General features: G+C 67.1%; 50 protein-coding genes, 1 tRNA gene and 1 other RNA gene (1 of these 52 running past the window's edge). 27 read left to right on the top strand and 25 right to left on the bottom strand.

Annotated elements, in window-relative coordinates:
* The 6 genes from K0H49_RS28175 to dnaX all read right to left on the bottom strand — a co-directional run.
* Positions 1–798: the 5' portion of an ABC transporter ATP-binding protein gene (locus K0H49_RS28175; RefSeq protein WP_219219861.1), read on the bottom strand. 27 nt of this gene lie to the left of the window's left edge; only the first 798 of its 825 coding nucleotides appear in the window; it begins with the start codon at positions 796–798; the stop codon falls past the left edge of the window.
* A 77-nt stretch (positions 799–875) separates the two neighbouring features.
* Positions 876–1910 (bottom strand): ABC transporter substrate-binding protein, encoded by a 1035-nt coding sequence (locus K0H49_RS28170; protein ID WP_219219860.1) that lies wholly within the window; start codon positions 1908–1910, stop codon positions 876–878.
* Positions 1911–2050: 140 nt separating this feature from the next.
* Complete coding sequence (locus K0H49_RS28165) at positions 2051–2443, bottom strand: MAPEG family protein (RefSeq protein ID WP_219219859.1); 393 nt, start codon at positions 2441–2443, stop codon at positions 2051–2053.
* 26 nt (positions 2444–2469) lie between these two features.
* On the bottom strand, positions 2470–3060 hold the full coding sequence (gene recR / locus K0H49_RS28160) for a recombination mediator RecR (RefSeq protein ID WP_219219858.1): 591 nt from the start codon (positions 3058–3060) through the stop codon (positions 2470–2472).
* 89 nt (positions 3061–3149) lie between these two features.
* The gene (locus K0H49_RS28155) at positions 3150–3482 is read right to left on the bottom strand and encodes a YbaB/EbfC family nucleoid-associated protein (RefSeq protein WP_183023719.1); all 333 of its coding nucleotides are present in this window, start codon (positions 3480–3482) and stop codon (positions 3150–3152) included.
* 38 nt (positions 3483–3520) lie between these two features.
* On the bottom strand, positions 3521–5428 hold the full coding sequence (gene dnaX, locus K0H49_RS28150; RefSeq protein WP_219219857.1) for a DNA polymerase III subunit gamma/tau: 1908 nt from the start codon (positions 5426–5428) through the stop codon (positions 3521–3523).
* A 148-nt stretch (positions 5429–5576) separates the two neighbouring features.
* On the opposite strand from dnaX, the gene ffs reads away from it, so the two are divergent.
* An RNA gene (ffs, locus tag K0H49_RS28145) (signal recognition particle sRNA small type) lies at positions 5577–5673 on the top strand.
* A 466-nt stretch (positions 5674–6139) separates the two neighbouring features.
* Here the strand turns inward: ffs and K0H49_RS28140 are convergent.
* The gene (locus K0H49_RS28140) at positions 6140–6451 is read right to left on the bottom strand and encodes a hypothetical protein (protein WP_219219855.1); all 312 of its coding nucleotides are present in this window, start codon (positions 6449–6451) and stop codon (positions 6140–6142) included.
* Positions 6452–6520: 69 nt separating this feature from the next.
* On the bottom strand, positions 6521–7777 hold the full coding sequence (locus K0H49_RS28135; RefSeq protein ID WP_219219854.1) for a TIGR03862 family flavoprotein: 1257 nt from the start codon (positions 7775–7777) through the stop codon (positions 6521–6523).
* A 142-nt stretch (positions 7778–7919) separates the two neighbouring features.
* On the opposite strand from K0H49_RS28135, the gene trxA reads away from it, so the two are divergent.
* A complete protein-coding gene (gene trxA / locus K0H49_RS28130; RefSeq protein WP_183023723.1) occupies positions 7920–8252 on the top strand; it encodes a thioredoxin TrxA in 333 nt (110 codons plus the stop codon).
* 177 nt (positions 8253–8429) lie between these two features.
* Positions 8430–9695, top strand: coding sequence for a transcription termination factor Rho (gene rho, locus K0H49_RS28125; protein ID WP_219219852.1), 1266 nt, complete (start codon positions 8430–8432; stop codon positions 9693–9695).
* 129 nt (positions 9696–9824) lie between these two features.
* Here the strand turns inward: rho and K0H49_RS28120 are convergent, their stop codons facing one another.
* A complete protein-coding gene (locus K0H49_RS28120) occupies positions 9825–10883 on the bottom strand; it encodes an oxidoreductase (RefSeq protein ID WP_219219850.1) in 1059 nt (352 codons plus the stop codon).
* A gap of 164 nt (positions 10884–11047) precedes the next feature.
* Between K0H49_RS28120 and K0H49_RS28115 the strand changes: the two genes are divergently transcribed.
* The 3 genes from K0H49_RS28115 (at position 11048) to K0H49_RS28105 (ending at position 14503) form a co-directional block, all read left to right on the top strand.
* Positions 11048–11317, top strand: coding sequence for a type B 50S ribosomal protein L31 (locus K0H49_RS28115; protein ID WP_183023726.1), 270 nt, complete (start codon positions 11048–11050; stop codon positions 11315–11317).
* Positions 11318–11399: 82 nt separating this feature from the next.
* Positions 11400–13136 carry a hypothetical protein gene (locus K0H49_RS28110; protein ID WP_219219848.1) on the top strand — a complete coding sequence of 579 codons (1737 nt, stop codon included), beginning with the start codon at positions 11400–11402 and terminating at the stop codon, positions 13134–13136.
* Positions 13133–14503 (top strand): MATE family efflux transporter, encoded by a 1371-nt coding sequence (locus K0H49_RS28105; RefSeq protein WP_374122438.1) that lies wholly within the window; start codon positions 13133–13135, stop codon positions 14501–14503. The genes K0H49_RS28110 and K0H49_RS28105 overlap by 4 nt, the downstream gene beginning before the upstream one ends.
* On the opposite strand, the gene phoR is transcribed toward K0H49_RS28105, so the two are convergent.
* Genes phoR through pstS form a run of 7 tightly spaced genes read right to left on the bottom strand, consistent with a single transcriptional unit; the run spans position 14457 to position 21072 of the window.
* Complete coding sequence (phoR, locus tag K0H49_RS28100; protein WP_219219844.1) at positions 14457–15800, bottom strand: phosphate regulon sensor histidine kinase PhoR; 1344 nt, start codon at positions 15798–15800, stop codon at positions 14457–14459. The two genes, K0H49_RS28105 and phoR, sit on opposite strands and share 47 nt — an antisense overlap.
* A 41-nt stretch (positions 15801–15841) precedes the next feature.
* Positions 15842–16534: a phosphate regulon transcriptional regulator PhoB gene (gene phoB / locus K0H49_RS28095; protein ID WP_219219842.1), complete on the bottom strand. Its 693-nt coding sequence runs from the start codon at positions 16532–16534 to the stop codon at positions 15842–15844.
* A 12-nt stretch (positions 16535–16546) separates the two neighbouring features.
* Complete coding sequence (phoU, locus tag K0H49_RS28090) at positions 16547–17248, bottom strand: phosphate signaling complex protein PhoU (protein WP_183023731.1); 702 nt, start codon at positions 17246–17248, stop codon at positions 16547–16549.
* Positions 17249–17258: 10 nt separating this feature from the next.
* Positions 17259–18038 carry a phosphate ABC transporter ATP-binding protein PstB gene (gene pstB / locus K0H49_RS28085; RefSeq protein ID WP_219219839.1) on the bottom strand — a complete coding sequence of 260 codons (780 nt, stop codon included), beginning with the start codon at positions 18036–18038 and terminating at the stop codon, positions 17259–17261.
* 8 nt (positions 18039–18046) lie between these two features.
* Positions 18047–18931: a phosphate ABC transporter permease PstA gene (pstA, locus tag K0H49_RS28080; RefSeq protein ID WP_219219838.1), complete on the bottom strand. Its 885-nt coding sequence runs from the start codon at positions 18929–18931 to the stop codon at positions 18047–18049.
* Positions 18928–20010 carry a phosphate ABC transporter permease PstC gene (pstC, locus tag K0H49_RS28075; RefSeq protein WP_219219836.1) on the bottom strand — a complete coding sequence of 361 codons (1083 nt, stop codon included), beginning with the start codon at positions 20008–20010 and terminating at the stop codon, positions 18928–18930. The genes pstA and pstC overlap by 4 nt, the downstream gene beginning before the upstream one ends.
* 18 nt (positions 20011–20028) lie before the next feature.
* On the bottom strand, positions 20029–21072 hold the full coding sequence (pstS, locus tag K0H49_RS28070; protein ID WP_219219834.1) for a phosphate ABC transporter substrate-binding protein PstS: 1044 nt from the start codon (positions 21070–21072) through the stop codon (positions 20029–20031).
* A gap of 218 nt (positions 21073–21290) precedes the next feature.
* Between pstS and K0H49_RS28065 the strand changes: the two genes are divergently transcribed.
* Positions 21291–22802: a Ppx/GppA phosphatase family protein gene (locus tag K0H49_RS28065; RefSeq protein WP_219219832.1), complete on the top strand. Its 1512-nt coding sequence runs from the start codon at positions 21291–21293 to the stop codon at positions 22800–22802.
* 21 nt (positions 22803–22823) lie between these two features.
* On the opposite strand, the gene K0H49_RS28060 is transcribed toward K0H49_RS28065, so the two are convergent.
* The 3 genes from K0H49_RS28060 to K0H49_RS28050 are packed head-to-tail and all read right to left on the bottom strand — an operon-like array spanning position 22824 to position 26453.
* Positions 22824–23285 carry a SixA phosphatase family protein gene (locus K0H49_RS28060; protein ID WP_219219830.1) on the bottom strand — a complete coding sequence of 154 codons (462 nt, stop codon included), beginning with the start codon at positions 23283–23285 and terminating at the stop codon, positions 22824–22826.
* Between the two features lie 15 nt (positions 23286–23300).
* A complete protein-coding gene (gene ppk1, locus K0H49_RS28055) occupies positions 23301–25538 on the bottom strand; it encodes a polyphosphate kinase 1 (protein WP_219219828.1) in 2238 nt (745 codons plus the stop codon).
* 42 nt (positions 25539–25580) lie between these two features.
* A complete protein-coding gene (locus K0H49_RS28050) occupies positions 25581–26453 on the bottom strand; it encodes a GNAT family N-acetyltransferase (RefSeq protein ID WP_219219826.1) in 873 nt (290 codons plus the stop codon).
* 139 nt (positions 26454–26592) lie between these two features.
* Here K0H49_RS28050 and K0H49_RS28045 point away from each other — a divergent pair, with 139 nt between their 5' ends.
* From K0H49_RS28045 to K0H49_RS27955, 19 genes are all read left to right on the top strand, one after another.
* On the top strand, positions 26593–28275 hold the full coding sequence (locus K0H49_RS28045; protein ID WP_219219824.1) for an FAD-dependent oxidoreductase: 1683 nt from the start codon (positions 26593–26595) through the stop codon (positions 28273–28275).
* Between the two features lie 75 nt (positions 28276–28350).
* Positions 28351–29055: a glutathione binding-like protein gene (locus K0H49_RS28040; protein WP_219219822.1), complete on the top strand. Its 705-nt coding sequence runs from the start codon at positions 28351–28353 to the stop codon at positions 29053–29055.
* Between the two features lie 66 nt (positions 29056–29121).
* Positions 29122–29198 (top strand) — tRNA-Pro (locus K0H49_RS28035).
* Positions 29199–29346: 148 nt separating this feature from the next.
* The gene (locus K0H49_RS28030) at positions 29347–30513 is read left to right on the top strand and encodes a YybH family protein (protein ID WP_219219821.1); all 1167 of its coding nucleotides are present in this window, start codon (positions 29347–29349) and stop codon (positions 30511–30513) included.
* Positions 30514–30554: 41 nt separating this feature from the next.
* Entirely contained in the window at positions 30555–31937 is a 1383-nt protein-coding gene (locus K0H49_RS28025) for a L,D-transpeptidase family protein (protein ID WP_257625260.1), read from the top strand.
* Between the two features lie 395 nt (positions 31938–32332).
* Complete coding sequence (locus K0H49_RS28020; protein WP_219219818.1) at positions 32333–32542, top strand: Flp family type IVb pilin; 210 nt, start codon at positions 32333–32335, stop codon at positions 32540–32542.
* Complete coding sequence (locus K0H49_RS28015; RefSeq protein ID WP_219219816.1) at positions 32539–33042, top strand: A24 family peptidase; 504 nt, start codon at positions 32539–32541, stop codon at positions 33040–33042. The genes K0H49_RS28020 and K0H49_RS28015 overlap by 4 nt, the downstream gene beginning before the upstream one ends.
* Positions 33043–33103: 61 nt before the next feature.
* On the top strand, positions 33104–34105 hold the full coding sequence (cpaB, locus tag K0H49_RS28010; RefSeq protein WP_219219814.1) for a Flp pilus assembly protein CpaB: 1002 nt from the start codon (positions 33104–33106) through the stop codon (positions 34103–34105).
* A 122-nt stretch (positions 34106–34227) separates the two neighbouring features.
* Complete coding sequence (locus tag K0H49_RS28005; RefSeq protein ID WP_445206040.1) at positions 34228–35445, top strand: type II and III secretion system protein family protein; 1218 nt, start codon at positions 34228–34230, stop codon at positions 35443–35445.
* A gap of 30 nt (positions 35446–35475) precedes the next feature.
* Positions 35476–36768 (top strand): AAA family ATPase, encoded by a 1293-nt coding sequence (locus K0H49_RS28000; protein WP_219219812.1) that lies wholly within the window; start codon positions 35476–35478, stop codon positions 36766–36768.
* 2 nt (positions 36769–36770) lie between these two features.
* On the top strand, positions 36771–38081 hold the full coding sequence (locus tag K0H49_RS27995; RefSeq protein ID WP_219219810.1) for a CpaF family protein: 1311 nt from the start codon (positions 36771–36773) through the stop codon (positions 38079–38081).
* Positions 38068–39051 carry a type II secretion system F family protein gene (locus tag K0H49_RS27990; RefSeq protein ID WP_219219809.1) on the top strand — a complete coding sequence of 328 codons (984 nt, stop codon included), beginning with the start codon at positions 38068–38070 and terminating at the stop codon, positions 39049–39051. The genes K0H49_RS27995 and K0H49_RS27990 overlap by 14 nt, the downstream gene beginning before the upstream one ends.
* Positions 39048–40013: a type II secretion system F family protein gene (locus K0H49_RS27985; protein WP_219219806.1), complete on the top strand. Its 966-nt coding sequence runs from the start codon at positions 39048–39050 to the stop codon at positions 40011–40013. The genes K0H49_RS27990 and K0H49_RS27985 overlap by 4 nt, the downstream gene beginning before the upstream one ends.
* Positions 40010–40975 carry a hypothetical protein gene (locus K0H49_RS27980; RefSeq protein ID WP_219219804.1) on the top strand — a complete coding sequence of 322 codons (966 nt, stop codon included), beginning with the start codon at positions 40010–40012 and terminating at the stop codon, positions 40973–40975. Before K0H49_RS27985 ends, K0H49_RS27980 begins: the two co-directional genes overlap by 4 nt.
* The gene (locus K0H49_RS27975) at positions 40972–41322 is read left to right on the top strand and encodes a DUF3613 domain-containing protein (protein WP_219219801.1); all 351 of its coding nucleotides are present in this window, start codon (positions 40972–40974) and stop codon (positions 41320–41322) included. The genes K0H49_RS27980 and K0H49_RS27975 overlap by 4 nt, the downstream gene beginning before the upstream one ends.
* A 32-nt stretch (positions 41323–41354) precedes the next feature.
* A complete protein-coding gene (locus tag K0H49_RS27970; RefSeq protein WP_219219799.1) occupies positions 41355–41843 on the top strand; it encodes a TadE/TadG family type IV pilus assembly protein in 489 nt (162 codons plus the stop codon).
* The gene (locus tag K0H49_RS27965) at positions 41843–42349 is read left to right on the top strand and encodes a TadE family protein (RefSeq protein WP_257625258.1); all 507 of its coding nucleotides are present in this window, start codon (positions 41843–41845) and stop codon (positions 42347–42349) included. The genes K0H49_RS27970 and K0H49_RS27965 overlap by 1 nt, the downstream gene beginning before the upstream one ends.
* Before the next feature lie 19 nt (positions 42350–42368).
* Positions 42369–44486, top strand: a complete 2118-nt coding sequence (locus tag K0H49_RS27960; RefSeq protein ID WP_307886096.1) for a TadG family pilus assembly protein — start codon at positions 42369–42371, stop codon at positions 44484–44486.
* 42 nt (positions 44487–44528) lie between these two features.
* Positions 44529–45911, top strand: coding sequence for a sigma 54-interacting transcriptional regulator (locus K0H49_RS27955; protein WP_219219794.1), 1383 nt, complete (start codon positions 44529–44531; stop codon positions 45909–45911).
* Between the two features lie 39 nt (positions 45912–45950).
* Here the strand turns inward: K0H49_RS27955 and K0H49_RS27950 are convergent, their stop codons facing one another.
* The 6 genes from K0H49_RS27950 to K0H49_RS27925 all read right to left on the bottom strand — a co-directional run bounded on the left by K0H49_RS27950 (position 45951) and on the right by K0H49_RS27925 (position 56506).
* The gene (locus K0H49_RS27950; RefSeq protein ID WP_257625257.1) at positions 45951–47477 is read right to left on the bottom strand and encodes a TolC family protein; all 1527 of its coding nucleotides are present in this window, start codon (positions 47475–47477) and stop codon (positions 45951–45953) included.
* An 8-nt stretch (positions 47478–47485) separates the two neighbouring features.
* Positions 47486–48820 carry an HlyD family type I secretion periplasmic adaptor subunit gene (locus K0H49_RS27945; protein ID WP_219219790.1) on the bottom strand — a complete coding sequence of 445 codons (1335 nt, stop codon included), beginning with the start codon at positions 48818–48820 and terminating at the stop codon, positions 47486–47488.
* Entirely contained in the window at positions 48817–50700 is a 1884-nt protein-coding gene (locus tag K0H49_RS27940) for a peptidase domain-containing ABC transporter (RefSeq protein ID WP_219219788.1), read from the bottom strand. The genes K0H49_RS27945 and K0H49_RS27940 overlap by 4 nt, the downstream gene beginning before the upstream one ends.
* 44 nt (positions 50701–50744) lie before the next feature.
* Positions 50745–52463 carry a Mur ligase gene (locus K0H49_RS27935; RefSeq protein WP_219219786.1) on the bottom strand — a complete coding sequence of 573 codons (1719 nt, stop codon included), beginning with the start codon at positions 52461–52463 and terminating at the stop codon, positions 50745–50747.
* Positions 52464–52494: 31 nt separating this feature from the next.
* The gene (locus K0H49_RS27930; protein ID WP_219219785.1) at positions 52495–53001 is read right to left on the bottom strand and encodes an OmpA family protein; all 507 of its coding nucleotides are present in this window, start codon (positions 52999–53001) and stop codon (positions 52495–52497) included.
* Between the two features lie 73 nt (positions 53002–53074).
* Positions 53075–56506 (bottom strand): hypothetical protein, encoded by a 3432-nt coding sequence (locus tag K0H49_RS27925; protein WP_219219783.1) that lies wholly within the window; start codon positions 56504–56506, stop codon positions 53075–53077.
* 9 nt (positions 56507–56515) lie between these two features.
* On the opposite strand from K0H49_RS27925, the gene K0H49_RS27920 reads away from it, so the two are divergent.
* Complete coding sequence (locus K0H49_RS27920) at positions 56516–56767, top strand: hypothetical protein (RefSeq protein WP_219219781.1); 252 nt, start codon at positions 56516–56518, stop codon at positions 56765–56767.
* The last annotated feature ends 151 nt before the right edge of the window (positions 56768–56918 follow it).

The following is a 56918-nucleotide window of genomic DNA, read 5'->3' as shown; positions in this document are numbered from 1 at the left end:
GTAGCCCTTGAGCACCTCGTCGCGCAGCACGTTCCAGATCTGCGTGTGCAGCTCGACGAAGCGCGGATGCGTGCGCACCTCGGCCACGTCGCGCGGCCGCGCGAGGTCGATGGCGAATTCGCCGATCGGGTGCGTGGCGGGCCCGGCCGACAGCACCACCACCCGGTCGCTCATCGCGATGGCTTCGTCGAGATCGTGCGTGATGAAGAGCACGGCCTTCTTCTTGCGGCTCCAGAGTTCGAGCACCTCGTTCTCCATCAATTGCCGCGTCTGCACGTCGAGCGCGCTGAAGGGCTCGTCCATCAGGATGATGTCGGGGTCGAGCACCAGCGTCTGCGCGAGCGCCGCGCGCTTGCGCATGCCGCCCGAGAGCTGGTGCGGATAGCGGTCGCCGAAGCCCGACAACCCCACGCGGGCGAGCCATTCCTCGGCCTGCGCGGCGGCATCGGCATCGGACACGCCGCGGTACTGCAACCCGACCATCACGTTGTCGCGCGCGCTGCGCCAGGGCATCAGCGCCTCGGTCTGGAACATGTAGCCGGCGCGCGTGTTGATGCCGTCGAGCGGCTGGCCGAACACCTTCACCGTGCCCGACGAAGGCTGCAGCAGCCCGGCGCCCACATTGAGCAGCGTCGACTTGCCACAGCCCGTGGGCCCGACGACGGAGACGAACTCGCCCTCGCGGATGCGCAGCGTGGTGTCGGCCACTGCGGTGTAGCGCTGGCTCGCATCGTCCTTCGCGCGGAAGGTGCACTGGATGTCGATCAGTTCGAGGGCGTAGGTGGGATCGGCGGACATGGTGCGATGGGAGAAGGCCGGCAAGCGGTGCTGGCCCAGAAAAAAACCCGGCCTGGGCCGGGTCGACGAAGGCGGCCTCAGGCCTTGAAGCGCTCCTTCGCGCGCCGCGCGAAATCGTTGGTGTAGGTCTTGCTCAGGTCGATCTTGTCGGCCTTCACGCTGGGGTCGAAGCTGGCGATGGCGGTCAGCGCGGTCTTGGGCCCCTCGGCCGGCACCAGGCCGTCGATGGCGATCGATTCGCGGACCTTGTCGAAGGAAGCCAGGTACAGCGCACGGTCGCCCAGCAGGTAGGTCTCGGGCACGGTCTTGATGATGTCGCTGGGGCCTGCGGTCTGCAGCCACTTGAGGCCATGCACGATCGCATTGGCCAGCGCCTGGCAGGTGCCCGGATTCTTCTGGATGAAGTCGGAGGAGGCATAGAGGCAGGCCGCGGGCATCAGCCCACCGAACACGTCCTGCGTGCCCTTGAGCGTGCGCGTGTCGCTGATGATCTGCACGTCGCCCTTCTGCTCGAGCATGGTCATCACCGGGTCGGTGTTGCTGATCGCATCGATCTGGCCCGAACGCAGCGCGGTGAGGGCCCCTGCGGCCACGCCCACGCCGATGAAGCTCACGTCGCTGGCCTTGAGCCCGCCGCGCGACAGCACCAGGTTGGCCACCATGTTGGTCGACGATCCCGGCGCCGACACGCCGATCTTCCTGCCCTTGAGCTCGGCGATGCCCTTGTAGCCCGCCATGTTCTTGGTCGAGACGCCGACCGCGATCTGCGGCGCCCGCCCCTGCAGCACGAAGGCCTGGAACATCTGGTTCTTGGCCTGCAGGTTGATGGTGTGCTCGTAGGCGCCCGAGCAGACATCGGCCGAGCCTCCCACCACCGCCTGCAGCGCGCGCGCGCCACCGGCGAAGTCGGAGATCTCAACGTCCAGCCCCTCGGCCTTGAAATAACCCAATTGCTCCGTGATGGTCAGTGGCAGGTAGTAGAAGGCCGCCTTGCCGCCCACGGCGATGGAAACCCGGGTCTTCTCGAGCTTGGCCTGTGCCACCACGCGGGGCACGGCGATCGATGCGGCGCCCAGCGCGGCGGCGGAGGTGAAGGTGCGGCGATTGAGCATGGCGCTTGGGTCCCTGGTTTGTCGTTCGGCTTGAAGACCGAATCGAGCTTAGGCGCGCGCATGCACCCCCTGCATCGGGAACATCCCGTGGGGGTTTCCACGTAAGCAAAAAGGAGGGGCATGGCCCTCCCGACGGAGGGTCAGCGACCCGCGAAAACGATCGCGATATTGACCAGCACACCCAGCGCCCAGACCGCGCTGCGCGCCGTGCCCACACCGCGCACATAGAGCGCGATATAGATCACCCGCAGCACGATATAGGCCACGGCCAGCGCGTCGATGCGCGCCTGCGACGCGTCGAGCTGGTGCGCGATGAGCACCGCGCCGATGAAGAAAGGCAGGCCTTCGAAGCTGTTGGCCTGCGCTGCGTTGGCACGGGCGCGCCAACCACTCTGCCTGGAAGCCCAGTCGCGCGGCGACACGTTGTCGCGCGGACCGAAGCTGCCGGCCTTGGCAATCCAGGTGCACACGTAGGGCAGCAAGGCGGCGACCAGCACGCACCAGTAGGCCAGGGGCAGGAAAGGCAGGTTCATGCGATGTCTCCGGTGGGAAGCACGTCCTATCGGCGGTCGACCAGTGCGTGCGCGATGGTGCCGAGGTCGACGTACTCGAGCTCGCTGCCGGCCGGCACGCCGCGCGCGAGCCGCGTGACCGTGAGGCCGCGCTGGCGCAGCGTCTCGCCGATCACATGCGCCGTGGCTTCGCCTTCGGCGGTGAAGTTGGTCGCCAGGATCACCTCGACCACGCTGCCGTCGAGCGCACGGTCGAAGAGCTTCTGCAGGCCGATGTCATGCGGCCCGATGCCGTCGAGCGGGCTCAGGCGGCCCATCAGCACGAAGTAGTAGCCATGGAAGGCACCGGTGCGCTCCAGCGCGGCTTGGTCGGCCGGCGTCTCGACCACGCAGAGCTTGCTGCCGTCGCGCCGCGGGTCGCTGCAGACCTGGCAGATCGGCGCCTCGGTGAAGGTGTTGCAGCGGTCGCAATGCCGCACCTCGGCAGCCGCCTCCTGCAGTGCACGCGCCAGCATCTGGGCGGCCGGGCGATCGTGCTGCAGCAGGTGGAAGGCCATGCGCGAAGCCGACTTGATGCCCACGCCCGGCAGGCGCCGCAGCGCTTCGATCAGCATGTCGAGGGAACTGGAATCAGCCAACAGTCACCTCACGGAGAACACAAAAAAGAAGGCCCCGACAGGCGGGGCGGCGAAGCGGCACGCCCTGCGCGCAGCTTCGAGCCAAGTCATCAGAAGGGCAGCTTCATGCCGGCCGGCATGCCGGGCATGCCCGCGGTGAGCTTGCCCATCTTCTGTTCGCTGGTTTCCTCGGCCTTGCGCACTGCGGCGTTGAAGGCGGCGGCGACCAGGTCTTCCAGCATGTCCTTGTCATCGGCCAGCAGGCTGGGGTCGATGGTGATGCGCTTGACGTCGTGCTTGCAGGTCATGACGACCTTCACCAGGCCGGCGCCCGACTCGCCTTCGACCTCGATGTGCGCTAGTTCTTCCTGGGCCTTCTTGAGGTTGTCCTGCATTGCCTGCGCCTGCTTCATGAGGCCGGCCAGTTGTCCTTTGTTGAACATCGTTGGTCCTGATAGTTGGGTGGGTAAAAAAAATGGATTCAGACGGGCCGCAGCGTACCGGGCACGACCTTCGCGTCCCAGTCGCGCATCAGCTGCTGCACTTCGGGGTCGCCGTGGATCGCCTCCTCCGCCGCACGCTGACGCGCATCGGCCGCCTGCTTGTTGCGGCGCGCCGGGCTGTCGCTCACGCCGCCAATCTCGATGGTGATTCTCACCCCATGGCCGAGCGCGGCAAGCGCAACCTGCAATTTCTCGCGGCTCGCGGGCTGATTGAGCGTCTCGCGCTCGACGCGCAGCAGCCATTGATCGACGTCGCGCGCGACCAACTGGGATTGCAGCGCCAACTCGCGCGCCAACGCCGTGATGGCCTCCGCGACCACCATTTGCGTCACCGTGGCGTGCCAGAAGTCGCCGTCCTCGCTGGGAGGAATCGGCGCGGCCACCGCCACCTCGCTGCCGCGCGGCTGCTCGCGCGCATCCGAGGCCGGCTGCACACGCACAGGCATGGCGAGCACGCGCGCGGGCGGCTCTTCCATCGGGATGTCGTCGAAGTACGCGGGTGGCCCGTCGGACGAGGGTGGTGATTCGCGCACCGGCAGGCGGTGGCCCGGCGGTGTAGACGAGGCCGGCCGGACGGGCGCCGCGACGACGGCCGCAGGCGGCATCACAGGCGCAGGAACGGCCTTGGGTGCAGGCGCCTGCTCGCTCATCTGCCGCACGGCCAAAGGCCGGGCCGGGGCCGGCGGTGGCGCCGAAACGGGTGGCGGCAGGGCCGCCGGCCCTTCATTCAGAGTTTTTTTTTCCGGGGAGGCCGAAGCCACGGCAGCCAATGCGTTCGCGGGCTTGAAGGCCAGCAGCCGCAGCAGCACCATGGTCAGCGCCGCGTACTCGTCGGGCGCCAGGCCCAGTTCGGCACGGCCATGCAGGCACAGGCTGTAGAGCAGTTGGGTCTCGTCGGCCGGCATCGCGGCGGCCAGGCGCGCGGTCTCGGCGGCATCGGGATCGGTGTCGCCGGTGGCGGCGGCCGCGCGCGAGGGCACGGCCTGCAGCACGGCCATGCCCTGCAGCACGGTGGTCATCTCCTCGAGCGTGGACGCGGCGGACAGCCCGTCGCGACGCAGCACCTCGGAGGTCTCGACCACGGTCTTGCCGTCGCCCTGCGCCAGCGCATCGATGAGCCGGAACACATGGCCGCGGTCGACGCTGCCCAGCATCTGGCGCACGCTGGCCTCCTGCAGCTGGCCGTTGCCGAAGGCGATGGCCTGGTCGGTCAGCGACAGCGCATCGCGCATCGAACCGCGCGCAGCACGTGCCAGCAGGCGCAGCGCCTGGGGCTCGGCATCGACCGACTCGGCCTTCAACACTTGGGTGAGGTGGTCCAGCACCGTCTCGGGCGCCATGGGCCGCAGGTTGAACTGCAGGCAGCGCGACAGCACCGTGACCGGCACCTTCTGCGGGTCGGTGGTGGCCAGCACGAACTTGAGGTACTCGGGCGGCTCTTCCAGCGTCTTGAGCATCGCGTTGAACGCGGTGTTGGTGAGCATGTGCACTTCGTCGATCATGAAGACCTTGAAGCGCCCCTGGACCGGCTTGTAGACCGCCTGCTCGAGCAGCGACTGCACCTCGTCGACGCCGCGGTTGGAGGCCGCATCGAGTTCGGTGTAGTCGACGAAACGGCCCGCATCGATGTCGCGGCAAGCCTGGCAGACGCCACAGGGCGTGGCGGTGATGCCGCCCTGCCCGTCCGGGCCCTGGCAGTTGAGCGACTTGGCCAGCACGCGCGAGACCGTGGTCTTGCCGACACCCCGGGTGCCGGTGAACAGGTAGGCGTGGTGCAGCCGCTGGGTGGTCAGCGCGTTCGACAGGGCCTGGACCACATGCTCCTGGCCGACCATTTCTTCGAAATTACGGGGCCGGTATTTGCGGGCGAGCACGAGATAGGACATTGCAGGCATTCTAAAAGGCGCAGCGACTCCTTCCTGCCGAATGCCGTGGAATGCTGCGAACCGACCGCTCCGGCCGAAGGGCATGTCCCCGCAGGGACAAGGCGATGCGACGCGGAGCGCTCCCTCCGGGGACGCTACAATGGACGCTGACGGGCCTCCCCGCATGGTGAAGCGGCCAACCGGGTCAGATGGGGAACCAAGCAGCCCTAACTGCGTAGTCAGTGCCGGGGGTAAGGCTCGTCAACCTCACATCCAGAAGCCTCCAGTCTTCCACGACTCGAGCGCCATCCAGGGCCCAGCGCCCACCCGCCATGAAAGCAGCACCTCTACGGTTTCGCTGCAGGACCTGGCAAAGCCCACCCGGCCTCACCTCCCCAGGCAGCACAGTCGCGCCTTGGCAACTCCCTCACCTGTCGTCCATGAGAACGACCGCGCCTGGCTCACAGCCGAGCGTGTCGATCCGGCCCTCGCACTTCTCTCATTCCAACGCGGCCGTCAACCCCAAAGTTGTTCTCTTCTTCTGTGGATAAAGCTGTGGGTTCTGGCGGGGCAAGAGGGGCCAAAGCGAGCATCCATGAGGCCTGCCGCCACATTGCCCAAAGAAAGGGCACCGACCGGATGAGGAGTGTGGAACGGCAAAAATCATTGCGTTCTGCCGGGCCCGGGACACGGCAACCCGCACCTCGCACGCCTGCTCGCCGCCCAGGCTGCTCAGGCGGACAGCGATGCGCCGGTATGGAAGCCTGCGCCCACCTCACGGGCCCGCAGCTTCGCCGCCAGCGTCTCCGCCAGGGCCAGCGTCTCGTGTTCCATGGCGGCAATGCGGTAGGCGCCGAGACGGCGTCCTTCGTAGCTCAGGACGGCCACTGAAAAATGATGGCTCAGGGCTGTGGCTGCGTCGTGCAGGCACTCGGCAATGGACCAGAGTCCCTCGCGCAGATGGCGATCGTCGGCCGAGCCGATGCTGACGCCGTAGTTGAAATACCTGTCGCGGATTTTGCGAATGTCGACTTGCGGTTGCATGCTTTGGAAACTTTTTGTGACCATAGATTTTCGAGAGTCACCGCGCCGAAGCATGTAATCCGGAAGTATTCAGGTCTTGTAGGACGATTCCTGCATGCATCGCAACACGCCGCGTGCTGCGGCCGCGCCGCTGGCCATTGACGCCGTGAGCAGGTAGCCGCCGGTCGGCGCCTCCCAATCCAGCATCTCGCCGGCACAGAACACGTTCGGCAGCGAGCGCGCCATCAGGTGTTCGTCCAGCGCATCGAAGCGCACGCCGCCGGCGCTGCTGATGGCCTCGGCCACGGGTCGGGCCGCGGTCAGCCGGATCGGAAGCGACTTGATCGCGCGCGACAAGGCCTCGCCGGCCTGCACGCCTTCGCGGCCCAGCACCTCGTACAGCATGCCGGCCTTGACACCGTCGAGGCCGAGGCGGCTCTTGAGGTGGCTGCTGAGCGAACGCGAGCCGCGCGGATGCATCACGGCCGCATGCACCTGCTCGGCGCTGCGGTCGGGCAGCAGGTCCAGCAGCAAGGTGGCGCTGCCGTGCGCCGCAATCTCGTCGCGCAGCAGGCCGGAGGCCGCATAGACCAGGCTGCCCTCGATGCCGGTCGCGGTGGCCACGAACTCGCCCTTGCGCGCGAAGTGCCGGCCCTGGCCATCGGTGAATGCAATGGCCACCGACTTGAAGGGCTGGCCTGCGAAGCGCGTGCTGAAGTGCTCGCTCCAGCCGGCGTCGAAGCCGCAGTTGGCCGGCTGCAACGCATCGACGGCCACACCATGCGCCTGCAGCCATGGCACCCAGGCGCCATCGGAACCCAGGCGGGGCCAGCTGGCGCCGCCCAGGGCCAGCACGACCGCGGCGGCTTCGGCATGCACCTCGCCCGCCGGCGTCGCGAAACGCAGCGCGGCCGGCGACACGGCCTCTTCGGTGCCGCCGAGCCAGCGATGCCGCATATGGAACTGCACGCCTGCCGCGCGCAGCCGGTGCAGCCAGGCGCGCAACAGCGGCGCGGCCTTCATGTCGGCAGGGAACACGCGGCCCGAGGTGCCCACGAAGGTCTCGATGCCCAGGCCCTGGGCCCAGGCGCGCAGGGCGTCGGGCCCGAACGCGCGCAGCAGCGGTTCGATCTGGGCACGGCGTTCGCCGAAGCGGGTCACGAAGGTCTCGAGGTCTTCGGAATGCGTGAGGTTCAGGCCCCCGCGGCCCGCCAGCAGGAACTTGCGTCCTACCGAGGGCATGGCGTCATAGAGATGGACCTGCCGTCCGGCCGCGCTCAGGACTTCGGCGGCCATCAGGCCTGCGGGGCCGCCGCCGATCACGGCGACGGTGTTTTCAATGCTCATTCAGGGTTCCAAGTTCAGAGGAAAAAAGGGCTTTGGCTATCGAGCCCATAGCGGGTGCGCACACCACGCCGACACTTGGTTTCTGCCACAATGACCCGCACTTTAGCCGCACCGAAACCACTCGCGTCACAAGGAAAAAATCATGGCAAGCGATCTCATCAAACACATCTCCGACTCTTCCTTCGAAGCCGACGTGCTCAAGTCCGGCAAGCCCGTGCTGGTGGACTACTGGGCCGAATGGTGCGGCCCCTGCAAGATGATTGCGCCGATTCTCGACGAAGTCTCCAGCACCTATGAAGGCAAGCTGCAGATCGCCAAGATGAACGTCGACGAGAACCGCGACATCCCCGCCAAGTTCGGCATCCGCGGCATCCCCACGCTGATGCTGTTCAAGGACGGCCAGCTGGCCGCCACCAAGGTCGGCGCCATGAGCAAGGCACAGCTGACCGCCTTCATCGATCAGCAGCTCGCCTGAGCCGCTTCGAATCGGCGGCCGTCGCGCAATGCGGCGGCCGTCTTGTTTTTCCTGTCATAATCTCCTGCAGATCACCGGCCCGCCCGGTTTGAGTTCCCCGGTTCGTGAGGCAGTTCTCGCCTCTCCTGAAACCTCCCCCCGTTTTCCGTTCGATACCGCCCCGCAAGGGGTCGCTCCATGCACTTAAACGAACTCAAGGCACTCCACGTGTCTGAAGTCCTCAAGCAGGCCGAAGCCCTTGAGATCGAAAACGTCGGCCGCATGCGCAAGCAGGAGCTGATGTTCGCGATCATCAAGAAGCGCGCAAAGGCCGGCGAACAGGTCTTCGCCGATGGCGTTCTCGAAATCCTGCCCGACGGCTTCGGTTTCCTGCGCAGCCCCGACACCAGCTTCACCGCCAGCACCGACGACATCTACATCTCGCCGAGCCAGGTCCGACGCTTCAACCTGCACACCGGCGACATGGTCGAAGGCGAAGTGCGCACGCCCAAGGATGGCGAGCGCTACTTCGCGCTGACCAAGCTGGACAAGGTCAACGACGGCCCGCCCGAGCAGAACAAGCACAAGGTGATGTTCGAGAACTTGACGCCCCTGTTCCCCAAGGAACAGATGAAGCTCGAGCGCGACGGCATCAAGAGCGACGAGAACATCACGGGCCGCGTGATCGACATCATCGCCCCCATCGGCAAGGGCCAGCGCGCCCTGCTGGTGGCACCGCCCAAGAGCGGCAAGACGGTGATGATGCAGCACATCGCGCATGCGATCAGCGCCAACTACCCCGACGTCCACATGATGGTGCTGCTCGTCGACGAGCGCCCTGAAGAAGTGACCGAAATGCAGCGCACCGTGAAGGGCGAAGTGATTGCTTCGACCTTCGACGAGCCCGCCGCGCGCCACGTGCACGTCGCCGAAATGGTGATCGAGCGCGCCAAGCGCCTGGTCGAACTCAAGAAGGACGTGGTGATCCTGCTGGACTCGATCACCCGCCTGGCCCGTGCCTACAACAACGTCGTGCCCTCCTCGGGCAAGGTGCTGACCGGTGGCGTCGACTCCAACGCCCTGCAGCGCCCTAAGCGCTTCCTGGGCGCTGCGCGCAACGTGGAAGAAGGCGGCTCGCTGACCATCATCGGCACCGCGCTGATCGACACCGGCAGCCGCATGGACGAAGTGATCTTCGAAGAGTTCAAGGGCACCGGCAACTCCGAAATCCACCTCGACCGCCGCCTCTACGAGAAGCGCGTGTTCCCGTCGATCCAGCTCAACCGCAGCGGCACGCGCCGCGAAGAGCTGCTGCTCGCACCGGAAATCCTGCAGAAGACCCGCATCCTGCGCCAGTTGATGTACAACATGGACGAGATCGAGTCGATGGAGCTGATGCTCAAGAACATGAAGGCGACGAAGACCAATGTCGAGTTCTTCGACATGATGCGTCGCGGCGGGTGATTGAGACCGTCCCCGAGCTGGCTCACTTCGTGTAGCCAGCTCCCCCTCCAGGGGGCAACACCAGCGGCCCGGCAAAGCCGGTTCCGCGGTGTTCCACCCACAAAAGCCCGTCGCTTCGACGGGCTTTTTTCATGGCGAGAGTGCTCGGCCTTCGCGGGCGCTGCGAGTGCCCAGGTCGAGCAGCGCCATCAGGGCCACGGCCTCTTCCGGCGGCACGGGGTTGGGGCCGTGGCCGAGGATCGCGTCGCGCACCGCGGCGTAGTAGTCGACGTAGCTGCCGCGGCGGTTGGGCACGCTGCTGTCGCGCACCCAGTTCTCCACGGCCACTACCTTCAGATCGCCCGGCAGCGGGTCGACGCCCCAGTCGTCACCGCCCGGCCGTGCGCCCGCGCGCAGCGCATCCTCCTGCGGATCGACGCCGTGCTTCACATAGCTGCCGCGTGTGCCGTGCACCAGGTATCGCGGCGCCGCATGGGCGGCCAGCGTCGTGGCATGCAGCACCACGCGCAGCGGGGCGTGCGATCCGGTCTCGTAGCGCAGCACGGCGTGGAAATAGTCCTCGACCTGGGCGCCGTCGCGCAGCGCCGCGGTGTCGAGCTGCAGCGTGTCGGGGCGCCCGAACAGTTGCACCGCCTGGTCGAGCAGATGCGCGCCCAGGTCGACCCACAGCCCGGCACCCGGCACCGCCTGCTCGCGCCAGCGCTCGCGCACCTGCGGCCGGAAGCGGTCGAAGTGCGATTCGAGGTACACCGGCCGGCCGAGCTGGCCGCTCGCCAGCAGTTCGCACAGCGTCAGGTAATCGGCATCGAAGCGGCGGTTCTGGTAGACCGACAGCAGGCGCCCCTGCTGCGTGGCCAGCGCCGCCAGATCACGCGCCTGGGCCGCGTCGAGGGTGAAGGGCTTGTCGACCACCACGTGCCGGCCGGCTTCCAGCGCCGCCCTGGCCAGCGGATGGTGCTGCGCATTGGGCGCGGCGATCACCACCAGGTCGATGTCGGCGCGCGCCAGCAGGGCCGCGCTGTCCGGCTCGACCGCCACGCCGGGCCAGTCGGCGCGCACCTTGTCGGGCTGCGAACTGGCCACGGCCGCCAGTTCGAGTCCGGGCACGGCCGACAGCACCGGCGCATGGAAGGTCTGGCCGGCAAAACCGTAGCCGACGAGGCCGACGCGCAAGGGGGAAGAAGACATGGCAAAGGTTCTGGAGCTCGGAGTGGGCCAGTATGCGATAATCACGGGCTTCGCGAAAAGTGCAGCCGGGCGCAGGGCCCGGAACCGACGCCCCGCCGACCTTCTTTCACAGGTGGCGGATCCAGGCGGCTTGTGGCTCTCGCATCGACCCCAAAGGAAACACCATGGCAAAAGAAGGCATTCACCCGAACTACCGCGAAGTCCTGTTCCAGGACATGTCCAACGGCTTCAAGTTCGTGACCCGTTCGTGCGCGAACACCAAGGAAATGGGCAAGACCGACGACGGCCGTGAGCTGCCCCTGTTCAAGCTCGACACCACCAGCGAATCGCACCCCTTCTACACCGGCACCCAAAAGTCGGTGGACAACATGGGCGGCCGCGTGGAGAAGTTCCGCAACCGTTTCGGCAAGACCACCGGCACCGCTTCCAAGTAAGCTCGCCGCATCCAGGTCGAGGGCAGCCCGGTTTACCGCGCTGCCCTTTTTCTTTACAACAACACCGCCACCGCCGCTTCCGTTGAGCCAACCCACGCCCGCCATCGTTGCCCAGAGCGCCGTGCGCCGTCTGCCGCGCATGGCTCTGCTGCTGCTGTGCGCCGCCTACCTGCTGCCCGGCCTGATCGGCCGAGGCCCCTGGAAGAGCGCCGACGTGACCGCCTACGGCTACATGGCCGAACTGGCCCAGAGCACCGAAGGCTGGATGCGCTGGCTCGACCCGCTGCTGCTGGGCCTGCGGCCGGAAACACCGGCACTGATTCCCTACTGGCTGGGCGCACTGGCGATCAAGATCGCGCCGGCCTGGATCCACCCCGATCTGGCCGTGCGCATCGTCTTCGCGGCGCTGCTGTGGTGCACCTTCTCGGCCACCTGGTACGCGGCCTACTACCTGGCACGCACGCCCAATGCCCAACCGGTGGCCTTTGCCTTCGGCGGCGAGGCCCACCCCACCGACTACGCCCGCGCCATCGCCGACGGCGCCCTGCTGGCGCTGATCGCCTGCCTGGGCCTGGCCCAGCTCGGCCACGAGACCACGCCGGCGCTGGCGCAACTCTTCTTTGTCGCGAACCTCTTCTACGGCGTGGCCGCCATGCCCTACCACCGCACCGGCGCGACCGTCGCGCTGGTCATCGGCGCGCTCGGGCTGGCACTGAGCGGTGCCCCGACGGTCGGCCTGGCGCTGGGCATCGGCGCCGCGGCGCTGGTGCTGATCGACCGGCGTCGCCACGCCCGCGTGGAGACTGACGACGCGCCCGCCTACGCACCCACCGCGGCGCTCACGATCGCGGCTGTGGCGCTGCTCGCCGCCGGCCTGGTCATTGCGCTGGGCCTGTGGCACTGGCAGATCGTGCTGCCGGGCCAGCACGCGGGCAAGACGCTGATCGCCGACCTGCGCAGCCAGGCCAAGCTGCTGCTGTGGTTCACCTGGCCGGCCTGGCCGCTGGCGCTCTGGACCCTCTGGCGCTGGCGCCGGCAACTGACGGAGCGCCACGTCGCACTGCCCTTCTGGTTCGCGCTGGTTCCCCTGGCCGCCACCTGGAGCACCGACTTTTCCGAGCGCTCGCTGCTGCTGGCCCTGCCCGCGCTGGCCACGCTGGCGGCCTTCGCGCTGCCCACCTTCCGCCGCAGCGCCGCGGCGTTGATCGACTGGTTCACCCTGCTGTTCTTCAGCGGCGTGGCCTTCATCATCTGGGCCTACTGGATCGCCATGCTGACCGGCACGCCGCCCAAGATGGCGGCCAGCATCGCGCGGCAGATTCCGGGCTTCGTGCCGCAGTTTTCCTGGATCACGCTGCTGTTCGCGCTGGCGGCCACAGCCGCCTGGTGCTGGCTCGTGCGCTGGCGCACCGGACGCCATCAGGCGGCCCTCTGGAAGACGCTGGTGCTGCCGGGCGGCGGCGCGGCCCTGTGCTGGCTGCTGGGCACCACGCTGTGGCTGCCGGCGCTCGACCATGCCTGGAGCTACGCGCCCCAGGTGCGCGCGATCAGCGAACGCGTCGGCTCGGCGCCCTGTGTCGCCACGCTCTCGCTGAGCCGACCGCACATCGCGGCCCTGCGCTACCACGGCCATTTCGACCTGCGTCCGCTGGACACCGCAGGTCATGGAACCGACGCCTGCCCCTGGCTGCTGGTGAGCCCGGATGCGATCAGCCGCGGCAACGCCGTCGACTTCAAGCAATGGCGCCTGTCCGGCACCGTGCGGCGTCCCACCAGCGCCAACGACGACATCCTGCTGTTCCAGCGCATCACCCCGTGAAGAGCGAGCGGCAACGCATCGCACGGCTGGCCGGCACCGTGCTGGCAGGGCAATTTGCGGCCATGGCCTTCGGCGTCACCGACACCATCGTGGCCGGCCGCTTCGCCCAGGACGCGCTGGCGGCGCTGTCGGTCGGTGCTGCCATCTATGCCAGCGTGTTCATTTCCCTGATGGGCGTGCTGCAGGCGCTGCTGCCGGTGTGGGCCGAACTGCACGGTGCCCAGCGCTCGGCCGACGTCGGCCGCTCGGTGCGGCAGTCGCTCTACCTCTGCGGCGTCGCCATCGTGCTGGGCATGGCGCTGCTGCTGATGCCGGACGCGCTGCTGCGCTGGACCGACGTGCCCGACGCGATGCGCGGCGCCGTCGAGTCCTATCTGGCGGTGCTGGCCTTCGCGCTGCCGCCGGCGCTGCTGTTCCGCCTCTTCGGCACGCTGAACCAGGGCCTGGGCAAGCCGAAGCTGGTCACCTGGGTGCAGCTCGGCTCGCTGCTGTTCAAGGTCCCGCTGTCGATCTGGTTCACTTTCGGCGGCGCCGGCGTGCCCGCCATGGGGCTGGTGGGCTGCGCCTGGGCGACGCTGATCGTCACGTGGGCCGAGCTCGTGCTGGCCGTGTGGCTGTTGCGCACCCAGCCCTTCTACCGCAGCTACGGGCTCTGGGCGCGCATGGAGAAGCCCGACTGGGCACAGCTGCGTCGCTTTGCGCAGCTGGGCGTGCCGGGCGGCCTGTCGGTGCTGGTCGAGGTCACCTCCTTCACGCTGATGGCGCTGTTCATCGCGCGGCTGGGCACGGCCGCTTCGGCCGCGCACCAGATCGCGTCGAACCTCACTGCGGCCGCCTACATGGTGCCGCTGTCGCTCGGCATCGCGACCAGCGCACGCGTGAGCTACTGGCTGGGCGCGGGCGACGCGACGCTGGCGCGGCGCGCCTGTGCCCGGGGCTTCGAGCTGATGCTGCTGTGCGCCATCGTCGTCACCGTGCTGATGGCCACGCTGCGCTGGCAACTCGCCGGCATCTATTCCGACGATGCCGCGGTCGTCGCGCTGGCCGCCAGCCTGCTGCTGGCCACGGCCGTCTACCACCTGGCCGACGCGGTGCAGACGCTGTGCGTGTTCGTGCTGCGCTGCTACCGCGTGACCGTCATGCCGCTGCTGCTGTATTGCGCGCTGCTGTGGGTGGTGGGGCTGGGCGGCAGCTACCTGCTGGCCTATCGCGGGCTCGGCCCCTGGGGCGCCATGCAGTCACCGCTGGCCTTCTGGCTGATGAGCGCCGCGGCGCTGGCGCTGACGGCGCTGCTCTTCGTGGCGCTGCTCTGGCGCACGCTCAGGCAGGCACGCTCGCCGCAGGGCGCGCAGGCCGCAGCCGCGTGACCGGGAACAGGATCGCGAAGCGCGAGCCCTGCCCCACGGTGCTCTCGATGCGCAGTTCGGCCCCATGGCGCTGCGCGATGTGCTTGACGATCGCCAGGCCCAGGCCGGTGCCGCCGGTTTCGCGCGAACGGCTGCGGTCGACCCGGTAGAAGCGCTCGGTCAGCCGCGGCAGGTGCTCCTTGGCGATGCCCGGGCCGCTGTCGCGCACCGCGTACTCGGCTCGACCGTCGGGCAGCAGGCGCCAGCTCACCGCGACCTCGCCGCCGCCCGGCGTGTAGCGCACCGCGTTGCTCAGCAGGTTGGACATCGCGCTCTGCAGTTCGGTCGGCACGCCGGCGATCTCCAGATCGCCCTCGACCGAGAACGACAACCGATGCCCGGCCTGCGGTGCGAGCCGGCTCGACAGGCCCCGGCCTTCGTCCTCGCACTGCGCCATGAGTGCGCGCACCCGCGTCCACTGCATCAGCGTGGGCGCCGCGCTGCCCTCCAGGCGCGACAGCGTGAGCAGGTCGTTGACCAGCGTTTCCATGCGGTGCGACTGCTGCGCCATCAGCGCGAGATAGCGCGCGCGCTCCTCGGCATCGAGCGGCAGGTTCTGCAGCGTCTCGACGAAGCCGGCCAGCACGGTCAGCGGCGTGCGGATCTCGTGCGAGACGTTGGCCACGAAGTCGCGCCGCATCGCCTCGGCCTGCTCCAGCGCCGTGATGTCGCGCGTCAGCAGCATGCGGCGGTTGCCGGCATAGGGATGCACCTGTACCGACAGGCGCAGCGCATGGCCGCTCTGGCCGCGCGCGTGGGTGGCGTCGATCACCACGTCGCGGCTGTAGTTCCAGGAAGCCAGGTAGGCGACGAAGCCCGGGTCGCGCACCAGGTTCGCCAGATGCTGCAGCACGTCACGCTCGGCATCGATGCCGAACTGCGAGGCCGCCGTCTGGTTGCACCACTCGATGCGGCCCTGCTCGTCGAGCAGCACCACGCCATTGGGCGAAGCCTGGATCGCGGCGAGGAATTCCTGCAGGCGGTCTTCGGCCTGGCGCGTCTGCTGCTCGCGTTCGCGCAGCAGCTTGCGGATGCGCTCGGCCAGTTCGCCCCAGATGCCGGCACCGCGCGCGGGCAGCCCGGCGCCGCCCTGGCGCAGCACGGCCAGCAGGCGGCCGGCACGCCAGGCGTCGAGCGCCAGCCACAGCAGCGCGCCGATCCAGGCGCCCCAGCCGACGAAGTGCCAGCCGAGCAGCCATTGGGCAACGCCCGCCGCGACGGCGGAGGCCATCAGGAAGGTGGCGATGCGAAAAGGCATGGCGCGCGATTATCCGCCGCGGCCGCGAAGCGAGAGACGCCTCACACCGTGGCTTGTGCGGTCAGGCGGTAGCCGGCACCGCGCACGGTCTCGACCATCGGTGCGGCGGCGCCCAGCGATTCGCGCAGGCGCTTGACGTGCACGTCGACCGTGCGCTCCTCGATGTAGACGTGGTCGCCCCAGACCTTGTCGAGCAGCTGCGCACGGCTGTGCACGCGCTCGGCATGCTGCATCAGGTAGCCCAGCAGCTTGAACTCGGTCGGGCCGACCTTCAGCGGCGCGCCCTGCCAGGTCACGCGGTGGGTCGCGGTGTCGAGCGCCAGCTCGCCGATCTCGACGCGTTCGGCCACCGCCTCGGGTGCACGCCGGCGCAGCACGGCGCGGATGCGCGCCAGCATCTCCTGCGTGGAGAAAGGCTTGGTGATGTAGTCGTCGGCGCCTGCGTCGAGGCCGGCCACCTTGTCGGGCTCGTCGCCACGCGCGGTCAGCATCAGAATCGGGATCGCCTTGGTGCGCGGGTCCTTGCGCCAGTGGCGCGCGAGCTGCAGGCCGCTCTGGCCGGGCAGCATCCAGTCGAGCAGGATCAGGTCGGGCAGGAAGGCGTCGATTTCGCGCTGTGCCGACACGCCATCCTCCGACCAGATCGGCTCGAAGCCGTTGTGGCGCAGGTTGACGGCGATCAGCTCGGCAATCGACGACTCGTCTTCGACGATCAGGACGCGGGGTTTCTTCATTCGCAGATTGTCTTACTGAAGCGCTGCTTCGATGTCGTTCATCGAGGTGTGCCGCACGTCGGCACCCTTGACGATGTAGATGATGAACTCGGCGATGTTCTTGGCATGGTCGCCGATGCGCTCGATGGCCTTGGCCAGGAACAGCAGGTCGAGGCTGGCCGAGATGGTGCGCGGGTCTTCCATCATGTAGGTGACCAGCTTGCGCACGAAACCGTCGAATTCCTTGTCGATCAGGTCGTCGTCCTTGAGGATCGACAGCGCCGCGGCGGTGTCGAGCCGGGCGAACGCGTCCAGCGCCTTGCGCAGCAGGCCCGAGGCCATGTCGGCGGCGATGCGCAGGTCGGTCGAGGGCAGCGCGCGTGCCGAGCCGCTCTCGATGATCGACTTGACCATGCGCGCGATCTTGTTGGCCTCGTCGCCCACGCGCTCGAGGTTGGCGGTGGTCTTGGAGATGGCGATCAGCAGGCGCAGGTCGCGCGCGGTCGGCTGGCGGCGCGCGATGATCGACGACAGCTCGCGGTCGATCTCGATCTCCATCGCATTCACGCGGTGCTCGGTCTCCATCACGCGGTCGGCCGCCTCGGGGTCGAACTGCGCGAGCGCATAGACCGCCTGGTGGATCTGCGACTCGACCATGCCGCCGAGCTCCATCACGCGCGACGAGACGCCGTTGAGTTCGCTGTCGAACTGGCTGGAAAGGTGTTTCTCGGTCATCGCTTTCTCCTTAGCCGAAACGGCCGGTGATGTAGTCCTCGGTCTCTTTGCGCTGGGGCTTGAAGAACATCTGTTCCGTGGCACCGAATTCGATCAGGTCGCCCAGGTACATGTAGGCGGTGTAGTCGCTGCAGCGGGCGGCCTGCTGCATGTTGTGGGTCACGATCACCACGGTGTATTCGCTCTTCAGCTCGGCGATCAGTTCCTCGATCTTGGCGGTCGAGATCGGGTCGAGTGCCGAGCACGGCTCGTCGAGCAGCAGCACTTCTGGCTTGATGGCAATGCCACGCGCGATGCACAGGCGCTGCTGCTGGCCGCCCGACAGGCCCGAGCCGCTTTGCTGCAACTTGTCGCGCACTTCGGTCCAGAGCGCGGCCTTCTTCAGGGCCCATTCGACGCGGTCGTCCATGTCGCTGGCGCTCAGGCTCTCGAACAGCTTCACGCCGAAGGCGATGTTGTCATAGATCGACATCGGGAACGGCGTCGGCTTCTGGAAGACCATGCCGACCTTGGCACGGATCAGCGCCACGTCCTGCTTGGAAGTCAGCAGGTTCTCGCCGTCGAGTGCGATCGTGCCTTCGGCGCGCTGTTCCGGGTACAGCTCGAACATGCGGTTGAAGGTGCGCAGCAGCGTCGACTTGCCGCAGCCCGACGGGCCGATGAAGGCCGTGACCTTGTTCTCCGGGATTTCGAGATTGATGCCCTTGAGGGCGTGGAACTTGCCGTAGTAGAAGTTCAGGTCCTTGACCGAGATCTTGGAACGCACGGGTTGCGAAAGAATGGCGGACATGGGGGCTTTCAGAGCTTGTTGCGCGTCAGGACGCGCGCCAGGATGTTGAGGGCGAGCACGGCGACGGTGATCAGGAACACGCCGGCCCAGGCCAGCTGCTGCCAGTTCTCGTAAGGGCTCATCGCGAACTTGAAGATCGTCACCGGCAGGCTGGCCATCGGCTTGGTCACGTCCGAGGTCCAGAACTGGTTGTTGAGCGCGGTGAAGAGCAGCGGTGCCGTCTCGCCGGCGATGCGCGCCACGGCCAGCAGCACGCCGGTGACCACGCCCGAGCGTGCCGCACGCAGCGTGATGCTCAGGATCACCTTCCACTTCGGCGTGCCCAGTGCATAGGCCGCCTCGCGCAGGCCCGGCGGCACCAGCTGCAACATGTTCTCGGTGGTGCGGATTACCACCGGGATCACGATCAGCGCCAGCGCCAGTGCACCGGCCAGGCCCGAGAAGCTCTTGAAGTAGGCGACCACCACCGCATAGACGAACAGGCCGATCACGATCGACGGCGCCGACAGCAGGATGTCGTTGACGAAGCGCGTCACGTTCGACAGCCAGCCCTTGGGGTTGTATTCGGCCAGGTAGATGCCTGCCATGATGCCGATCGGCGTGCCGACGAAGGTGGCGATGGCCACCATCACGACCGAGCCGAAGATCGCGTTGGCGATGCCGCCCACTTCGTTGGGTGGCGGCGTCATCTCGGTGAAGGTCGCGAGGGCCAGGCCGCCGATGCCCTGGCGCAGCGTCTCCCAGAGGATCCAGACCAGCCAGAACACGCCGAAGGCCATGGCGGCGAGCGACAGCGTCAGCGCGATCTGGTTGACCCGCTTGCGCCCGGCAAACCTGGCGGCGCGGGTTTCGTCGAGCTTCTTGATGCTCAACAGGCGTTCTGCGGTGGTCATGACTTGGTTCCTTCGCTCTTCTTCATGCGTTGCAGCAGCAGCTTCGACAGCGCGAGCACGACGAAGGTGATGAAGAACAGCACGAGGCCCAGGTACATCAGCGCGGCCTGGTGCAGGCCCGCGCCGGCTTCGGCGAACTCGTTGGCCAGTGCCGAGGTGATGCTGTTGGCGGCCTCGAAGACCGACAGCGACTTGAGCTGGTTGGCGTTGCCGATCACGAAGGTGACCGCCATCGTCTCGCCCAGCGCCCGGCCCAGGCCGAGCATGATGCCGCCGACCACACCGGCCTTGGTGTACGGCAGCACCACCTTGGAGACGACCTCCCAGGTGGTGGAGCCCAGGCCGTAGGCCGATTCCTTGAGCAGCGGCGGCGTGACTTCGAACACGTCGCGCATCACGGCGGCGATGAACGGGATGATCATGATGGCCAGGATGATCCCGGCCGACAGGATGCCGATGCCCACCGGGGGGCCCGACACCAGCGCGCCGAGATAGGGCACGCCGTCAAAAAGCTTCTGCAGCGGTTGCTGCACGTAGGCCGAGAGGATCGGTCCGAAGACCAGCAAGCCCCACATGCCGTAGACGATCGAGGGCACAGCGGCCAGCAGTTCGATCGCGGTGCCCAGCGGGCGCTTGAGCCACGCCGGCGACATCTCGGTCAGGAACAGCGCGATGCCGAAGCTCACCGGCACCGCGATCACCAGTGCGATGAACGAGGTGGCCAAGGTGCCGTAGATCATCACCAGGCCGCCGTACTCGTCCTGCACCGGATCCCAGGTGGAGCTGGTCAGGAAGCCCAGGCCGTACTTGGTGATCGCAGGCCAGGCGCCGACGATCAGCGACAGCAGGATGCCGATCAGCATGACCAGCGTCAGCAGCGCTGCGCCCTTGGCCAGCATGCCGAACAGTCGGTCGGTCGCGGCGCCGGTGCGCGGACGCTTGGCCGGCGGCGGAGTGGCGGAAGCGCGAGCACGCTCGGCCGCGAGGTCGAGCGTCTGGGCATTGGCGGGGAAGGTGGATGACAAGGGTCGCTCCGGCAATTGGGAAGGCGGCGCGTCGTCGAGCGGATGGTGGCTCATGCGACGCGCCGGAGGGCCTTACTTGGCGGCTGCGACGGGCTTGCCCGACGCGTCCTTGATGCTGTCGTTCCAGGCCTTGGCGATCGAGGTCTTCACGACGTCGGGCATCGGCACGTAGTCCAGGTCTTCGGCCGTCTTGTCGCCGCTCTTGTAGGCCCAGTCGAAGAACTTCAGCACGCTGGCTGCGTTGGCGGGCTTGTCCTGCACCTTCTGCATCAGGATGAAGGTCGCGCCGGTGATGGGCCATGCGCCCTTGTCGGCCTGGTTGGTCAGCACCTGGTAGAAGGTCTTGCTCCAGTCGGCGCCGGCAGCGGCGGCCTTGAAGGCGGTGTCGTCGGGCGACACGATGGTGCCGGCGGCGTTCTGCATCTGCGCGTACGTCATCTTGTTCTGCTTGACGTAGGCGTATTCGACGTAGCCGATCGAGTTCGGCAGTTGCTTGACAAAAGCGGCGACGCCTTCGTTGCCCTTGCCGCCCGTGCCCAGGGGCCAGTTGACGGCCGTGCCTTCACCGACCTTGCTCTTCCACTCGGCGTTGACCTTGCTCAGGTAGTTGGTGAACAGGAAGCTGGTGCCCGAACCGTCGGCGCGGCGCACCGGGGCGATGGTGGCGTCCGGCAGGGCCAGCGAACCGTTCAGGGCCTTGATGGCGGGGTCGTTCCACTTGGTGATCTTGCCCAGGTAGATGTCGCCCAGGACCTGGCCGTTGAGCTTGAGTTCGCCCGGCTTGATGCCGGTGATGTTCACGACCGGGATCACGCCGCCGATGACGGTGGGGAACTGCATCAGGCCCTTGGCCTGCAGTTCTTCGTCCTTCAGGGGCGCATCGGAGGCGCCGAAGTCGACGGTCTTGGCTTCGATCTGCTTCAGGCCTGCGCCCGAACCGACCGACTGGTAGTTCACCTTGACGCCGGTGGCCTTGTTGAAGTCCGAAGCCCACTTGGAGTACAGGGGGGCGGGGAAGCTGGCGCCGGCACCGGTCACGTCTTGCGCAAAGGCGGGAGCGTGGGCGAAAGCGGCAGCCACGAGGCTGGCTGCTGCGAATTTGATCGTCGTCTTCATGAGGCTTCCTTAGTGAAGTTCAGCAATCCCCGGTTGGGGGTTGCCGCGAACTTTAAAAAGCTTGTGTGACATCGATGTGACACCCCCTCTCCCAATGAAAAAGGCCTCCGGCACCCTGTGTCCATGTGACGCTGTCACAGAATCGTCATGCTCCCGCACCCCGGCCCCGGCTACCATCGGTAGCCCGCCATTTCCCAGCGACCGCCTCCTATTCCTCCATGCAAAACGGCACCCTCCTCGCTGCGGTCGATCTCGGCTCCAACAGCTTTCGCCTCGAAATCGGTCGCGTCGACCACGGACAGATCCACCGCATCGAGTACCTCAAGGAGGTCGTGCGCCAGGGCGCCGGACTCGACAGCGCGCGCAACCTCACCGCCGAAGCCATGCAGCGCGGCTGGGAGGCCCTGGCACGTTTCGGCGAACGGCTGGCCGGCTTCAAGCGCTCGCAGGTGCGTGTCGTCGCCACGCAGACGCTGCGCGAAGCGCGCAACCGCGACGAATTCCTGCTGCGCGCACGCACCGAGCTGGGCTTCGGCATCGACGTGATTCCCGGGCGCGAGGAAGCGCGCCTGATCTACCAGGGCGTGGCGCACATGCTGCCGCACAACGACGTGTCCGACCGCGAGCGCCGGCTGGTGGTCGACATCGGTGGCCGATCGACCGAAATGATCATCGGCCGCGCGCTCGAGGCGCAGGTGATGGAGTCCTACCGCGTGGGCAGCGTGGCCTGGTCGCTCAAGCACTTCCCGCAGGGCCAGTTCACCGCGCCCGCCTTCCGCGCGGCCGAGGTCGCGGCCAAGGCCGTGCTCGACGATGCGCTCTCGAGCTATGGCGCCGGCCACTGGGATGTGGCCTACGGCGCGTCCGGCACCATCGGCGCGGTGGGCGACGTGCTGGCGGCCTCGGGCGCCGAAGCCGGCGTGGTGACGCGCGAGGGGCTCGACTGGCTGGTCGATCGCCTGCTCAAGGCCGGCAGCATCGAGAAGCTGCGCATGGACGGCATGCGCGAAGACCGCAAGGCCGTGATCGGCGGCGGCGTGAGCGTGCTGCGCGCCGTGTTCGACCTGCTCGACATCCGCGAGATGAAGATCGCCCAGGGTGCGCTGCGCCATGGCGTGCTCTACGAACTGCTGGAGCGCGACGACAGCGTGGCCGACCTGCGCGCCGCCACCGTGGCCCGGCTCGCCACCCGTTTTGCCGCCGATGCGGGGCAGGCGCGGCGCGTGGGCGAGACGGCCTCCTCGCTGTACGTTCAGCTCGATCCGGCCGCGCGCGCCAGCGGCACCAGCCGCTCCGGCCGCGCGCTGCGCAAGCTGGGCTGGGCGGCGCAGCTGCACGAGATCGGCGCGCTGATCTCGCACAGCGATTGCCACAAGCACGGCGCCTACATCCTCGACAACGTCGACGCGCCGGGTTTCGCCTCCAACGAATTGCACCAGCTGAGCCAGCTGGTGCTGGGCCACCGCGGCAAGCTGCGCAAGATCGAGACGGCGCTGGAAGACGAAACCTTCGCGGCGCAACTGCTGGCGCTGCGTGTCGCGGTGATCCTGTGCCATGCACGACGCGACCCGGAGCCGCAGGCGCTTCGGCTCGCGCGCAGCGATGCGCGCACCTTCAGCGTGAACTACCGCGGCGACTGGGCCGAGGCCTTCCCGCAGTCGGCCCACCTGCTGCGCGAAGAGGTGCTGGCCTGGCAGAAGACCGGCTGGAAGGTCGTGCTCGGCAGCTGACGCGCCGCGCGCCCCGCACCGCTACATCAGCTCGGGTGCCTGCACCGTCACCACCACGGTCTGGACATCGCCATCGCGTTCGCGCGTGCGGATCCACCAGACCGCGCCCTTGCGCACCGGGCAGCTGTCGTGCGCCATGCCCAGCAGTTGCGCGATCGCCTGGCCCAGCCCGGGCTGGTGCCCGACCACCAGCACCACCGACTTGCCGTTGGGCCAGCCGGCCGCGGCCAGCAGCGCCTCGGGCCCCGCATCGGGCGCGAGGTCGTCGCGCAGCTTGTACTTGCGATCCAGCGCCATCACGGTCTGCTCGCAGCGCCGTGCGGGACTGCTCACGATGCGGGTGCCGTCGGGCAGCTGACGGTCGAGCCAGCCGGCCATGCGCTTGGCCTGTTTTTCACCGCGCGAGGTCAGTGCGCGCTGCATGTCGTCGCAGCCTTCGGTCCAGTCCTCGGCTTCGGCATGGCGCCAGAAGATCAAGTCCATTTCGAGCGTTCTCCTTCAGTTGCGCACGCGGCCCAGGCCGCGCGATGCGTAGCGTCCCATCAGCGCGGCCTGCGCACCATGCGCCTCGATGCGGGTCGACGCGCCTTCCTCGCCGGGATGCGTGTCGCCCTGCACGCGGTGATACACCCCGTCGGCGCCCAGGTCCCAGGCATCCTTGCCGTCGTGCAGATAGGCCACCAGACATTCGTCGATCAGGCGCTGGCGCAGGCCCGGGTCGGTCACCGGCCATGACAGCTCGATGCGCCGCATCATGTTGCGGTTCATCCAGTCGGCGCTCGACAGATACAGCGACTCGTCCTGGCCGCTGCGGAAATAGAAGACCCGGGAGTGCTCGAGGAAGCGCCCGATCACCGAGCGCACGCGGATGTTGTCGGTCAGCCCCGGCACCTGGGCCGGCAGCGTGCAGGCGCCGCGCACGATCAGGTCGATCTTCACGCCCTTCTGCCCGGCCCGCACCAGCGCATGGACCAGGGCCTCGTCGGTCAGCGCATTCATCTTGGCGACGATGCGCGTGGTCTCGCCCTGCTCGGAGGCCACACCCAGCGCGTCGATCTGCGCCACCAGGTTGCGGTGCAGGTCGAAGGGCGCGAGCGACACCCGGTTCAGCTTGGGCAAGCGGCTCTGGCTGGCCAGGTGCACGAACACCGCTTCCATGTCGGCCGTCAGCAGCGGGTCGGCCGTGAGGTGGCTGATGTCGGTGTAGAGCGCGGCGGTGCGCGGGTTGTAGTTGCCGGTCGAGAGGTGGCCGTAGCGCTGCAGCCGCTTGCCTTCGCGCCGCGTGACCAGCAGCATCTTGGCGTGGGTCTTGAGCCCGACCACGCCATACACCACCTGGGCGCCGATCGACTCGAGCATCTCGGCCCAGTTGATGTTGGCCTCTTCGTCGAAGCGCGCCTTGAGCTCGACCACCACGGTCACTTCCTTGCCGCGCCGGACGCCCTCGCGCAGCAGGTCCATCAGCACCGAATCGGCGCCGGTGCGGTAGATGGTCTGCTTGATGGCCAGCACCTGCGGGTCGAGCACGGCCTCGCGCAGGAAGGCCAGCACGCCGTCGAAGCTCTCGAAGGGCTGGTGGATCAGCACATCGCCGCGCTGCAGGCGGTCGAAGAAGGACTGGCCCGGCGACAGCGTGATCGGGTAGGAGGCCTTGTAGGGTGCGAAGCGCAGTTCCTTGAACTGCGGCTCGTCGAGCAGGTCGATCAGTTGCGTGAGCCGCGCCAGGTTGACCGGCCCGTGCACCCGGTAGAGCGACTGCGGCGGCAGGTTGAACTGCGCGAGCAGGAAGCTGGCCAGCGACTCCGCGCAACTGGCCGAGACCTCGAGCCGCACCGCCTGGCCGTAGTGCCGATGCTCCAGGCCCTGGCGCAGCGCGGTGCGCAGGTTCTTCACGTCCTCTTCGTCGACCGCCAGGTCCGAGTGCCGCGTGACGCGGAACTGCGAGAAGTCGCCGACCTCGCGGCCCGGGAACATGCTGGAGAGGTGCGCACGCACGATGCTCGAGAGCGCCACGAACAGCGTCTTGCCGCCCGACACCTTGGCCGGCATGCGGACCAGCCGCGGCAGCACGCGCGGCACTTTCAGGATGGCGATCGGGTTCTCGCGGCCGAAGGCGTCCTTGCCGCCCAGGCGCACGATGAAATTGAGCGACTTGTTCGCCACCTGCGGGAAGGGATGCGAGGGATCGAGCCCGACCGGGATCAGCAGCGGCCGCACTTCGCGCTCGAAGTAGTCGTGCACCCACTTGCGCTGGGCCGGGTTGCGTTCGCCGTGCGAAATGATGTGCACGCCGTGCTGGGCGAAGGCCGGCATCAGCTCGTTGTTGTAGAGCGCGTACTGCGTGTCGACCAGCGTGTGCGCGATCTCGGCCAGCCGCTCGAAGGACGCGACCGTCTCGTTGCCCTTGGCCTCGCCGAGGCTGGCCGCGATCAGGTGCGGCGCGGCGCGCACCTCGAAGAATTCATCGAGGTTGGAAGAGACGATGCACAGGTAGCGCAGCCGCTCGATCAGCGGCACCTCGGCGCGCTGCGCCCAGTCGAGCACACGCTGATTGAAGGCCAGGATGCTGAGGTCGCGGTCGAGCAGGGTCAGCGCGGGACGTGGCGATTCCACTTCGATGGCGGCTGGCGTTTCGGCCGGGGAGGAGGCCTGTTTGGGCAACATGATCACGGATTCTGACGCAAGGACTGGGAACACCGCTGTCAGCGGAGACGTCACAGTGTCGAGCGCCTTCATGACATTTTCGTGACGCTGTCACATGACACCCGGAAGCGTCGATCAGTTGCCCAGGAAATGCTTGCGGTAGCGCGACGGCAGGTCGTCGATGCGCATCAGCATCGGCAGGTCGGCGGTGTTGAAGTCCGGGTCCCATGCCGGCGCGCCGAGCACCTTGGCACCCAGGCGCAGGTAGCCCTTGATCAGCGCCGGCGGCTCCACCACCAGTTCGCTGTCGAGCCGGTCGACCGGCAGCGCCAGGCGCGGCTGCACCTGGTACTGGATCGGCGCCATGTGGGTGGCCGACAGCTGGCGCCAGATGCTGGCCGCGGCGTCGCCGTTGCGCGCGCCGTCGTGGCACATCGGGATGCTCGCGCAGCCGATCATGGTGTCGAGCTTGTTGCGATGCATGAAGGCGGCCAGCGCGCCCCACAGCGCGAGGATGACCCCGCCCTGGCGGTGGTCGCGGTGCACGCAGCTGCGGCCCAGCTCGACCATGCGCTCGCGCAAGTCGCGCAGCCGCGTCAGGTCGAACTCGGTGTCGCTGTAGGTGCTGCCGATGCGGCGCGCCTGCGCCGGCGTGAGCACGCGGTAGGTGCCGATGACCTGCTCGGTCTCTTCGTCGCGCACCAGCAGGTGCTCGCAGAAGTCGTCGAACAGGTCGATGTCGTGGTTCTCGAGCGGCGTGGTCAGGCGTGCGCCCATCTCGCCGGCGAACACCTCGTAGCGCAGGCGCTGGGCGGCGCGCACGTCGTCCTGGTGGCGGGCCCAGCTCACGGTGATGCCCGGGCCGGCGGCCCGTGCGGGCGCAGGCTGCGTGGCCGCCGGCACGACCGGCACCGCGGACGGCACACGGGCCGAGGGTGGCGCACGCCAGAAGGCGGGGCGCGAACCGAGCTGGGAAATCGCGAACATCGGATTGGGCAGTTCTTGCATGGGGGACCCTTCGTGTTGAGCGCGAGTCTCCAGAATCCGGATGAAAGTGGCGTGTCGTCGCCATGGCAATTGCATGACGTCGCCGGCCGCCCTTCTTCGGCGTCTAATGGGCGCCTGCCCCACCCCACAGGAGTCGCCCATGCCTGACGAAGGACGCATCAAGGTCGAAGTCGAAACCCGGCGCCACCAGATGTTCCCGGTGCTGAGCGACGCCGACATCCGGCGCATGCGGCGTTTCGGCAGCCTGCGCAGCTATGCGCAGGGCGAGTGCATGTTCAGGGCCGGCGAGCCGGGCCTCGGCATGTTCGTGCTGCTGGCGGGCACGGTCGCCATCACGCAGCGCGACGGGCTGGGCCATGTCGTGCCCATCGGCCAGCAGGGGCCGGGCCAGTTCATGGCCGAGATCGCCCAGCTGTCGGGCCGCCCCTCGCTGGTCGACGGCCATGCCGAGCGCGCGGTCGAGGCGCTGCTGATTCCGCCCGATCAGCTGCGCGCGCTGATCGTGGCCGAGGCCGACCTGGGCGAGCGGCTGGTGCGCGCGCTGATCCTGCGCCGCGTGGCGCTGATCGAATCCGGCGCCAGCGGCCCGGTGCTGATCGGCCCGCCCGACACCGCCGACGTGCGGCGGCTGCAGAACTTCCTGAGCCGCAACGGCCACCCTTTCCAGGTGGTCGATTCGACCCAGGACGCCGATGCCGCCGCGATGCTCGCCCAGTACGGCGAGGCCACGCTGCTGGTGGCCTGCCCCAACGGCTCGGTGATGATGAACCCGAGCGAGGTGGCGCTGGCGCGCTGCCTGGGCATGGTCGACACCGCCATCCACGACGACCTGTTCGACGTGATCGTGGTCGGCGCCGGGCCGGCCGGGCTCGCCACCGCGGTGTATGCCGCCTCCGAGGGGCTGCGCGTGATCGTGCTCGACTGCCGTTCCTACGGCGGCCAGGCCGGCGCGAGCGCGCGCATCGAGAACTACCTGGGCTTCCCCACCGGCATCTCGGGCGGCGCGCTGGCCGGGCGCGCCTATGTGCAGGCGCAGAAGTTCGGCGTCGAGATGATGATCCCGTCGGAGGTCGCATCGCTCGACTGCAGCCGATCGGCCGAGGGCGAGATGGTGGTGCACCTGGCCGACGGCCGCCGGCTGCGCGCGCGCACGGTGGTGATCGCCAGCGGGGCGCGCTACCGCCGGCCCGCGGTGCCGCGGCTGGCCGAGTTCGAAGGCCGGGGCATCTGGTACTGGGCCTCGGCGCTCGAGGCACGCACCTGCGCGCAACAGGAGGTCGCGCTGGTGGGCGGCGGGAACTCGGCCGGGCAGGCGGCGGTGTTCCTGTCGCAGCAGGCGGCCAAGGTCAACGTGCTGGTGCGCGGCCCGTCGCTGGCGGCCAGCATGTCGCGCTACCTGATCGACCGCATCGAGGCCACGCCGAACATCGAACTGCACCCCTACACCGAGCTGGTGAGCCTGCACGGCGATCCGGCCACGGGGCTCGAAGGCGCGACCTGGCGCCATCGGCGCTCGGGTGCGGAGCACGACTGCCCGGCGCGCAACATCTTCCTGTTCGTCGGGGCCGAACCCGAGACGGGCTGGCTGGCCGGCTGCCAGGTGGCGGTCGACCGCAGCGGCTTCGTGCTGACCGGGCCGGCGGCCAGCGGCGGCTTCCCCGCGCGGCCAGCCGCGCCGCTCGAGTCGAGCGTGCCGGGCGTGTTCGCAGTGGGCGACGTGCGCTCCGGCTCGGTCAAGCGCGTCGGTGGCGCCATCGGCGAAGGGGCGGCCGTGGTCGCGCAGATCCATCAGCACCTCGCGGCCAGCGAGTCCAGGGCCTGAGCCCGTCGCACTGCAGGAAATCCGGGGCGCATTTATGCTGGCGCCCTCCTCTTCTCTTCGCCCGGAACGACCGACATGTCCCAAGCCCCGATCGACGTCTACACATGGCCCACGCCCAATGGCCACAAGGTCCACATCATGCTGGAGGAGTGCGGCCTTCCCTATGTGGCGCACCCCATCGACATCGGCAAGGGCGACCAGTTCGCGCCGGACTTCCTGAAGATCAGCCCCAACAACAAGATCCCCGCCATCGTCGATCCGCAAGGCCCGGACGGCCAGCCGATCTCGCTGTTCGAGTCGGGCGCCATCCTGGTGTACCTGGCCGGCAAGACCGGCAAGTTGATGCCCGCCTCCGACCGCGGCCGCTTCGACGTGCTGCAGTGGCTGATGTTCCAGATGGGCGGCGTCGGCCCGATGCTGGGCCAGGCCCATCACTTCCGGCTCTACGCACCGGAGAAGCTGCCCTATGCGATCGAGCGCTACACCAACGAGGCCCGGCGCATCTACGGCGTGATCGACAAGCGCCTGTCGCAGAGCGCCTTCATCGCAGGCCCGGACTATTCGATCGCCGACATCGCGATCTTCCCGTGGCTGCGCAGCTGGGAGAACCAGGGCATCGTGCTGAGCGACTTCCCGCACCTCAAAGCGTGGTTCGACGCCATCGCCGCACGGCCCGCGGTCCAGCGCGGCGTGAAGGTGCTGGCCGAGCGACGCAAGCCGCTCACGGGCGACAAGGAGCGCGCCGTTCTTTTCGGCAAGGACCAGTACGCCAAACGCTGACTGAAAAGTATTTAAGGCATGCCTGTCCGGAAACGCCATCAGGGCGGGCTAGAATCGCAGGCTTGTCGGGGCGTAGCGCAGCCTGGTAGCGCATCTGGTTTGGGACCAGAGGGTCGAAGGTTCGAATCCTTTCGCCCCGACCATGAAAAAAGTGAATGCCCGCAGCGGTCCATGCCCTGCGGGCTTTCTGCTTCTGAAGGGGAGCTCTGCTCCGGTGGCCAGGGCCCGGGACTTCCTGCGCCGGCCCCACCGGAACCGCTCGCATCCGTGAATCCACCAGATCGATCAGGTATGAAGAACGTGTTTGGAAATGCAGCAGCCCGCCATGCGGCATCGCAACCCTCCTTCCGTCCCCGTGCCGGGTCGGCCGCGGCCACCGCGCTGCTGGCGGCCATGCTCGCGCTCGGCGGCATGTCGGCCGCCCACGCCGCAGCCGAGCACGACGAGGTCGATCGGCTGACCCAGGCCGGCAAGCTCGACGAAGCGACGGCCAAGGCCGATCGCTATCTGGCCAGCAATCCACGCGACCCGCAGATGCGCTTCCTCAAGGGCGTGATCCAGATCGATGCCGGCAAGCGCCCGGAAGCCATCGCCATCTTCACGCAGCTCACGCAGGATGCACCCGAGCTGCCCGAGCCCTACAACAACCTGGCCGTGCTCTACGCCGCGCAGGGGCAGTTCGACAAGGCGCAGTCCACGCTGGAAAGCGCGATCCGCACCAACCCGAGCTATGCCACGGCGCAGGAAAACCTGGGCGACCTCTATGCCCGGCGCGCCACCGAGGCCTACAGCAAGGCGATGCAGCTCGACCAGGGCAACAGCGTCGTGCCGACCAAGCTGGCAGTGATCCGCACGCTGTTCGCGGCACCGGGTGCGGCCGCCGCGGCGACGGCATCCGCCAAGCCCGCCGTGCCAGCGAAGCCGCCCGCGACCGTGGTCGCTGCAGCCAGCCCCGCGCCCGCCCCGGTCAAGGCCGCCGCACCCGCTGCCGCGCCAGCACCCGTGGCACCGCCGCCTGCTGCACCGCCGGCTCCCGCCGCACCGGTCGCTCCGCCGGCCGCGGCGCCCAAGCCGGCCGCTGCACCCGCGGCACCTGCCGTCCCGGCCGCCACGTCGACAGCCAATGCCGCCGTCGGCGCCGCGGTGCATCGCTGGGCCTCGGCCTGGGCCGCGCAGGACATGGACGACTACCTCTCCGCGTACGACAGCAGCTTCGCGCCGCCCGGCGGCCAGACCCGCAAGGCCTGGGAAGAAGAACGCCGCGCGCGCATCGTGGGCAAGACCGCGATCAGCGTCGACGTGCGCAACCTCGAGATCGAGGTCGAAGGCAACACCGCCACGGCCAAGTTCCGCCAGGCCTACCGTGCCGATTCGCTCAACGTGAACAGCCGCAAGACCCTCGAGCTGGTGCTGCGCGACAAGCAATGGCGCATCCGCAAGGAAACCGCCGGCCGGTGAACGCTGCTGCAGGAAGTGGCCGGCCGCCCGCAGGACCGGCGATGAGCTGCGCGGGGCCGCAAGGCCCGCGTCATCTGCTTCGCATCGCCTTGCTGCTGGCGATGGCCACTGCGCTGCCAGCCCTGGCCGCACCGCCTCCCGCGCCATCGCAGCCACCGCACCGCGCCAAGGCCAAGGTGCAAGCCGAGGCCAAGGCACCGCCACAGACCAAAGCACAGGCCAAGCGCGGCAAGACGCCACCGGCGCCCGCCGCCAAACCGACGGCACGCGCCGAACGCCCCGCCCGCCCGGCCCCCGCCGCCCTGCCCATGCGACCGGCCGCCGGCGCCGAAGCCAGGTTGATCGAGGTCTACCGCCTCTTCGGCCGCGGCCAGAGCCGCGAAGCATTGGCCGCCGCACAGAAGCTGGTGGCAGACCAGCCCAACTTCCAGTTGGCGCAGCTGGTCTACGGCGACCTGCTCGCAGCCCGGCTGCCGCCTGCACGTCGACCATCTCAAGCGCGGCCCGATGCCGATCCGCAGGCCCTGAGCGAACTCGCGGACGAATCACGCCGCCGCCTGCAGGCGTTGCGCGAGCGGCCACCGCCGGGCACCGTGCCCTCGGCCTTCGTCGAACTCGCGCCCAGCATCCGCCACGCCATCGCGGTCGACACCTCGCGCTCGCGGCTGTACCTGCTGGAGAACGGCCCGCAAGGCCTGCAACTCAAGGCCGACTACTACATCTCGGTCGGCAAGTCCGGCATCGGCAAGCAGGCCGAAGGCGATGCACGCACGCCGCTGGGCATCTACCACGTCACCAGCAACCTCGACCCGAAGACTTTGCGCGAGTTCTACGGCATTGGCGCGCTGCCCATCAACTATCCCAACCCCTACGACGTGCGCCGCGGCCGCACCGGCAGTGGCATCTGGCTGCACGGTACGCCGCGCTCGCAGTACGCCCGCGCGCCGCTGTCGACCGACGGCTGCGTGGTGCTTGCGAACAACGACCTGCAGGAGCTGATCCGGCGCGCCCAGATCGGCGCCACGCCGGTGGTGGTCGCGCAGAACCTGCAGTGGACCGCACCGGCCCAGCTGCAGGGCGACAAGCAGGCCTTCGACAAGACCCTGGCCCAGTGGCTCGATGCGCGCGCAGCCGGCGATGCCGCCCGCCTGCAGAAATTCCATGCCCCGGATTTCCGGCGCATCGGCAACAAGAAGACCATTGATTCCGCCCAGGGAATTACAGAAGACATCCGCGCGGCAAATGGCCAGCACCTGCTGCTCAAGGATGTCTCTTATTTGCGCTGGAATGGTGAAGATAACACCATGGTCAGTTCATTCGGCGAGGTGGCTGCAGGCCAGCGGACGGGCCGCCAGCGCCGGCAATACTGGATTCGCCAAGGCACGGAATGGCGGATCCTGCAGGAAGAGGTCTCAGGATCGTAATCCTTTGGTATTCATTCGATTCGGGCTCGCGAACTGCAATGTGCCGAATAACCCTGCAGTCGTCTCATTCGGGTGTTGCGTGTTCCGAAGGTGTCACCGTAACAACACCGTAACGCGCAACGCACCTCCAGTTGCGCGACCTTCCAACCTTTACGCAAGCCGTTGATTTTCAACGGCTTTTTTATTTTCCGTTGCCGTTTCACGGCGAAGGGCGCCTCGGCACGCCCGTTGCATCATTGTCAGGAAACATCACAAAAGGTGACGAATTTGACGTTTGTTACCGAATGTGAACTTCCAGCCTAATTGAACTGCCCTCTTACATTCAATTACGATCAAGTCACCGTGGATCGCGGTAATTTTTTCGAATACATCTTCCATTTACTGAAGGAAAAACCATGTCCAACGCAATTATGAAGTTTCTGCGTGATGAAGAGGGTGCAACGGCAATTGAGTACGGACTGATTGCTGGTCTCGTTGCAGTTGCGCTGGTAGGAACGCTCACCGCACTGGGCGGAGATTTGGGAAAGCTTTTCGCCAAAGTCAGCGGCACAATTACAACTGCAATCACGCCGCCTACCACCCCGACCACCCCCACCACTCCATGATCCTAATTTGGTCGTTGTGGATTTTTTTGGTTGCGGGCCATGACCTCCGCCGACGTCGTGTCCCGAACTGGCTTGTTCTGTTCGGCGCGGCATTCGCTTGCATCACCCTTCTCATGAATGCGCAACCATTCGGCATTGACTGGCTGAGCGCCATCGCAGGGGCGGCTGTGGGCTTCGGCTTTCTGCTGATCTTCTATGCCACTGGACTCATGGGCGCAGGTGATGTGAAGTTCGCCGGCGCGCTGGGCCTGTGGGTCGGACTGCAGGCGCTGCTGCCGATCTGGATCGGAGCCAGCCTCTTAGCGGGCGTTCACGCCGTGGTCTGGTTGGCGTTGCGACGCTGGCCCTACTTCCCCGCAATAGCCATCGCTTTGTCCGGTACGCCGGTTGCCAGCAATGACGAAGCAGGGCCACAGAAACGACAACGACACATCCCGTTCGCGGCTTATCTAGCGATTGCATCCATAGGCTGGCTGGTCTCGGGCAGCCCCAAGCTTTGACAACGAACGGCGCTCGCGGCTCGTACACAGCCGCTCAGATTGACCCTCTTCTCTCCGCTCCATGATCCACCTCACCAAAATCATCGCCGCGCTGCTGGTGCTCGTGGCGCTCGCGCTGGGCATCTATGCCTGGGTGTTGAGCCGCCAACCGCCCCCGCCACCTCCCGCCGTCACAGCTGCTGCCACTGCGGAAAAGGAACAGAAGGCGCTGTTCCCGGTTGTGGTGACGGCCCGCGCCGTTCCGGCAGGCGAACCCATGACGGCCGAATCGTTACGCGTGGAGCGTTTGCCGATCAACCCCTCTGGGGCCTTCCAGGAGGTGGAAAAGGCTGTCGGAGGCATCCCGGTGACCGACATGGGCGAAGGCACACCGGTGCTGGCGAACCAGTTGGTGACGGGCCTCGCACTGCATGTGGTCGCAGGCGAACGCGCCCTGGCCGTTAAGGCCGACGAAATGATGGGCGTGGGCAACCGGATCCGGCCCGGCGACTTCGTCGACGTGTTTTTCACGCTCAAGTCCGACGGCAAGGACGTCGACCGTTCGCAGGCGCGGTTGCTGCTTTCGCGGATGCGTGTGCTGGCCTATGGCAGTGCATCGGTGGACGGCTCGCCCTCGCAAGCTACGGAAGGCAAGGCCGCTCAGTCGCAGCAGCGCATCGAGGCCGCACGCACGGTCGTGCTCGCCGTGCCCGTGGCCGACGTCAACCGGCTTGCATTGGGGGAAGCCACCGGCCGCTTGCTGCTGGCGTTGCGCCACCCGACCGACCTGAGCGAACCCGATCCGGCGCTGTTCGCCGAACTGCCTACTGCCCTTCAGCCACAAGCGCTCAAGGCCGGCGCACCGGCACGCGGACCGCTGGAGAACATCGATCGAGCGCAGGCCGGACTCACCACAGCCGACCTCGTGACCGGTGGCGCCTCGGCGATGGCCCGTAACGCAATCTCCGTGCGTGGCACGACACCGAACGTCGCTCGAACGGCGCCCACCGCGCGACCGGCTCGCAGCACTAGCACCGAAGTCGAATTTATCCGCGGCGACAAGCGCGAAACGTTGAGCTACTGATGGCCTCTTCCCACCAGCCCCCGGCCGCCCTCATCCGAGACGGAAAAAATATGCCCGACCAGCCGCCACGCGCGACACGCCGTCGTCTTTTTCATCCTGCACTGCTCGCATTGAGCCTCGGCATGGTCACGGCAGCGCCTGAGTTGTTTGCCGCAGACATACCCACGACTCTCGCTTTGGTTGCCGGCACCCAGCAAGAATTGCTGATCGACAAGGGCGTGGAGCGTATCGCCCTCGCCGACGAGGCCGTTGCGACGGTGCTCGTGACGCGCAAGGCCGCAGGCAACGTCGCCGCACGGCTGATCATCACCGGCAAAACAGCGGGCCGCACCACGCTGATGGTCTGGGAAAAAGGCAGCAATGCTGCCACTACCTACGCCATCGAAGTGCAGCGCCGCACTGCCGTGCTCGAGGGCACGGTCGACACGGTTGCCGCGCACCAGCGGGCTCGCGACACGCTGACCACCTCGCATGCCGACAAAGCGCCGCTGGTTGATCGATCGAGCATCAACGTGCGAAGCCATTCCGTCCAGGTCGACGTCAAGGTGGTGGAGTTCAATAAGAGCATGCTGAAGGAGGTAGGCATCAACCTCTCCTCCTACGGCGCCAACAGCCACGGCTTCAGCTTCAGCAACACGCCAGCCAGCGTGCTGGCAGATGCATTCAATCTGGCGCTGGGCTTCGGCAATGCGAACAAGGGTCGCGGCATGACGCTGACCCTGAGCCTGCTCGAAGGCAACGGCCTGGCGCGCGTGCTGGCCGAACCCACGCTGGTCACCACTTCGGGACAAAGCGCAAGCTTCCTCTCGGGCGGCGAACTCCCGATCGCGGTGCCGCAAGGACTGGGCTCGACAACGATCGAATACAAACCCTACGGCATCGGCCTGACAGTCACACCGACCGTGCTGTCGGACGACCGCATCGTGCTCAAGGTTGCGCCCGAAGTCAGCGACCTCGACTATGCCAACCAAGTCAATCTGAACGGCGTTCCGGTGCCAGCGATTTCCACCCGCCGCGCCGACACCACGGTCGAACTGGGTGACGGCGAGAGCTTCATCATCGGCGGACTGGTCAGTCGCACCACGTCGTCCAACGTCGATAAGGTGCCATGGCTCGGAGACATTCCGGTGCTCGGCACCATCTTCCGCCAGAGTAGATACCAGACGAACGAGAAGGAACTCGTGATCATGGTCACGCCACGCCTGGTCAAGCCGATCGCGCGCGGCACCGACCTGTCGGAACAACTGCCTGGCAGTTCGGAGCAACGCAACGGCCCCGTCTGGCGCACGATGTTCCTCGACCCCGCCTCGCGCTCGGCACTGCCAGGCTTCTCTCGCTGAGCCCCCGTCGGACACTGCCCCAGGCTCCTCATGAACGCCCCCCTTCGCGCTCCCGACATCGGCATGGACAGCTACCTGTTCGCCTCGAACAGCGGAACGCACATCACCTGGCTGCTGCATGCGCTGCAGCGTGGCGGCACGGTGGTGCCGGTCACGCCCAGCATCGAGACGCTGGACGCACAGATCGCCACCATCAGCCCGCGCGCCGTGTTCCTCGACTTTTCGCAGGACCATGCCGCCGCCATCGAGATCCACCAGCACTTGAAGCGCGACTGGCCGGCCTTGCCGGTGCTGGGCACAGGCTCCGCCAGCGAGCCCACGACCATGCTGGCGGCACTGCGTGCCGGCGTCGACGACTTCATCGACATGGCTGCACCCGCCCAGGACGTGCTGCCCACGCTGCGCGCCCTGCTCGATCGCCGCGCGGTCCACCGTGAGCAGAAGCGGGGCCACACGATCGCCTTGCTCGGCGCACGCGCCGGCCTCGGCGTGACCACGCTGTCCACCCACCTGGCCTTGCTGCTGCAGGACCAGTTCAACCAGGTTGCAGCGAACCGCACGCCAACCCCGACCGAGGGTGCTTCGGACGGCCGACGCGGCGTCGCGCTGCTCGACCTGGGCCTTCCCGCGCGCGACGGGCTGCTCTACCTCGACACCCAGAGCAGCTTCAGCTTCGTCGACGGCGTGCACAACCTGCGCCGTCTCGACCAGACCCTGCTGCAGACTGCGCTGGCACACCACACGGGTGGTATGGCCGTGCTGCCCCTGCCTTCGAGCCTGGCCCAGGTGCGCGAGATCTCGCATGCCGATTCGGTGGCACTGATCAAGCGGCTCAGCGAGCACTTCGACTTCCAGATCGCCGACCTGGGCGGCTTCTCCACCATCGACTTCATTGCGCAGACCGTGCAGGAAGCCGACAAGACCTGGGTGGTGTGCGACCAGAGCATCGGTGCCATCGTCTCCACCGCCAACCTGTTGCGCGACCTGCAGGCCCGTGGCATCGAGCTGCAGCGGCTCTCGCTGGTGATCAACAAGATCGACCCTGGCGTGGGGCTGTCGGCGCGCGATATCGCAGCACGGCTGCGGCTGCCGCTGGCGCACGTGCTGCCCATGCGGCGCACGGCCTTGCTGGCCGCATCGAGCCGCGGCGAGATGCTCGCGCGCGTGGCGCGCAACGACCCTTACGTGCAGGCCGTGCTCGGCATGGTGAATGCGCTGCACCGCGAATACGGTGACGTCGCGACCCCGCCCCCCGCGCGATCGCCCTGGAATGCGTTCATGACGCAATTCGCCGGCAAATGGAAAAGCCCTAGAGAGCACTGAGCATGTCTACCGATATCGAGTTTGCCGACGACAACGAGGCGTTCCTGGTCTCGCAGCAGTTCCAGGACATCAAGGGCTGGACGCATGACCACCTGCTGAGCCGCATCGAGGAACTGGGGGCCGAGTTCGGCCGCTGGTCGCGCGCGTCGATCCAGCAGTTCGTCGAGCTGGAGCTCGACAGCTTCGTGCGGCTGCAGCGCGTGCCGATCAACGACCGCGAGATGCAGCTCATCGCCGATGCGCTGACCAAGGAGCTGGCGGGCTTCGGCCCGCTGGAAGACCTGCTCAACGACCCGGCCGTGGAAGACATCCTGATCAACGGCCACAAGCAGGTCTATGTCTCGCGGCACGGCAAGCTGGTGCGCGAGACGATCCGCTTCTCCGATGAGGAGCATGTCCTGCGCATCGTGCGTCGCATCTTGGCGCCGCTAGGCCGCCGGCTCGACGAAGCCAACCCCATGGTCGATGCGCGCCTGCCCGACGGCGGACGCATCAACGCGGTCATCGAGCCGCTGGCGATCGACGGCATGTCGGTGTCGATCCGCAAGTTCCGCAAGGACCCGCTCACGCCGGCCGACCTGGTGCAGCTGGGCACCTTCGACGCCGGCATGGCACAGTTGCTCGAAATCGCGGTCAAGGCACGCTGCAACGTGCTCGTCAGTGGCGGCACCAGCTCGGGCAAGACCTCGCTGCTGAACGCGCTCGCCACCTTCGTGCCCGAGCACGAACGCGTCGTGACCATCGAGGACACTGCCGAACTCTCGCTCGGTCACGCCCACGTGGTGCGGCTGGAAAGCCGCCCCGGCGGCTTCGACGGCGCCGGCATGATCTCGATCCGCGACCTGCTGCGCAACAGCCTGCGCATGCGGCCCGACCGGATCATCGTGGGCGAAGTGCGTGGCGCCGAAGTCATCGAGATGCTGCAGGCCATGAACACCGGCCATGACGGCTCGATGGGCACCATCCACGCAAGCTCGCCGCGCGAATGCCTCTACCGGCTCGAGATGCTGGCAGGCTTCGCGGGCTACCAGGGCAGCGAAACCAGCCTGCGCCGGCAGATCGCCAATGCGGTCGACTTCATCGTGCAGATCGGGCGCCTCTCGGGAGGCCAGCGCCGCATCCTGTCGATCTCGGAGATCACGGGCGTCAACGACAGCGTGGTGGCCATGCAGGAGCTGTACCGCTACGACCCGGTCGTCGGTCCGGATGGCCAGGAACGTGACCGCTGGATCTCGCTGGGCATCGCGCCGCATTCGCCCAAGGTGACGCGCTTCCGCCAGAGCATGCAGCGCGCGGGAGATGCTCGTGCCTAAGGCCTTCCTGATTCCCGCGATCCTGGCGCTGCTGCTTGCTGCGGCGGCGCTGATGCTGTGGCACTGGGCCGGTCGACGACAGGGCCGCCTGATCGCGGACCGACACGTCGGTGCGCAGGTCCACAAGCGCGCAGCGGGCGACGAGCCGGCATTCGATGTTCGCCGCAGCGCTGCACCCGCGAATGCCATGACCGACCCATGGCTCATGACCGGTACGACCCCGACAGCGCGCAAGACCGGTCTGGATGCGATCGTGCTGCCTGGCTGGCTGGACAGCGTCGCTACGACACACGGGTTAGCTGCAGGCTTGGGAGTCGTACTGATGATCTGCGTGGTCATCTTTGCACTTGCGGGCGGCATTGCCGCCGGGGGCGCGCTGATGCTGTTGCTGGTGATTGCATCTTTCAGCCTCTGGCTGCGCCTGCAGAAGTTCCGAAAGACGCTGGCGGCCCAACTGCCCGGATTTATCGATGCCATGGTGCGCCTGATCACCGTCGGCAACTCAACACAGGCGGCATTCCAACTGGCCGTGGAGACCACCAAGGCGCCGCTGCATGGTTACCTCGAAGGTGCCACTGGCTTGATGCGTGCCGGTGTGGAACTCGACCAAGCGCTGCATCAGATGGCGGAGAAAGTCCGTGTCGAAGAGATGTACTTACTGGCCTCGATTCTCGGCCTGGGTGTGCGCTACGGCGGGCGCGCTGACGTGCTGCTCGAACGCGTGGCGAATTTCATGCGCGACCGCGAGCAGGCCCAACATGAACTCGTCGCGATGTCCTCCGAAACGCGGCTCTCGGCCTGGATCCTGGGCCTGCTGCCAGTCGGTGTGGGCTCGGCCATCGTGATGCTCAATGGTTCGTACTTCGTTCGGATGTGGAACGATCCGACGGGGCAGATGATGATCTTTGGCGCGGTCGCGCTGCAGATTTTCGGCGCGTTGCTCCTCTACCGACTGGCGCGAATTGCATGAACCTCACATCTGCACAACTGACCACAGTGAGCCTCGTACTGCTGGCCGTAGGCCTCGCATTGGCGGGCGGCCTGCTGATTGCCCGTGAAGTGAGCCGCGCGCGCAGCGACCAGGCGATTGGCCGCGCGATCCGGCGCGGCACAGTGGCCGACGCATCGACGAAAACCACAAATCCCAGCACCGAAATTCCGGACTTCAGCCGGCCAGACCAAGGTCTGCCGACCCACTGGCTGCACACGAAGCTGGGTCGCGCGCTGGTGGCCGACGAGGACCGGCGACTCATCGACCAATGCGGTTTTCCGTCGACACGCGCGCAACTCGTGTTCCTCGTGGTACGCCTCGCACTGGCGCTGTTGCTACCCTTGCTTGCTTGGCTGTTCCTCAATAGCACTGGTTTGCTTCCGCAGTACCGCGGACTGACGATGGCCGTCGCGTTCGTTGTTGGTTTTTTGCTACCCAAATGGGTGCTGGGGCGATACGCAGTGGGGCGGCGTGAGCGTGTCGCGCACGAATTGCCACTGTTCGTCGACCTGCTGCGACTATTGCAGGGTGTGGGCCTGAGCCTGGACCAGAGCTTGCAGATCATGGCTGCTGACTTCGGGCACGTACTGCGCATCCTGTCAAGCGAACTGGACATTGCCAACCGCCAGTACAGCCAGGGCCGCACGCGCGAACACTCGCTGCAACGGCTCGCCACGCTCTACGACAACGACAACCTGGCTGGGCTCGTCGCACTGCTGGTGCAGGTCGACCGCCACGGCGGCGCCGTGCAGGAGCCGTTGCAGAAATTCAGCGACCGACTGCGCGAGCACCGACGCATGGAGCTGAAAGAGCGCATCGGGAAGATCACCGTGAAGATGACCGGCGTCATGGTGACGACGCTGCTGCCAGCGTTGATCATCGTGACCGCAGGACCAGGCTTCCTGGCCGTCATCCGTTCGCTGGGAGCCATGACCAAATGAAATCACTCGCACGACACCCGACCTGGGCCACTGCGCTGCTGTTGTTCGCTCTTGGCGGTTGCGCCGGCACCAAGAGCAACTACCCGGCCGCCGCCGAGCAGCAGGAACGGGTCCAAGCCGCGGCCGCAGCCGATGCGAGTGCAGTGGTGACCGACAACGCCGCCACCTATCTCAAGCTGGTCGACCGCATGCAGCGCGACGGACTCTGGTTCGCCTCGCTCGCGCACATCGATGCACTCGAACAACGCTGGGGCGCGTCGCCCGACTCGATGCGGATGCGCGCCGATGCCTTGCGGCAGACTGACCAGGCCGACGAAAGCCGCAAGCTCTACGCCAAGCTCATGGGCACGCCGCTCGAAGCTGCGGGCTACCGCGGGCTCGGGCTTCTCGCAGGCAGCGATGGGGCCTATTCCGAAGCCGTGCGGCTGCTCGAGCAGGCGCAACGCCGCACGCCAACCGACGGTGTGCTGCTGAGCGATCTGGGCTACGCGCAGATGCGCGCCGGGCGCCTCGCCCAAGCCCGAGTACCGCTGATGCAGGCACTCCAACTCGCTTCGGACAACGTGCAAGTACAGGTCAACGCGACGCTGTACCTGCAGGCCAGTGGCCAGCTCGCACAAGCCGAGGCGCTGATGGGCGCGAGCAAGATGCCCGAGGCCACACGTGTCGCGATCCGTGAAGCGGCGCTCGCGCTGCCGCTGGCGGCAGCTGCTGCTACGCCGGTCGCGCTTGACGCTCAGCCTGCGCCGGTCGCGTCCGTGGCCGCTGCGCCGGAACCTGCCACGACTCCGGTGCCGTCGGTAGACGCTCGTCCGGCGCTCGCGCTCAAGACATCCCCCTGGCCGCGACGCGTGCATGTGCTGGTCCGCCCGCAATCCGAGCCTACAGCCCTTGCGGCAGCCAGCACCGCCGAGGCCACCGAGCCCCTTCCCTCATCGCCACCGACCGGAGCGCAACCATGACCCACCTCTTCTCTTTGCGTACCTGCGCCCCGTGCTCTGTCGCGCTCCTGGCTGCCTTTTCGATCGCCATGCCCTTGCCGACGGCGGCCCAGCAAGAGGTCGCACCCGATGCTCAGGTCGCAGCCGTAGAACCGCAACCCGCGTTGTCCGTGCGACTGCAGGTCGGGGACGCAACGCACAACCTGCTGGCCATGCAGCGCGAAGGCAACGTCGCGTCAACGATACCGCGCCCTCTCGCGGGCGACGTTGCGACTCTCAGCTACCAACGCTACCTCGACAGCTTCAAATTCCCGATTCCGGAAAAGTTCAGCGCCACCGTGCAAAAGTCGGGTAGCGGTAGCCGATAGCCAACGCCGTGCAAAACCCGCTACTGCACGCTATGACACGTCGCCCCATTGCTCACCACCTGCTGCGTGGCGCGCGCCGGCAGGACGGTGTATATGCGATCGAATTCGCTTTCGTGTTCCTGATCTTCTTCTCGTTGGTCTATGCAGCACTCTGCTATGGAATTTTCTTCACGCTGAGATTCGGCTTGCAGAACGCGGCCGAAGACGGTGCCCGGGCGGCACTCCGACATCAAGTCAACCTGCAGGCGCGTGAGGCGAAAGCCGAAGCGGTGACACGGCAACAAACCAGTGGGTGGCTGCCCGTGGCCCTTGGCAGTAATGACGTGGTGACAAAAATTTGCGAAGTGGAAAGCAAGAACTGCACTGGATTGCGCTGCGGCACCGAATGGCCTCAACGTTGCCAGATCGAGGTCACCATCACAGTCCGGGGAATGAACAAACTGCTTCCGCTGTTGAATTTCGCTATGCCCGACACAATGGTCGGGCAGGCGAGCATGCTGCTAGACAGTCGAGGCCTCTGATGGTCGTCTCACCCGATTCATGTCGCCGACAACAAACGCCGCGCCGGCAAAGCGGCGTGGCGGCGATCGAATTCGCGTTGGTTTTCACGCTGCTATTTCTGGCTTTGTACGGTATCGCGACCTTCGGCGCGGTGCTTTACTTTCGACAAGCTGTGGCCCGTGCCGCAGAAGACGGAGCGAGGGCTGCAACCTTCAGGCCGAAGCTGATGGGCGCGGTAGCTGCCGATCGCCTCCTTGCGATCGACGAAATCAAAAGCGTCGTGCATGACGCGCTGGCGAACTCGTTGATCGTCCCGGTCGCACAGAACACCGATGCTGCGACCCGGCGTAAATGGATCGTCGACACGGTCAACGTCAATGTTGCGCCCTCTGGGACAGCCGTAACCGTGACCGTGGGCTATCCGTACGACAAGAATCGATTGCTGCCCTCCATACCCTTTTTGGATATCAGCCGATGGATGCCTGGCAACCTGACGAGCAAGGCGACTGCGGTTGTCAGCTCCTAGAGAACAAAGCGAATCGCAGATGAAACCTGACTCTTCCCCTTTCTCGAAGCAAGTCTGGCGCAATACAGTGCGCAGGAAGCAGCGTGGCTCCATCGTGGTCAACACCGTGATCGCACTCAGCCTGATCGTTATCGTCCTCGTCGGCACCGAACTCGGCTACTTGTTTTTCATGAAGCGTGAATTTCAGAAAACTGTCGATTTGGCCGCGCTCGCTGGCGCGAAAAAACTAATGCTCCCGCTGAGCTCCACAAGCTGTCAGGAAGCCAAGGATGCTGCAACCCTCAACGCGAAAGAGAACCTGCCAAGCGTCTCTTTGACGACGATGGAGTGTGGGCGCTGGGATCCAAAAATTGCTAACGAATCGCACTTTGATACCGACCCAAAGAATCACAACGCATTACGCGTGACGATTTCCGCTCCCCCTCCCATTGCCCTATTACCCTTTGGCAACAATAGAATCATTACAACTCGCGCGATTGCTGCACTTGCGGATCCCGTAGCCGCATTCTCAGTCGGCTCACGGTTGCTAAGAGTTGAACCGAACGGGGTGCTTTCCGGTCTGCTGAAAAATCTCGGCCTAAATCCCAAGGAAGCGGACTTTCTTAGCTACAAAGGATTGGCGGCTGTCAGCATCAAACCATCGGGCTTGCTCAGTCAACTGGGCATCCCAGTATCAAGCGCGCTCGACGTTGGAACGATTAACAACCTGGCAAAAGTCCAATCCCTCACACTCGGAAACCTTCTCGATCTTTCGATTGCCGTACTAAAACAGCAAGGCGGCGCCGTCTCTAGTCAGATAAAAGTTCTTTCGGATTTGCAATTGGGATTAGATATCGCCGCGCTGAATACACACGTACAGCTTTTTGGGGATGGCAAGACTCCGGGCTTACTCGTCGGCTTGGACAGCACAGGCCCCTCCGCGCTCGAAGCAAATGTCGATGTACTTAGTCTCGTCACAGCAGGCCTAGCTGTAGCCAACGGCACCAACTTCATCACACTTGAAAATCTAGGCATCCCCCTGCTAGGCGTTGCCGCAAAAGCCAGCATCATCGAGGCACCATCCATCGGTATTGGGGGCGTAGGGACAACCGCACGAACGGCGCAAGTTCGTGTCTATTTGCGAGCGGACACCTCAAAATCAATAGTCGGCGTAGTTCTCGGATTTGTCGGAATACAGGTCGATCTCCCATTGATCATCGAGCTTGCCCAGTCCACCGGAAAGCTGACTGCAATCGACTGCAAAATTCCAAGAAAAACAGCAACGATTGCCGTGAGCTCTTCCGCCGCCAACATCTGCATCGGCCGCTTTCACGACATGGAGAGCGATAGGGACTCGAACAACTCCAGATTCTTCACCAAGGCCAACCGCTGTGCCCCGGACCCAGACGGCCAAGTTCCGGACACTCCTGATGGAGTGCGAAGACACCAATTGCTTAACGTCTTGGACATTCTCCCGCTTAAGGTTCGCGTGGGCCTACCACTGCTGGCATCTCAGGCTCCGATTTCCACTCAGCCATTAAGCGAGCCATCTGTTCCACCAGATGGGAAGGAGACGGTGACCGTTAATGCGACCAAACTGGATTTAGCAGCAACTGCTGATAACGTCGCCACTGCCGTGGTAGGAGGAATACTCGGCGACTTGCTGGGAAATATCAAGGCATCCAATCCGGCGAATGCTCAGTCTGTTGCGCAGCAACTCGTTGGAACCACCGGAATCGGTCGTTCCGTCTCCGACGTCTCGAATGAAATCCGTTTTTCCGCGGACGCCATGACTGATTTCAACGAAAAACTGAAGGGACAAGGTTTAGGCGGTCTTCTGAGTGGGACGCTAGAGGGGGTTGGTCTTCTATTGAACACTATTCTGATAAATCCAGTGGTCGATGTACTTTGCTTGCTAAAAATAGGTGAGACCGCCATTCGAAACTGCCGAACCGACTACATCAAAAACAGCGTCCTTTCCAGCGGAAACAACCTTGTCTATACCGTACTGTCGGGCGTTCTTTCGCTGCTCGAACCATTGTTGGATCGTCTTAGCGATGTCATCTCTAACCTGCTGACAACACTCGGCCTCTCGATTGGACAGACAGACGTTTCACTGATATCCGTTGATTGCGGGACCTCCAAGCTCGTGTATTGAAGGAGCCGATACGCCCAATGACCAAATGATTCGTCTCGCTCCATGACCCCCACCCTCAACTTCGACGAACTAGACCTCTACGTCTGGGAAGGCAAGGCCGACATCGTCGAGCGCATCGAGCGCTGCATGGCGAGCTTCGACGTCGGCGTGGTGCGTGCCGATGGCATTCCGATGCCGCAGGACCGGTCGACGTCGCGTGCGGCGCTGGCGGTGATCAGCGTGTCGGTGATCGACGGCGGCGGCATGCCCGTGACGACCGAACTGCTGCAGGGCATGCCGGTGATCTGGGTGGCCGCGGCTTCGCGCGAGCGCGATGCGCGCAGCTATCCGCCCGACTACCTCTACGTGCTGCCCTACGACTTCACGGGCGCCGAACTGCGGACGCTGGTGGCGAAGCTGGTGCGCCAGTTGCGCGCGCGTGCGGTACAGCCCGAAAAGACGAACACGCTGATCGCACATTCGGAGTCCATGCGCTCGCTGCTCAGCGAGGTGAAGGCCTTCGCCGACTGCAAGCACAACGTGCTGGTGCGCGGCGAAACGGGCGTGGGCAAGGAACGCATCGCCGAGCTGCTGCACCTGGGCCATCCCACCTACAGCACCGGCGCCTTCGTGCCGGTGAACTGCGGCGCGATTCCCGATGGGCTGTTCGAGTCGTTGTTCTTCGGCCATGCCAAGGGCTCGTTCACCGGCGCCGTGCATGCGCACCGCGGCTTCTTCGAGCAGGCCTCGGGCGGCACGCTGTTCCTCGACGAGATCGGCGACCTGCCGCGCTACCAGCAGGTCAAGCTGCTGCGCGTGCTCGAGGACAACGCGGTCACGCGGCTGGGTTCGACCACGCCGGTGCGGCTGGACTTCCGGCTGGTGGCCGCGACCAACCGCGACCTGCGCGAGATGGTGGCCAGCGGCGATTTCCGTGCCGACCTGTTCTATCGCCTGGCGGTGATCGAACTCCACATCCCCAACCTCGAAGAGCGCGGTGTGGTCGACAAGATCGCGATCTTCAAGGCCATCCTGTCCGAGGTGCTCGAAGGCGAGGCGCTGCTGGAGAGCCTGCCCTACTGGCTGACCGATGCGGTCTCCAACACCTACTTCCCGGGCAACGTGCGGCAGCTGCGCAACCTGGCCGAACGCGTGGGTGTGATCGTGCGGCAGTTCGGTGTCTGGGACCGGGTGCTGATCGAGCGCGCGGTGGCGCTGATGCGCATCACGCCCGACGGCGTGCCGGCGACCGCGGCGCCCAACACGGTCGACCGCAAGGGCTGGAACAGCGGCGAGCGCAACCGCATCATCGCCGCGCTCGAGGCCAACGAGTGGAAGCGCCAGGACTCGGCCCAGCAGCTGGGCATCAGCCGCAAGGTGCTCTGGGAGAAGATGCGTAAGTACCAGATCATGGACGGCGAGCCGGAGATCCCCGAGGAGCATTGAAAGCGAGCGGCGCGCCGAAGCGCACGCGCCCTCCTTGCCTCAGAGGCTTCCGAGCCGCGCGCTGCGGCGCAAGGCCAGGCCGGCCACGGGCGACCCGGTGGCCACGGTCGACACCGCCGTCGCCTCGCAACGAACCCGCGCGATGCACGGTGCGGCCAGCAGGCTCTCCTCCGTCAGCACGGGGCGCGGTGCCCCCGCGATCAGGCTGTCGATCCAGAGGTTGTCGCTGTCGGGTGCCACCAGCAATCGGCCCGCGGTGCGCTGCAGGCGCAGCTCGGTCACGCGCAGGTCGAACACCGCATCGACATAGTCCAGCAGCAGCGTGTAGTACTCGACCTGTGCATCGAGCACGTTGGGCAGGGTCTCGCGGCCGAAGGCCAGCAGGCGGCGGCGGCCCTGGAAGGCCAGGCCCGAGTCGGTGACCGCGGCACGCAGTTGCTTCTCGCGCTCGCGGCCCGCTGCGGTGCGGGCCCACGAGGCGCTGGTGAGTTCGACCAGGTTCTGCCGTGCGCTTTCGAGCCTGGCTTCCTGGTTGGCGACCTCGGCGATGGCCGCCTTGACGCGCACCTGGCGGTCGAAGCCGTTGCCGAAATTCCAGTTCAGCTCCAGCGCCGCGCGCGTGGGCTCCGAGGGCGACACGCCGCGCGGGTCCTTGGTCTTCACCAGCACCGCATCGACGGTCGGCCAGGCACTGGCCTCGTACTGCTCGACCGTGGCCTGTGCGCGCTGTACGCGGCCGCGTGCCTCGGCCAGTTCCGAACTGCGGTCTTCGGCCTGCAGCAGGGCCTCGGCCTCGGAGGCCGGCTGCCATTGCAGGGGCACGGCGATCACGGGCAGATGGGCGGTGTCGGGCGTGAAGCGGAAGAAGGTCGCGAACTTGGCCAGGGCCTCGCCGCGCTGCGCTTCGAAGTCCATCTCGCGAGCCGCGATGCCGGCACGCCGGGAGGTGGCCATGCGCAGGTCGTTTTCACCGGCCGCGCCCAGTTCGATGCGGCGGCGCTCGGCGCGCGCGAGTTCGTCGAGCACCTCGGTGGACTTGCGAGCGATCTGCTTCTTGAGGTCGAAGCGCTGCACCTGCAGGTAGGCGGTCAGGGCATCGAGCACCACCTTCTGCGAGGTCGACTTCACCGCTTCGGCGCCGGCCTCGCTGCCGAATTCGGCGGCGCGCACGCGTGCGCTCATCGCGCCACCGTCGAGCAGGCTCATGCGCAGGTCGGCCGTGACCAGCTGGTAGGCGCGCGAGCCGGTGCCCTGCACGCCGCTGTCGTAGCTGCCCGAGGCGGTGCCGACCTTGAGGCGCGGATAGCGCGCGCTGCGAGCTGCATCGATCTCGAAGCTGCTGGTGTCGGCGGCGGCCTGCGCCGACTGCACGTCGGGATGCTCGCGCGACAGTTGCACCAGCGCAGCCTTGATGCGCGCGCCCTGCCCGATCGCCTGCATGTCGGGCGGTGCGAGCCGGCGCGCCACGGCCAGTGGTGCGGGCTCGGCCGCGGCGGCCACGGGCGAGGCCTGCAGCCAGCCCAGCGTGGCCACGCAGAGGGCCACGGCGGTGTGCGGGAATGACATGGCCCGCCTCATGGTTCGCGGAACGCTTCGCGCTTGAGCTTGAGCACCGGGCGCAGCATGTACCAGATGAAGGGATCGCTGCCGACGATCAGGTCGACCTCGGCCTCCATGCCGGCCGTGATGCGGTTCTCGGGCCGCCCCACGTGGCTCTTGTCGGTGCTCACCAGCAGCCGGTAGTACGGCGCGGCCGAGGCGCTCGCCGGGTCCTTGTCGGCATCGGCGGCCACCAGCATCACGCGGCCGTTGACCGAGCCGTAGCGCAGGAAGTCGTAGGCCGTGATCTTCACGCGCGCGGCCTGGCCGGCTTCGACGAAGCCGCGGTCGTTGGGACTGAGCTTGGCCTCGACCATGATCAGGTCCTGGTCGGGCACCACTTCCATGATGGCTTCGCCGGGTTTCACGACCCAGCCCGGGCCGGGGTTGCGCAGGCCCTTGACGATGCCGTCGGACGGCGCCTTGACGGTGGTGCGCGAGCGCTGCGTCTTCGCACGCGCCAGGTCTTCGGTCAGGCTCGCGAACTGGCGCTCGACCGTGGCCAGTTCATCGGAGGCCCGGCGCCGGTAGCGGCCTTCGGCCTCGGCCATCTTGGCCTGGGCCTCGGTGATGGCCGCCGCGGCCGACACCGCCATCTGGCGCGCGACTGCCAGGTCGGCGCGCACGGTCTCGGTCTGGCGGCGCTTCTCCAGCACCTCGATCTGGCCGATCAGTTTCTCGGCCAGCAACTGCTCGGAGATCTCCTGCTCCTTCTGCATCAGCGCCAGGCGCTCCTGCAGGCCGAAGATCTTGGCCTGCTGCTCCATCTGCCGGCTGCGGGCCTGCTCCATCGCGGACACCGCGCCGGCCATCACGCCGCGCTGCTCCATCGAGCGTGCGTCGAAGGCGCCCATCTCGCCGAGGAACACCGCCTCGTCGATGCCGCCGTCGAAGGACTTGCGCGTGAGCGGCAGGCCGCGGCTCTCGGCCATCAGCCGCACGCGGGCGCCCAGGGTCGAGGCATGGCGCGCCGTGAGTTCTTCCAGGTTGAGTCCGCTGCCGCCCAGGTCGATCTCGACCAGCGACTGGCCCTGGCGCACCGTCTCGCCTTCCTTCACGTAGACCGCGCTGACGATGCCGCCTTCCAGATGCTGGATCGACTTGACGCGGTCCGACGGGATCACGCGCCCGGGCGAAACGACCACCGTCTCCATGGGAAAGCACAGCGCGATCACGGCCAGCAGCGCGATGGCGCCGCCGATGAGCCACTGGCGGCGGCCGGCGCCACCGCGCGCGGTGGCGGCCGAGGCCACGAAGGCCTGGTCCCGCAGCACGCTGGGCAGGTCGGCCTGGGGTTTGTCTGCACTCATCGCTCTGCTCCTGCGGCCAATGCCGCGAGGTTGACCGCGGCCTGTGCCGCGACATCGGCTGCGGGCGATGCGCCCGCCTGGCCTGTTGAATCGGCTTCCGCCGGCTTGGGAATGGGTGCCACGGCCACCAGCTTTCGCACGCCGAAGAGCTTGGGCACCATGTCGGCGGCCGTGCCCTGCTCGACGCCGCCGTTGCCGCTCACGTGATAGACCTGCGAGGCGGCCGACACCATGCGCAGCGAATGGGTCACGACGACCACGGTGCGTGTCTTGGCCACGGCCTGCAGCGTGGCCAGCAGGGCCAGTTCGCTCTGGATGTCGAGGTCGTTGCTGGGTTCGTCGAGGATCAGCACCGACGGGTTGCGCAGGAAGCTCAGCGCCAGTGCGAGCTTGCGGCGTTCGCCCACCGACAGGCCGGTGCCGCCCTCGCCCACCACCGTGCGGTAGCCGCCGGGCAGGCGCGAGATGAACTCGTGCACGCCGGCCACGCGGCAGGCGGTGAGGATCTGTTCGTCGCTCTGGCCGGGCGCGGCGCGGCGCAAGGTGTCCATCAGTTCGCCGCCGAACCAGTAGACCTCCTGCGGCAGGTAGCTGATCCACTGCGCGAGTTCGGCGCGCGCGAACTGCGAGACGTCGTACTCGCCCAGGCTGACGCTGCCGCGCGTGGGTTCGTAGAGGCCCGCGACCAGCTTCAGCAGCGTGGACTTGCCGGCGCCGTTCTTGCCGACGATCACATGCAGCCCGCCCGGGCCCATCTCGAGGTCGAGGTGCTCGAGCACCGGCCGCGCGCCTTCGGCGAAGGCAAAGGACACATCCTTGAGCACGATGCGGCCCGCGGGCTGCGGCAGCGCCACGCCCGAGGGCTCGCGCTCGACCGGCTCGGCCAGCACCGTCTCGAGGCGCCGGGCTGCTTCCGACGCCGCGGCCAGCGAGCGCCAGCTCGAGGCCAGGCCCGCCACCGGCTGCAGCGCCTTGATGGCCAGCATGTTGGCTGCGATCAGGCCGCCCACGGTCATCATCTGCGACATCACCGAGATCGCACCGACGGTGATCACGACCACCGAGAACATGGTCAGCAGCACCGTGGTGCCGTCGCGCGCGGTCTCGATCTCGCCGTTCTTGCGGAAGCTCTCGGCCAGCCAGGCGTTGTAGGTCTCGCGCCAGAGCTGCACGGTGGGCGCGTCGTTGGCCTGCGTCTTGAGCGTCTCGCGGGCCTGGCAGATCTCGGAGGTCATGCGCTCCAGGCTGCGTCCGCGCTGCACTTCCTCGACCCGGCCGGTACGCACCTCGTCGGCCCACCACCAGGCCAGGAAGGACACGATGCCCAGGAAGGCGATCACCACCGGCAGCACCGGCAAGGCGACGATGCCGATCACGATCAGCGCGAACACGGCCATCGGCAGGTCGAACACCGACATCGCGAGGCCGCCGGTGACGGTGCCGCGCACCGCGCCGACGTCGCGGAAGTACTGGAACCAGGCCGAGGCGGGACGGTGCTCGAGCGCACGCAGCGGGCGGTGCAGCATCGAGCCGAGCATCGCGCCCGACACGTGGTGGTCGATCACCGCGCCGGCATCGCGCAGCAGCCGCGAGCGCCGATGGCGCAGCCAGAACTCGACGCACAGGAAGCACAGGATGCCGCAGACCAGCGCCCAGAGCGTCGACATGCCGCCGCGGTAGATCACGCGGTCGTACACCTGCAGCAGGAAGATCGAGGGCAGCAGGCCGAACAGGCTGATCGGCAAGGACCACCAGGCGGCCGTGCGAATCAGCGGATAGGCCGCACCGAAAGCTTCCCGCAGCGCGCCGGCATAACTGCTGCCGCCCGGCTCCGTTGGCGTGTCGGCCACGAGTTGTCTCGGCAATAGGAACTTAAGCATGTCGGAAAACCCTTGAGAGAGCGCTTGCGCGCACCCCCAAATTGTCACTGGATTGTTACTCTTGACAAGTCTTGTTTCGACATCGGGACCACAGATTCGACGATCGGTGTCTGCAGCAGGAAACGGTGGTAGGCGACGAAGCCGGAGAGGTAGTGCTCCACGTCGTCGATGCGCACGCGGAAGGCCTGGTGCCGGATGAAGAAGGAGCCGTTGATGGCCGCGGGCTTCTTGAAGTACATCGCCATCTCGGGCCAGAAGAAGCCGTTGAGCAGGTAGTGCGCGCGGTGCTCGAGCGCACGGTAGAACTTGGCGGTATCGAAGTCGTCGAGCAGGTGGCGCATGGTCGGCATGGCACGCAGCCGGCGCAGCATCTGTTCGGCGGCCAGCATGAGCTCGAGCAGCGTGGGAAACGTGGTCTTGCGTTCCAGCACGAAGTCCAGGTGGTCGGCCACGTTGAGCAGGCCGAAACGGAAATACACCTCCAGCGGCCGCCAGCGCGTGAGTTCGTTCACGCAATAGCTCAACCAGTGGTCGTGCGCACGCCAGTGCTCGTTGGCGATGAAGTAGCCGAAGGCCTTCTCGACCACCGCCAGCCATCGGCCGTCGCGCGTCAGCGCATAGAGCCGCAGCAGCCCGAAGGCGGCCTCACCGTCGTAGTAGATGATGCGCGAGGCCTGCTTGAGCGACAGGTCACCGGCATGCAGCACATGGTTGAAGCGGCCGGTCTGCGGGTCCTGCAGCGAGGCGATGCCCAGCGCCAGCTTCTCGAGCAGCGGCAGCCAGCGATCGCTGTCCATGAGCTCGCAGTACTTGACCATCGCGAGCAGGCACACGGCGTTGCCACCCAGCTTGATCTCGTCGGCCGTGTCGATCAGGAAGGCGACCTCCTGGCCGTCCGGCAGCGTGTACTGCCGCACCAGTTCCTTGGCCACATGCTCGATGGCGATCTCGATCGCGTCCCGCAGCGCATCGTCGCGCGTGAGCTCCCAGGCCTCGAGCATGGCGTAGACCGAGCTGGCGTGACGCAGCGTGTTGTAGGTGGGAATGCGGCGATCGAAGCACGGGAAGTGACCGTAGACGAAGGCGCCGTTGTCACGCACCTGCTGCGCGAGAAACGACGAGCCGCTGCGCACCAGCGCCAGCACGCGCTCGGAATCGAGCCTGTCGACGACGCGCCGGCCGGCGTTGAGGCCCGCGCCTTCGATGGCATGCGGCACGCCGTCGGGCTGGCAGAACACGCCGCGGGTCGAGAGCAGGTACACCTGCCCGGCGGGCGGCAGGTCCGGCATGGGTTCGGGGCCGAAGCGCGTGCGGTGGTAGATGCCGAAGTTGCCGCGATTGACCACCGCGTGCTCGACGCCCGAGCCGCCATACAGCATGGCGTTGGCGTTGAGTTCCTGCTCGGTGAAGGCGCATTCGAAGTCTTCGTCGAAGGCAATGCCGTAGCGGAAGTAGTTGCGCTTGGTCAGCGCCAGTTGATGGGTCAGCCGCTCCCAGCTCACGGCGCGCGCGCCTTCGACCCAGTCGACGCGCAGCCACAGCGCGCCGGGCTCCTGCGTGTCGATCCACTGCTGGAGCAGTTCGACGCCGCGCTGCCATGCGGTCGTGAAGTCCGGGCCGCCGGCATGCACGACATGCGCACGCTGCTGGCCATCGGTCGCCGAGAAGAAGAACACGTAGGCCGGATACGGCGCCGGCAACGGCGCGCAACGCGACAGCAGGTGGTCTCGGCAAGCGCGCAACCGTTCCCTGAAAGCGATCATTGCGTTCCGGTCTCCGTGAGGGGGTGCCGACTCAGCGGTAGCTGAACTCGACGCGGCGGTTCAGCTGGTAGCCCGCCTCGGTCTGTTCGAGCGAGGCCGGCTTTTCAGTGCCCCAGCTCACGGCTTCGATCTGCGAGGTGTCCACGCCGAGCAGCCCCATGGCCTTCTTCACCGATTCGGAACGGCGCTGGCCGAGTGCCAGGTTGTATTCGCGGCCGCCGCGCACGTCGGTGTGGCCCTCGAGCACCACCGATTCGGAACGGCGTGCGCGCAGGTAGTTGGCATGCGCCTCCACCACGCTGCGATCGGCGGGCCGGATCGTCGACTTGTCGAAATCGAAGTACACGATGCGTGCCACGCCGATCGGCCCGCGCTCGGCCTTCGGCGGCGCCGGATTGACGCGCACCCCCGCGACCGGACGCGAAGCCGGACGGTTGGCGTAGTAGTGGGTGGTCTGATCGCTGCCGTCGCTCGGTGTCGCGCAACCCGCGAGCACCGTGGCCGCGGCCACCAGACTCAGACTGAGAAATCGATTCATATGCTTTCCTTTGAGAGGGCGCGGGCCGCACCGTGGTGCGGACCCGCGTTCAGAGGCAGGGCCCAGCCGTCTCTCAGGCCAGGAGGCCGTGCAGCAGTTGGGTGACAGGGGCACCGGAACCACCCGCGGCGCTGTCGGCAACGCTCGTGACGGGCGCCAACAGGCCGCTGTTGCCACCGAGCACGCCGCCGAGCAGGCCCTGCTCGCCCAGCACGCCGCCGAGCAGGCCACCCCCCGCTGCACCGCCGCTGGCGCCGCTGACGCTGCCGAGCAGACCGCCCACCAGGCCGCTTTCGCCCAGCACGCCACCGAGCAGACCGCCGCCCGCTGCGCCACCGGCACCACCCAGCAGACCGCCGACCAGGCCGCTCTCGCCCAGCACGCCATCCAGCAGACCGCCACCCGTGGCGCCACCGCCGAGCAGGCCACCCACCAGACCGTGCTCACCCAGCACGCCGTCCAGCAGGCCACCACCCGTGGCGCCGCCGCCGAGCAGGCCACCGACCAGACCGTTTTCGCCCAGCACGCCGTCCAGCAAACCGCCACCGGTGGCGCCACCGCCGAGCAGGCCGCCGACCAGGCCGTGTTCGCCCAGCACGCCGTCGAGCAGACCACCACCCGTTGCACCACCGCCCAGCAGGCCGCCGACCAGGCCATGCTCGCCCAGCACGCCGTCGAGCAGACCACCACCCGATGCGCCGCCGCCCAGCAAGCCACCCACCAGGCCGTTCTCGCCCAGCACGCCGTCGAGCAGGCCGCCACCCGATGCGCCGCCGCCGAGCAGGCTGCCGACCAGGCCGTCCTGGCCCAGCACGCCGCCGAGCAGGTCGCCGCCCAACAGATCGCCGCCGAGCAGGCCACCCACCAGGCCGTCCTGGCCCAGCACGCCGCCGAGCAGGTCACCGCCCAACAGATCGCCGCCGATCAGGCCGCCGACCAGGCCGTCCTGGCCCAGCACGCCACCGAGCAGGTCACCGCCGATCAGGCCACCCACCAGGCCGTCCTGACCCAGCACGCCGCCGAGCAGATCGCCGCCGATCAGGCCCCCCACCAGACCGTCCTGGCCCAGCACGCCGCCGAGCAGGTCACCGCCCAGCAGATCGCCGCCGATCAGGCCACCCACCAGGCCGTCCTGGCCCAGCACGCCGCCGAGCAGGTCACCGCCCAACAAATCGCCGCCGATCAGGCCACCGACCAGACCGTCCTGGCCCAGCACGCCGCCGAGCAGGTCACCGCCCAGCAGGTCACCACCGATCAGGCCACCCACCAGACCGTTCTCGCCCAGCACGCCGCCCAGCAAGTCGCCGCCCAGCAGATCGCCACCCGTCAGACCGCCCAGCAGCCCGTCCTGGCCCAGCACGCCGCCCAGCAGGTCGCCGCCCACCAGATTCGCCACGCCGTCGGTGAGGAAGTCCACCTGGCCGATGACCGGGTTGATCAGGCTGGCCGTGGCGCCCTGGCCCAGCAGGCCGTCGGCCAGCGGGCTCACCAGGCCACCCGCCGTGGCCAGCAGGCCGCCGGTCAGGTCGTCGACCGGGTCGAGGATGTTGGGGTTGTTGGCGGTGAAGCTGTCACCGAGCAACGGTGCCAGCAGGCCTTCGACCGCGCCGGTCGCGCCGGCGACCAGGCCACCCACGGGCTCGAGCAGGCCACCGGCCAGTTCGCCGACCACGGGCAGGCCGGCGACGACGTCGGTGGCATTGCCGACCAGCGTGTTGGCCGGTGACAGCAGCGCGTCGCCGCTCGGCGCCGGCGTGTTGCCGCCGGTGAGCCCATTGAGCAGGCCACCCACCAGGCCGTTCTCGCCGAGCAGGCCGTTGGCCAAGCCGGCGACCGGGCCTTGCGTGCCCAGGAGGCCACCGACCAGGCCGTCGTCAGCGAGCAGGCCGCCGACCAGACCGTTCTCGGCCAGCAGGCCGCCCACCAGCGTGTCCGGGCCCAGCAGCGCGCCGGTCAGGCCGTCCGCGCCGGTCAGGCCGCTCAGCAGGCCCTGGTCGCCCAGCAGCGGGTCGAGCAGGCCGCCCACCAGGCCGTTGTCGGCCAGCAGGCCACCGACCAGGCCGTCTTCGGCCAGCAGGCCGCCCACCAGGCCGTTCTCGGCCAGCAGGCCGCCGACCAGGCCTTCCTTGCCGAGCACCCCGTCCAGCACGCCACCGACCAGGCTGCCTTCGCCCAACAGGCCCTTGTCGCCCAGCAGGCCGTTGACCAGGTCGGCCACCGGCGTGTCGGCCAGCAGGCCATTGACCACTTTGCCGATCACCACGTCATCGACCAGGTGCACGATGCCGTCGGTCAGGTAGTCGACCTGATGGGCTACGCCGCCGAGCAGCGCGTCGGTGACGCCATTGCCCAGCACCTTGTCCAGGATCGGGCTCAGCACGCCACCGGCCAGGCCGCCCACGGTGGCCACGACGTCGTCGACCGGGTCCAGCGCATTGGGGTTGTTGGTCGTGAATTCGCCGCCCAGCAGCGGCGCCAGCGCACCGTCGAGGATGGTCGTCACGTTGTCGACCACGTGGGTCACCGGTGCCAGCGCGCCGCCTGTGCCGAGCACGCCGTCGACCGCGTCGACCAGGTCGCCCACGACGCCATCGGCGGGATGGAGCAGCGTGTCGGAGTCGGCATCTGCGTCGGCATCGGCGTCTGAATCCGCATCCGAATCCGAATCCGCGTCGGAGTCCGCGTCGGAATCCGAATCCGCGTCCGAATCGGCATCCGAATCCGAATCGGCGTCTGAATCGGCGTCCGAGTCCGAATCTGCGTCCGAATCGGCGTCCGAGTCCGAATCGGCGTCCGAATCGGCATCCGAATCCGAATCGGCGTCTGCATCGGCGTCGGAGTCACCGTCCGCATCGGCATCCGCATCTGCGTCGGCATCCGCGTCGGCATCGCCTTCACCGCTGCCCGGGGGCACGGTCGTGCCGCCGTTGCCGCCGCCGTCACCACCGCTGTCGCTCAGCGCCGCGCCGAGCGCCAACGCGCCCAGTGCCCCCAGCGCGAACTCGCCCAGGCCGATGCCGCCGGCACCGGCGGCCACCTTCTTCGTCACCGCCACCGCGGCCGCATCGCCAGCGCCTTCGGTCGGCGTGACCACCAGGTCGCCCGCGGCCAGATCGACGTCGACCTGCTCCAGGCCGCCCGGCAGGCGGGTGGTCGCGATGGTCGCGTCGGTGCCGCCGGTGAACACGCCGGTGAGCGGCGCCTTGTCGGTGGCCGAGGGGAAGGTCACGGCCGCCTGGCCGCCTTCAGGCACGATCACGCGATCGCCGGCCAGCAGCGACTGCGAGCCCTGCACGGCGATCGTCTCGCCGCCACGCATCACCGTGACGCCGGGCGTGGCGTTCGACAGCGTGCCGGCACCGGCCGGCGCGGCCGCGACGGCGGAGGCCACGGCCCCGCTGGGTGCCGCCGTCGGCAGGCCGGAAGCCTGCGCGATGACAACGGGCTCCACGGCGGACGTGGAAACGGAAGTGGACGCAGCGGTCGATGTCGATGGAACGGTCATGGCACCCTCTTGAACAAAAAGATGCATCTCTTTCCGCAACTCGCGTGCCGCATGCGCCAGGCCGCCGGCACCTTCTGCTCGAAAATCTATCAAGTCATTGATTTGAAAGGATTTATCCGGATTTCCGTGGCCCGGCAATGGCGTGCCAACCCATGTTCCGCAGGTGTTTCGGAGGGGACGTTACGTAACATCCGCAGGCCCGTTCCGGCCCACATGACGGCGTCTTGTCTGACTGGGCAAAAACACTTCGAGGCAGTGTGAATTCTTTAGACTTACTCCTCCGAAACGCACCGATGCGCGGCGTGACCCCGGACAACAGCGACGTTCCGTGCCATTGAAAAAGCCGCCGGTCCCGAAGGGCCGGCGGCTTTTTCATTCAGGCGAAGCGCGAGATCAGTCCGCGTACACGCCT

Source organism: Variovorax boronicumulans (assembly GCF_019352895.1).
Lineage (GTDB): Bacteria > Pseudomonadota > Gammaproteobacteria > Burkholderiales > Burkholderiaceae_C > Variovorax > Variovorax boronicumulans_A.
The sequence above is the reverse complement of the archived record's forward strand: the minus strand, read 5'-3'. Positions and strand labels throughout refer to the sequence as shown.

What these genes read in the sequence shown, in the direction of transcription:
- K0H49_RS28170 (WP_219219860.1), bottom strand. Translation starts at nt 1,910, where the DNA reads ATGCTCAATCGCCGCACCTTCACCTCCGCCGCCGCGCTGGGCGCCGCA.
- K0H49_RS28165 (WP_219219859.1), bottom strand. Translation starts at nt 2,443, where the DNA reads ATGAACCTGCCTTTCCTGCCCCTGGCCTACTGGTGCGTGCTGGTCGCC.
- K0H49_RS28155 (WP_183023719.1), bottom strand. Translation starts at nt 3,482, where the DNA reads ATGTTCAACAAAGGACAACTGGCCGGCCTCATGAAGCAGGCGCAGGCA.
- dnaX (WP_219219857.1), bottom strand. Translation starts at nt 5,428, where the DNA reads ATGTCCTATCTCGTGCTCGCCCGCAAATACCGGCCCCGTAATTTCGAA.
- K0H49_RS28140 (WP_219219855.1), bottom strand. Translation starts at nt 6,451, where the DNA reads ATGCAACCGCAAGTCGACATTCGCAAAATCCGCGACAGGTATTTCAAC.
- K0H49_RS28135 (WP_219219854.1), bottom strand. Translation starts at nt 7,777, where the DNA reads ATGAGCATTGAAAACACCGTCGCCGTGATCGGCGGCGGCCCCGCAGGC.
- trxA (WP_183023723.1), top strand. Translation starts at nt 7,920, where the DNA reads ATGGCAAGCGATCTCATCAAACACATCTCCGACTCTTCCTTCGAAGCC.
- rho (WP_219219852.1), top strand. Translation starts at nt 8,430, where the DNA reads ATGCACTTAAACGAACTCAAGGCACTCCACGTGTCTGAAGTCCTCAAG.
- K0H49_RS28120 (WP_219219850.1), bottom strand. Translation starts at nt 10,883, where the DNA reads ATGTCTTCTTCCCCCTTGCGCGTCGGCCTCGTCGGCTACGGTTTTGCC.
- K0H49_RS28115 (WP_183023726.1), top strand. Translation starts at nt 11,048, where the DNA reads ATGGCAAAAGAAGGCATTCACCCGAACTACCGCGAAGTCCTGTTCCAG.
- phoR (WP_219219844.1), bottom strand. Translation starts at nt 15,800, where the DNA reads ATGCCTTTTCGCATCGCCACCTTCCTGATGGCCTCCGCCGTCGCGGCG.
- phoB (WP_219219842.1), bottom strand. Translation starts at nt 16,534, where the DNA reads ATGAAGAAACCCCGCGTCCTGATCGTCGAAGACGAGTCGTCGATTGCC.
- phoU (WP_183023731.1), bottom strand. Translation starts at nt 17,248, where the DNA reads ATGACCGAGAAACACCTTTCCAGCCAGTTCGACAGCGAACTCAACGGC.
- pstB (WP_219219839.1), bottom strand. Translation starts at nt 18,038, where the DNA reads ATGTCCGCCATTCTTTCGCAACCCGTGCGTTCCAAGATCTCGGTCAAG.
- pstA (WP_219219838.1), bottom strand. Translation starts at nt 18,931, where the DNA reads ATGACCACCGCAGAACGCCTGTTGAGCATCAAGAAGCTCGACGAAACC.
- pstC (WP_219219836.1), bottom strand. Translation starts at nt 20,010, where the DNA reads ATGAGCCACCATCCGCTCGACGACGCGCCGCCTTCCCAATTGCCGGAG.
- pstS (WP_219219834.1), bottom strand. Translation starts at nt 21,072, where the DNA reads ATGAAGACGACGATCAAATTCGCAGCAGCCAGCCTCGTGGCTGCCGCT.
- K0H49_RS28065 (WP_219219832.1), top strand. Translation starts at nt 21,291, where the DNA reads ATGCAAAACGGCACCCTCCTCGCTGCGGTCGATCTCGGCTCCAACAGC.
- K0H49_RS28060 (WP_219219830.1), bottom strand. Translation starts at nt 23,285, where the DNA reads ATGGACTTGATCTTCTGGCGCCATGCCGAAGCCGAGGACTGGACCGAA.
- ppk1 (WP_219219828.1), bottom strand. Translation starts at nt 25,538, where the DNA reads ATGAAGGCGCTCGACACTGTGACGTCTCCGCTGACAGCGGTGTTCCCA.
- K0H49_RS28050 (WP_219219826.1), bottom strand. Translation starts at nt 26,453, where the DNA reads ATGCAAGAACTGCCCAATCCGATGTTCGCGATTTCCCAGCTCGGTTCG.
- K0H49_RS28045 (WP_219219824.1), top strand. Translation starts at nt 26,593, where the DNA reads ATGCCTGACGAAGGACGCATCAAGGTCGAAGTCGAAACCCGGCGCCAC.
- K0H49_RS28040 (WP_219219822.1), top strand. Translation starts at nt 28,351, where the DNA reads ATGTCCCAAGCCCCGATCGACGTCTACACATGGCCCACGCCCAATGGC.
- K0H49_RS28030 (WP_219219821.1), top strand. Translation starts at nt 29,347, where the DNA reads ATGAAGAACGTGTTTGGAAATGCAGCAGCCCGCCATGCGGCATCGCAA.
- K0H49_RS28025 (WP_257625260.1), top strand. Translation starts at nt 30,555, where the DNA reads ATGAGCTGCGCGGGGCCGCAAGGCCCGCGTCATCTGCTTCGCATCGCC.
- K0H49_RS28020 (WP_219219818.1), top strand. Translation starts at nt 32,333, where the DNA reads ATGTCCAACGCAATTATGAAGTTTCTGCGTGATGAAGAGGGTGCAACG.
- K0H49_RS28015 (WP_219219816.1), top strand. Translation starts at nt 32,539, where the DNA reads ATGATCCTAATTTGGTCGTTGTGGATTTTTTTGGTTGCGGGCCATGAC.
- cpaB (WP_219219814.1), top strand. Translation starts at nt 33,104, where the DNA reads ATGATCCACCTCACCAAAATCATCGCCGCGCTGCTGGTGCTCGTGGCG.
- K0H49_RS28005 (WP_445206040.1), top strand. Translation starts at nt 34,228, where the DNA reads ATGGTCACGGCAGCGCCTGAGTTGTTTGCCGCAGACATACCCACGACT.
- K0H49_RS28000 (WP_219219812.1), top strand. Translation starts at nt 35,476, where the DNA reads ATGAACGCCCCCCTTCGCGCTCCCGACATCGGCATGGACAGCTACCTG.
- K0H49_RS27995 (WP_219219810.1), top strand. Translation starts at nt 36,771, where the DNA reads ATGTCTACCGATATCGAGTTTGCCGACGACAACGAGGCGTTCCTGGTC.
- K0H49_RS27990 (WP_219219809.1), top strand. Translation starts at nt 38,068, where the DNA reads ATGCTCGTGCCTAAGGCCTTCCTGATTCCCGCGATCCTGGCGCTGCTG.
- K0H49_RS27985 (WP_219219806.1), top strand. Translation starts at nt 39,048, where the DNA reads ATGAACCTCACATCTGCACAACTGACCACAGTGAGCCTCGTACTGCTG.
- K0H49_RS27980 (WP_219219804.1), top strand. Translation starts at nt 40,010, where the DNA reads ATGAAATCACTCGCACGACACCCGACCTGGGCCACTGCGCTGCTGTTG.
- K0H49_RS27975 (WP_219219801.1), top strand. Translation starts at nt 40,972, where the DNA reads ATGACCCACCTCTTCTCTTTGCGTACCTGCGCCCCGTGCTCTGTCGCG.
- K0H49_RS27970 (WP_219219799.1), top strand. Translation starts at nt 41,355, where the DNA reads ATGACACGTCGCCCCATTGCTCACCACCTGCTGCGTGGCGCGCGCCGG.
- K0H49_RS27965 (WP_257625258.1), top strand. Translation starts at nt 41,843, where the DNA reads ATGGTCGTCTCACCCGATTCATGTCGCCGACAACAAACGCCGCGCCGG.
- K0H49_RS27960 (WP_307886096.1), top strand. Translation starts at nt 42,369, where the DNA reads ATGAAACCTGACTCTTCCCCTTTCTCGAAGCAAGTCTGGCGCAATACA.
- K0H49_RS27955 (WP_219219794.1), top strand. Translation starts at nt 44,529, where the DNA reads ATGACCCCCACCCTCAACTTCGACGAACTAGACCTCTACGTCTGGGAA.
- K0H49_RS27950 (WP_257625257.1), bottom strand. Translation starts at nt 47,477, where the DNA reads ATGTCATTCCCGCACACCGCCGTGGCCCTCTGCGTGGCCACGCTGGGC.
- K0H49_RS27945 (WP_219219790.1), bottom strand. Translation starts at nt 48,820, where the DNA reads ATGAGTGCAGACAAACCCCAGGCCGACCTGCCCAGCGTGCTGCGGGAC.
- K0H49_RS27940 (WP_219219788.1), bottom strand. Translation starts at nt 50,700, where the DNA reads ATGCTTAAGTTCCTATTGCCGAGACAACTCGTGGCCGACACGCCAACG.
- K0H49_RS27935 (WP_219219786.1), bottom strand. Translation starts at nt 52,463, where the DNA reads ATGATCGCTTTCAGGGAACGGTTGCGCGCTTGCCGAGACCACCTGCTG.
- K0H49_RS27930 (WP_219219785.1), bottom strand. Translation starts at nt 53,001, where the DNA reads ATGAATCGATTTCTCAGTCTGAGTCTGGTGGCCGCGGCCACGGTGCTC.
- K0H49_RS27925 (WP_219219783.1), bottom strand. Translation starts at nt 56,506, where the DNA reads ATGACCGTTCCATCGACATCGACCGCTGCGTCCACTTCCGTTTCCACG.